General features: G+C 48.6%; 53 protein-coding genes and 1 pseudogene (2 of these 54 running past the window's edge). 48 read left to right on the top strand and 6 right to left on the bottom strand.

Annotation, left to right across the window (positions count from 1 at the left end):
• The 5 genes from M3650_RS03310 to M3650_RS03290 form a co-directional block, all read left to right on the top strand.
• On the top strand, positions 1-466 hold the 3' portion of the coding sequence (locus tag M3650_RS03310) for an LCP family glycopolymer transferase (RefSeq protein WP_251572348.1). The gene continues 335 nt to the left of window position 1, outside the view; 466 of the gene's 801 nt are visible here — the last part of the coding sequence; the start codon falls outside the window, past its left edge; the stop codon is at positions 464-466.
• A gap of 150 nt (positions 467-616) precedes the next feature.
• Complete coding sequence (locus M3650_RS03305) at positions 617-1,516, top strand: alpha/beta fold hydrolase (RefSeq protein ID WP_251572345.1); 900 nt, start codon at positions 617-619, stop codon at positions 1,514-1,516.
• 211 nt (positions 1,517-1,727) lie between these two features.
• Positions 1,728-3,620: a beta-propeller fold lactonase family protein gene (locus M3650_RS03300; protein WP_251572342.1), complete on the top strand. Its 1,893-nt coding sequence runs from the start codon at positions 1,728-1,730 to the stop codon at positions 3,618-3,620.
• A gap of 601 nt (positions 3,621-4,221) precedes the next feature.
• Positions 4,222-4,680 (top strand): NUDIX domain-containing protein, encoded by a 459-nt coding sequence (locus M3650_RS03295; protein ID WP_251572340.1) that lies wholly within the window; start codon positions 4,222-4,224, stop codon positions 4,678-4,680.
• Entirely contained in the window at positions 4,677-5,222 is a 546-nt protein-coding gene (locus tag M3650_RS03290) for a nucleotidyltransferase family protein (RefSeq protein ID WP_251572337.1), read from the top strand. The genes M3650_RS03295 and M3650_RS03290 overlap by 4 nt, the downstream gene beginning before the upstream one ends.
• 300 nt (positions 5,223-5,522) lie before the next feature.
• Here the strand turns inward: M3650_RS03290 and M3650_RS03285 are convergent.
• A pseudogene (locus M3650_RS03285) lies at positions 5,523-5,669 on the bottom strand (recombinase family protein); the annotation flags it as partial.
• A gap of 9 nt (positions 5,670-5,678) precedes the next feature.
• Positions 5,679-7,016: a D-serine ammonia-lyase gene (locus M3650_RS03280; protein ID WP_251572335.1), complete on the bottom strand. Its 1,338-nt coding sequence runs from the start codon at positions 7,014-7,016 to the stop codon at positions 5,679-5,681.
• A gap of 152 nt (positions 7,017-7,168) precedes the next feature.
• On the opposite strand from M3650_RS03280, the gene M3650_RS03275 reads away from it, so the two are divergent.
• From M3650_RS03275 to M3650_RS03255, 5 genes are all read left to right on the top strand, one after another.
• Positions 7,169-7,714, top strand: coding sequence for a helix-turn-helix domain-containing protein (locus M3650_RS03275; RefSeq protein WP_251572333.1), 546 nt, complete (start codon positions 7,169-7,171; stop codon positions 7,712-7,714).
• A 337-nt stretch (positions 7,715-8,051) separates the two neighbouring features.
• Positions 8,052-8,243: a hypothetical protein gene (locus M3650_RS03270; RefSeq protein WP_251572331.1), complete on the top strand. Its 192-nt coding sequence runs from the start codon at positions 8,052-8,054 to the stop codon at positions 8,241-8,243.
• A 255-nt stretch (positions 8,244-8,498) separates the two neighbouring features.
• Entirely contained in the window at positions 8,499-9,467 is a 969-nt protein-coding gene (locus M3650_RS03265) for a helix-turn-helix transcriptional regulator (protein ID WP_251572329.1), read from the top strand.
• A 171-nt stretch (positions 9,468-9,638) separates the two neighbouring features.
• Positions 9,639-9,788 carry a hypothetical protein gene (locus tag M3650_RS03260; RefSeq protein ID WP_251572327.1) on the top strand — a complete coding sequence of 50 codons (150 nt, stop codon included), beginning with the start codon at positions 9,639-9,641 and terminating at the stop codon, positions 9,786-9,788.
• Between the two features lie 10 nt (positions 9,789-9,798).
• Entirely contained in the window at positions 9,799-9,951 is a 153-nt protein-coding gene (locus tag M3650_RS03255; protein ID WP_251572325.1) for a hypothetical protein, read from the top strand.
• A 6-nt stretch (positions 9,952-9,957) separates the two neighbouring features.
• Here the strand turns inward: M3650_RS03255 and M3650_RS03250 are convergent, their stop codons facing one another.
• The gene (locus M3650_RS03250; RefSeq protein ID WP_251572323.1) at positions 9,958-11,052 is read right to left on the bottom strand and encodes a helix-turn-helix transcriptional regulator; all 1,095 of its coding nucleotides are present in this window, start codon (positions 11,050-11,052) and stop codon (positions 9,958-9,960) included.
• 160 nt (positions 11,053-11,212) lie between these two features.
• Here M3650_RS03250 and M3650_RS03245 point away from each other — a divergent pair, with 160 nt between their 5' ends.
• From M3650_RS03245 to M3650_RS03220, 6 genes are all read left to right on the top strand, one after another.
• Positions 11,213-11,926 carry a class I SAM-dependent methyltransferase gene (locus M3650_RS03245; protein ID WP_251572321.1) on the top strand — a complete coding sequence of 238 codons (714 nt, stop codon included), beginning with the start codon at positions 11,213-11,215 and terminating at the stop codon, positions 11,924-11,926.
• Positions 11,927-11,941: 15 nt separating this feature from the next.
• Positions 11,942-13,024: a saccharopine dehydrogenase family protein gene (locus M3650_RS03240; protein WP_251572319.1), complete on the top strand. Its 1,083-nt coding sequence runs from the start codon at positions 11,942-11,944 to the stop codon at positions 13,022-13,024.
• Between the two features lie 148 nt (positions 13,025-13,172).
• Positions 13,173-14,756, top strand: coding sequence for an AraC family transcriptional regulator (locus M3650_RS03235; protein ID WP_251572316.1), 1,584 nt, complete (start codon positions 13,173-13,175; stop codon positions 14,754-14,756).
• 85 nt (positions 14,757-14,841) lie between these two features.
• Positions 14,842-15,879: a FecCD family ABC transporter permease gene (locus M3650_RS03230; protein ID WP_019419453.1), complete on the top strand. Its 1,038-nt coding sequence runs from the start codon at positions 14,842-14,844 to the stop codon at positions 15,877-15,879.
• Positions 15,879-16,904: a FecCD family ABC transporter permease gene (locus M3650_RS03225; RefSeq protein ID WP_251572314.1), complete on the top strand. Its 1,026-nt coding sequence runs from the start codon at positions 15,879-15,881 to the stop codon at positions 16,902-16,904. Before M3650_RS03230 ends, M3650_RS03225 begins: the two co-directional genes overlap by 1 nt.
• 55 nt (positions 16,905-16,959) lie before the next feature.
• Complete coding sequence (locus tag M3650_RS03220; protein ID WP_251572312.1) at positions 16,960-17,952, top strand: ABC transporter substrate-binding protein; 993 nt, start codon at positions 16,960-16,962, stop codon at positions 17,950-17,952.
• Between the two features lie 110 nt (positions 17,953-18,062).
• Here M3650_RS03220 and M3650_RS03215 read toward each other — a convergent pair whose 3' ends face one another.
• Positions 18,063-18,515: an AbrB/MazE/SpoVT family DNA-binding domain-containing protein gene (locus M3650_RS03215; protein WP_483311720.1), complete on the bottom strand. Its 453-nt coding sequence runs from the start codon at positions 18,513-18,515 to the stop codon at positions 18,063-18,065.
• Positions 18,516-18,701: 186 nt separating this feature from the next.
• Between M3650_RS03215 and M3650_RS03210 the strand changes: the two genes are divergently transcribed.
• From M3650_RS03210 to M3650_RS31755, 4 genes are all read left to right on the top strand, one after another.
• Positions 18,702-19,889: an MFS transporter gene (locus M3650_RS03210; protein ID WP_251572308.1), complete on the top strand. Its 1,188-nt coding sequence runs from the start codon at positions 18,702-18,704 to the stop codon at positions 19,887-19,889.
• Positions 19,890-20,016: 127 nt separating this feature from the next.
• On the top strand, positions 20,017-21,633 hold the full coding sequence (locus M3650_RS03205; protein WP_251572305.1) for an AraC family transcriptional regulator: 1,617 nt from the start codon (positions 20,017-20,019) through the stop codon (positions 21,631-21,633).
• A gap of 178 nt (positions 21,634-21,811) precedes the next feature.
• A complete protein-coding gene (locus tag M3650_RS03200; RefSeq protein WP_251572303.1) occupies positions 21,812-23,527 on the top strand; it encodes an ABC transporter ATP-binding protein in 1,716 nt (571 codons plus the stop codon).
• Positions 23,528-24,258: 731 nt separating this feature from the next.
• Positions 24,259-24,390, top strand: coding sequence for a hypothetical protein (locus tag M3650_RS31755; RefSeq protein ID WP_285848316.1), 132 nt, complete (start codon positions 24,259-24,261; stop codon positions 24,388-24,390).
• A gap of 28 nt (positions 24,391-24,418) precedes the next feature.
• Here the strand turns inward: M3650_RS31755 and M3650_RS32210 are convergent, their stop codons facing one another.
• Both M3650_RS32210 and M3650_RS32205 read right to left on the bottom strand, forming a co-directional pair.
• Positions 24,419-24,835, bottom strand: coding sequence for a sigma factor-like helix-turn-helix DNA-binding protein (locus M3650_RS32210; protein WP_311295013.1), 417 nt, complete (start codon positions 24,833-24,835; stop codon positions 24,419-24,421).
• A 147-nt stretch (positions 24,836-24,982) separates the two neighbouring features.
• A complete protein-coding gene (locus M3650_RS32205) occupies positions 24,983-25,123 on the bottom strand; it encodes a sigma factor (protein ID WP_311295012.1) in 141 nt (46 codons plus the stop codon).
• 513 nt (positions 25,124-25,636) lie between these two features.
• On the opposite strand from M3650_RS32205, the gene M3650_RS03190 reads away from it, so the two are divergent.
• The 28 genes from M3650_RS03190 to M3650_RS03055 form a co-directional block, all read left to right on the top strand.
• The gene (locus M3650_RS03190; RefSeq protein ID WP_019419441.1) at positions 25,637-26,350 is read left to right on the top strand and encodes a Crp/Fnr family transcriptional regulator; all 714 of its coding nucleotides are present in this window, start codon (positions 25,637-25,639) and stop codon (positions 26,348-26,350) included.
• Between the two features lie 31 nt (positions 26,351-26,381).
• The gene (fumC, locus tag M3650_RS03185) at positions 26,382-27,773 is read left to right on the top strand and encodes a class II fumarate hydratase (protein WP_251572301.1); all 1,392 of its coding nucleotides are present in this window, start codon (positions 26,382-26,384) and stop codon (positions 27,771-27,773) included.
• 333 nt (positions 27,774-28,106) lie between these two features.
• Positions 28,107-29,738: an extracellular solute-binding protein gene (locus M3650_RS03180; protein WP_251572299.1), complete on the top strand. Its 1,632-nt coding sequence runs from the start codon at positions 28,107-28,109 to the stop codon at positions 29,736-29,738.
• Between the two features lie 95 nt (positions 29,739-29,833).
• A complete protein-coding gene (locus M3650_RS03175) occupies positions 29,834-30,739 on the top strand; it encodes an ABC transporter permease (RefSeq protein WP_019420139.1) in 906 nt (301 codons plus the stop codon).
• 20 nt (positions 30,740-30,759) lie between these two features.
• Entirely contained in the window at positions 30,760-31,638 is an 879-nt protein-coding gene (locus M3650_RS03170; protein WP_019420138.1) for a carbohydrate ABC transporter permease, read from the top strand.
• Between the two features lie 34 nt (positions 31,639-31,672).
• A complete protein-coding gene (locus M3650_RS03165) occupies positions 31,673-33,403 on the top strand; it encodes a sensor histidine kinase (protein ID WP_251572297.1) in 1,731 nt (576 codons plus the stop codon).
• 13 nt (positions 33,404-33,416) lie between these two features.
• A complete protein-coding gene (locus tag M3650_RS03160) occupies positions 33,417-35,144 on the top strand; it encodes a response regulator transcription factor (protein ID WP_251572295.1) in 1,728 nt (575 codons plus the stop codon).
• Positions 35,145-35,572: 428 nt separating this feature from the next.
• Complete coding sequence (locus tag M3650_RS03155) at positions 35,573-35,779, top strand: sporulation protein Cse60 (protein WP_019420135.1); 207 nt, start codon at positions 35,573-35,575, stop codon at positions 35,777-35,779.
• A gap of 40 nt (positions 35,780-35,819) precedes the next feature.
• On the top strand, positions 35,820-36,122 hold the full coding sequence (locus M3650_RS03150) for a hypothetical protein (protein ID WP_019420134.1): 303 nt from the start codon (positions 35,820-35,822) through the stop codon (positions 36,120-36,122).
• Positions 36,123-36,529: 407 nt separating this feature from the next.
• Positions 36,530-37,276, top strand: coding sequence for a type I methionyl aminopeptidase (gene map, locus M3650_RS03145; protein WP_251572293.1), 747 nt, complete (start codon positions 36,530-36,532; stop codon positions 37,274-37,276).
• Positions 37,277-37,594: 318 nt separating this feature from the next.
• Positions 37,595-38,872: a Gfo/Idh/MocA family protein gene (locus tag M3650_RS03140; RefSeq protein WP_019420132.1), complete on the top strand. Its 1,278-nt coding sequence runs from the start codon at positions 37,595-37,597 to the stop codon at positions 38,870-38,872.
• Between the two features lie 546 nt (positions 38,873-39,418).
• Positions 39,419-40,081 (top strand): hypothetical protein, encoded by a 663-nt coding sequence (locus tag M3650_RS03135; protein WP_251572291.1) that lies wholly within the window; start codon positions 39,419-39,421, stop codon positions 40,079-40,081.
• 167 nt (positions 40,082-40,248) lie between these two features.
• Positions 40,249-40,428 carry a hypothetical protein gene (locus M3650_RS03130; RefSeq protein WP_251572289.1) on the top strand — a complete coding sequence of 60 codons (180 nt, stop codon included), beginning with the start codon at positions 40,249-40,251 and terminating at the stop codon, positions 40,426-40,428.
• 173 nt (positions 40,429-40,601) lie between these two features.
• The gene (locus M3650_RS03125; protein ID WP_019420127.1) at positions 40,602-40,799 is read left to right on the top strand and encodes a DUF4177 domain-containing protein; all 198 of its coding nucleotides are present in this window, start codon (positions 40,602-40,604) and stop codon (positions 40,797-40,799) included.
• Positions 40,799-41,344: a GNAT family N-acetyltransferase gene (locus M3650_RS03120; RefSeq protein WP_251572743.1), complete on the top strand. Its 546-nt coding sequence runs from the start codon at positions 40,799-40,801 to the stop codon at positions 41,342-41,344. The genes M3650_RS03125 and M3650_RS03120 overlap by 1 nt, the downstream gene beginning before the upstream one ends.
• 40 nt (positions 41,345-41,384) lie before the next feature.
• Complete coding sequence (locus M3650_RS03115; RefSeq protein ID WP_251572287.1) at positions 41,385-41,936, top strand: DUF6886 family protein; 552 nt, start codon at positions 41,385-41,387, stop codon at positions 41,934-41,936.
• Positions 41,929-42,549 (top strand): NUDIX hydrolase, encoded by a 621-nt coding sequence (locus M3650_RS03110; RefSeq protein WP_251572285.1) that lies wholly within the window; start codon positions 41,929-41,931, stop codon positions 42,547-42,549. The genes M3650_RS03115 and M3650_RS03110 overlap by 8 nt, the downstream gene beginning before the upstream one ends.
• 82 nt (positions 42,550-42,631) lie before the next feature.
• Positions 42,632-43,276 (top strand): SMI1/KNR4 family protein, encoded by a 645-nt coding sequence (locus tag M3650_RS03105; RefSeq protein ID WP_251572283.1) that lies wholly within the window; start codon positions 42,632-42,634, stop codon positions 43,274-43,276.
• A gap of 109 nt (positions 43,277-43,385) precedes the next feature.
• Positions 43,386-43,661 carry a hypothetical protein gene (locus M3650_RS03100; protein WP_251572281.1) on the top strand — a complete coding sequence of 92 codons (276 nt, stop codon included), beginning with the start codon at positions 43,386-43,388 and terminating at the stop codon, positions 43,659-43,661.
• A gap of 832 nt (positions 43,662-44,493) precedes the next feature.
• A complete protein-coding gene (locus tag M3650_RS03095) occupies positions 44,494-45,507 on the top strand; it encodes a LacI family DNA-binding transcriptional regulator (protein ID WP_251572279.1) in 1,014 nt (337 codons plus the stop codon).
• A gap of 217 nt (positions 45,508-45,724) precedes the next feature.
• Positions 45,725-47,134, top strand: coding sequence for an extracellular solute-binding protein (locus M3650_RS03090; RefSeq protein ID WP_251572277.1), 1,410 nt, complete (start codon positions 45,725-45,727; stop codon positions 47,132-47,134).
• Between the two features lie 158 nt (positions 47,135-47,292).
• A complete protein-coding gene (locus M3650_RS03085) occupies positions 47,293-50,241 on the top strand; it encodes an extracellular solute-binding protein (protein ID WP_251572275.1) in 2,949 nt (982 codons plus the stop codon).
• A complete protein-coding gene (locus M3650_RS03080; RefSeq protein ID WP_251572273.1) occupies positions 50,238-51,125 on the top strand; it encodes a carbohydrate ABC transporter permease in 888 nt (295 codons plus the stop codon). The genes M3650_RS03085 and M3650_RS03080 overlap by 4 nt, the downstream gene beginning before the upstream one ends.
• A gap of 12 nt (positions 51,126-51,137) precedes the next feature.
• Entirely contained in the window at positions 51,138-52,010 is an 873-nt protein-coding gene (locus M3650_RS03075; protein WP_251572271.1) for a carbohydrate ABC transporter permease, read from the top strand.
• Between the two features lie 11 nt (positions 52,011-52,021).
• Complete coding sequence (locus M3650_RS03070) at positions 52,022-54,061, top strand: YIP1 family protein (RefSeq protein ID WP_251572269.1); 2,040 nt, start codon at positions 52,022-52,024, stop codon at positions 54,059-54,061.
• On the top strand, positions 54,048-56,303 hold the full coding sequence (locus M3650_RS03065) for a DUF5696 domain-containing protein (RefSeq protein WP_251572267.1): 2,256 nt from the start codon (positions 54,048-54,050) through the stop codon (positions 56,301-56,303). The genes M3650_RS03070 and M3650_RS03065 overlap by 14 nt, the downstream gene beginning before the upstream one ends.
• Positions 56,303-57,163, top strand: coding sequence for a carbohydrate ABC transporter permease (locus tag M3650_RS03060; protein ID WP_251572266.1), 861 nt, complete (start codon positions 56,303-56,305; stop codon positions 57,161-57,163). The genes M3650_RS03065 and M3650_RS03060 overlap by 1 nt, the downstream gene beginning before the upstream one ends.
• A 13-nt stretch (positions 57,164-57,176) precedes the next feature.
• Positions 57,177-57,671, top strand: partial view of a carbohydrate ABC transporter permease gene (locus M3650_RS03055; RefSeq protein ID WP_251572264.1) — the 5' portion only. 441 nt of this gene lie beyond the right edge of the window; the window shows 495 of its 936 coding nt (coding positions 1-495); it begins with the start codon at positions 57,177-57,179; its stop codon lies beyond the right edge, outside the window.

Genomic DNA, 57,671 nt, shown 5'->3' with positions numbered 1-57,671 from the left:
TGTTTTCGGAGGAATTGAAGTAGTTAACGACTTTGCCTTTAAACAAATGGATCAATATGGAACAAAAAAGCATCATTACGACAAAGGGCAGATTCAATTGGACGGGGAGAGGGCGCTGCATTATACGAGAATGAGGAAATCTGATCCTAAAGGAGATTTGGGGCGAAATGAACGCCAGCGACAGGTTTTAACCATTTTACTGCAAAAAACGGCATCGTTATCTTCTGTATTTAAGATCGAAGAAATATTGAACATCATGGGTAAAAATATTAAAACAAATATCTCTTTTGAAGAAATGAAATCCTTTTTCCTGCAGTTCAAAAAAGACTGGAACGACTATCAAATTGAATCGCTTGAGATAACAGGCTCCAACCAAATGATTCAGGGCATTTATTATTATCACGTATCTGAGGAAGAGCGTGATCTTATCTCCGCCCAATTGAAGGAACACGCAGCTGAAGAATGAAGAGAAGGTTTTTAGGAAATAGGTACGAAGCGGATTATTGAGCGAACTCATGAAGGCCCGTAATTACTTCTAGAGGCGGATGATGAACGCCAGCGTATAGGTTAAGATGATGAGCAAACGGCAGGTTGTGAAGAAAAAGGAGGGTCCATTATGAAGGGATATATTCATCTTCCAAATCAGAAGAAGGTCTATTATGAGGTTGTCGGAGAGGAGCATTTTCCAACCTATGTGTACATACATGGTGGACCTGGGACGGGTTCTTATGATTTCCTGCATTTGCAGGGCAAGGCATTATCCGAATTCCTCAGAATCATCGCTGTCGATCAGCGCGGAGTGCTGCGCTCCGATCCGCTTGAAGAAGACGAGGCATGTGGACTTCAGGATATTATTGCGGATTTTGAAACGATCCGTGAATATTTCCAGCTGCAATCTTGGGGCGTCATCTCCCATTCCTTTGGCGGGTATATTGGCACGAAATATTGCTTGCAATTGCCTCATGTCGTGACGAGCCTGATCTATGAATGTCCTACTTTTGATTTGCACAGCTCATCAGTAAGTATCTTAAAAGGAGCAGCGGATATGTACAAGCGCTTGGGACAAATCGATGACGCAGCGGCCTGCATGAAAGCGGCGGCAATTCGTGATGCACAGACCATTTGGGAGGAGCTTTCATGTTATTTGCATCGGCTGGGAGATAAGCGTGACGAGCTTTATGTGCATGGCGAAGACAAACATTTTTTTGATAAAATGGTGGCCGAATTGGGAATTTCAGCACACCATTGGTCGCGCAGCGGAACCCATCAGAAGAAGCTCTACGAAGAGGGAAGCGTGTTTGCATCGTTGATTGATGATTTGACACATATAACGTGTCCCGCTCTTCTACTGCAAGGAAGGTACGATCTTGTCACGAGCCCGGAGCAAGCTGAGGCGTTTAGTAAAGGTGCATGCAGACGAACGGAATTATTTCACAATAGCGGTCATTTTCCAAGATTCGAGGAGCCTGAGCGGTATGTTGAAGTAATCCGCGATTTTGTAAGCGGCTTAAGGTAGGAAGTAATTATGGACGATCATGAAGACTCCATCATAGAAATGGCCATGCCGCTGCGCTCCCGATAGATTTGAAAAAAGGTTGTTGTAACTAATAACAAGGCCGGGGCCATCTGAAGCTGTCCTCATATAATATTGAAACCTATCTTATTTCTGCGCCCTTTTGCTAGAATAATAGGTTTTAATAAAGCTTTTTGAAAAGGAGGACAAGCCGATGAACACATTACCCAACAATTATGTCATCGCCATTGAACGCGCGATAAGAAGAGTCAGCTTTGTCGACACGGATACGCTAACAGTAGCCCAGCAAATCAGTATCGATGGCGACATAATGGATGTAGCTATTACGAGCGATTTTAATAAAGCGGTTATAAGCGCCTTTTTAACTCAGCAGTTGTTTGAAATCGATTTGCGTACGGATCCTCCATCCGTTGTCAATACTTTCCACTCACCCACCGCGCTGGAAGACGTGGCTCTCAGTGCCGATAACCGCTTTGCCGTAAGCGTGGACGGAACTTCTGTTGGGCAGCTGAATATGGTGTCATATAGTCTTGAGCACGGAGACGGCAGCTGGATCCCTGCGGATGCGCAAGCGGTGGCGGTCTCCCCCGACTTGAGCGGTCGCATCTTGACTGCCCGCTTCGACCAAGGCAGGGTGCGGCTCTATTTGATTGACAATGCGGGCATGCTCACGGATACCGGGAGCGAAGTGATGGCGGGCGACACGCCATTCAACCTTTCCTACACGCCCGACGGCCGATTTTGTTTTGTAGCCAACTTTTTCGCTAATGAAATCGTGGTTCTGTATACCGGAAACCCGAATTATTTCGGAGAAACGAGCCGAACGCCTGTCATTGGGAACCCGCAGACGATCGTCGTATCCAAAAACGGACAGCGAGTATACGTTCTGACTACGCAGGAGGTCGCCAGCTTCGAGTTCGATCCGGTGGCCCAAAGACTGAGCCTAACGGGACGATTCAATCATAACTTGAATATTGTCAGTTATTTCGGCGTAGAACGAATGACGCTGGATGCCACGGAGACGAAGTTAATCATCTCTGGTCAAAACCAGCTTGCTGCCTTCGACCTCACAGGTACTCTCCTGGGGATCGTACCGGGCGTGCAGTCCGACGGAGGGGTGGCTGCCGGACAAGCAAGTCACCGTCTGCCTACCGACACCTTATTGGTGACTTCCCTCGATGGTAAGCTTCAATTTTTTGACGAAACACTTTCACCTGTTATCGGTGAGGTTAATTTGGATGTGCATGGAATAGATACTAATAATGTTGTCATATCAAGAGATTGCAGCAGAGCGCTCGTCGCATCATCCTCCGGCGGCTTTAAACTGTTGGATATCGACCTCACGACTAACCCGCCTTCGCTGAAGCATACGGTCTTTACTCCGGTGCCCGTGTTCAGTCTCGACATTACGCCGGATAGCCGATATGCGGTCGGTGCGTTCAGTCAATTGATCTCCTATTCGTTTTCCGATCAAACCGTCAAATCCATTCCGGCAGACGCGCAAGCCGTGGTCGTATCGCCGAACGGTAACGGTCTCATTCTGGCTGCTAGTTATTCTACAGGCCGAATAAGACGTTATCATATCGATGCCGAAGGCAACCTGACGGATACCGGGCGCGAAGTGGAGATAGGTGATTCTCCAGCGAACCTCGCCTATTCACCCGACGGCAATTTTGCCTTTGTCGCCAACTGGGGGGCACAGGAAGTAGTCGTGTTGGATACGAGCAGCCCGGATTATTTCGGTGAAACGAGCAGGGTTGGCTTGAGCGGCAACCCGGACACGATACTGGTGTCCCGTGACGGGAGCAAAGTGTACGTGCTGACTTCACTGGAGGTACAAATCTTCAATTTTGACCCAGTTGCCGAAAGATTGACGCTGTCGAGCAGCTTCAATCACAACCTGAGACCAGTACCCATATTTGGTGTCAATATGATGGCGTTGAACTCGGACGAGTCCCTGCTGTATATTTTGACTTTTGTGCCCCGGTACTCAAGGAGACTGGTGGCTTTTACCACAACCGGAGAACAACTGTATGGGCCAACCGGAGACTTTGCCCCGGGAGTCGCCATCTGTAAACCCGTGTAACGGTTTGATCCCGATTGAGTTGAGATATATACAAAGCCCTTAATGCTTCCCACCGGAAGGTTAAGGGCTTTGTCCGATCGTTTAATAACATAAGGTTAAATAAACAGGTTTCTTATTGTATGATAGTAAAAACCCTCAAATAATTGAGGGCAGCGGCAACTTAAAAGATCCGTCGCCGTCTCCGCGGCGTCTCCAACAAGACGATGGCCAAAAGATCGAAGAGCACCAGAGGCAATATAAATGGAACAAATGAAGTATGGACCTTTTTGGCGTGTTTCACTGAATTGACTTTTAAATATACTTTTTTGTCATCCACTTTGACAATTGTGCCCGTATATACATTTCCATTCTTGGCAGTAACTCGAACGAATTTGTTCAGGTACTTCACGCTTTTTTTGTAGTGGGATACGGAAGGCATAGAACTACCACCTTTACGCTTTTATTGATTAAGGTATGTGTGTCGTGACTTAAGGGTGTGGGCTGTCAAACATATGAACTGATTGAGGAGAAATGAAAATGGACATGAACATTCGCTATACAGAAGAGGTGCCAAGTCCTGACCCAATTTACTGTCTATACGATTGCTTCGGGTGTTGTCAGAATGAATTTTACTTGGTATGAATGGAATGAGATCAGTGACGACAAGCTTCATTTTGCGGTCATGCTCTCGATATATCAAGGCAAATACATATTAATCAGACACCAAGACAGAGCATTATGGGAAATGCCAGGCGGCCGGAGAGAGCCTGGGGAAGAGATTCTCCATACGGCAAGCAGGGAGCACTATGAAGAGACGGGAGCTGTTCATTTTGATCTGACTCCCTATGGAATGTACTCCATTGATCGACGTGTAGGTTTGGTCTGTTTTGCAGAGGACCACGACATGGATACTTTGCCCCAGTACGAGATCGAGGAGATACGGCTGGTTGATTCGTTGCCTGACAATATGAACTATGGAGGGTTGTATACCAGGTTGGAAGCGAAGTGGAATGCTCATAAAAACAACATGTTGAAAAAATACACCATCCATTATAACCAAGACGGGGGGACAAGCCAGTGAATGATGCAGAACAGCTCAAGCAGTTTTTTCATTCGCAAGCAGACCTGTTGGAGGAATTGAAGCTAGTAGAAAGCTTGAACTTGCCTGAATGCTATATTGCGGCAGGATATGTTCGCAACCGGATTTGGGATATGCTGCACGGATACGAGATGTCCGAGCTGAATGACATCGATGTCGTCTATTACAATGTGGATGATATCGAAGCGGCAACGGATATCCTCATCGAGAATCGATTGATCGAAGTGACGGGAAATGAAAAATGGTCAGTTAAAAATCAGGCGCGGATGCATCTGAAAAATAATAACGCGCCTTATAAGTCTACCGATGATGCTTTAAGCTACTGGACCGAGACCGCGACGGCTGTAGGAGTGAGATGGCGTGATAATGAGATTGAGATTTGCAGTCCGTATGGCTTGGATGATTTATTTCAGATGCATGTCAGAAGGTGTCCGTTATTTAAAGACGTACATTTTTTTAGAGAACGTGTTCATGCAAAGAAATGGCTGGAAAGGTGGCCATTATTGAAAATGATTGAAACCTAAAATTATAGGCTCAGCTTCAGACACTACGAAATAAGTGACAAAGCATGGAATCGCATTGGGCAAATTTGAGAATAAGCGTGATTTAGATGCTGCAGTAGGTGCAGGTGTTCTATGAAATTAAAGTTCTAGACTGAAAATTATCAAAGACCTATTATTATAAAAACACTTAAAATAAGGCACTCACACATATTAGTCATATCTAAAATGTAAGTGCCTTTTACCATTAACCGGCAGGATGATTTTTGATTGACGCAGCTCATCTAATGCTGAAACAAATCAAATGAGTCGTATTTCCATTTCCTGATACTGTAGCCGGTTAAAATCTTTCCCACTTTGCTTATCAATGAAGATATACCGTTCATCAATTTCAAGTTTGCGAAATTTCTTAATCTGCCGGTCTGGGTTTTGATCTTTAGCCGAAACACGCGCATACCCCAGTCGTGTCATAAGGGTATTTTACAATCCTTTTTGATAATATTGGGTCATCACTTCTTCAGGAACCATGCTTCCACCTGTCCCCCAAATAATATGTGTGCCCTTACTCATTTTTTCCGTTAAATTATGCTTCAGTAAATAATCGATTCCCTCTTTACATAATTTAATTGGTCCTATCATGCCTGCTAGTGCGGAAGGTTCTAAATGAATCCCCTCTGTATCGACTAGTTCCTTTAGCAACTTATACAACTGTTCATCGCTAACCGTATAATTACCGCTTAAAAAAGGTTCTATAGTTTTACCCACAAATCCAGATGCCTTTCCTACCGCAAGTCCATCCGCGTCTGTTACATTGTCAATACCAACATCTTGTACAGAAATTTTATCATGAAGTCCAGTCATTAAACCAAGTAACATACATGGAGAGTGGGTAGGTTCTGCAAAGAAACAGTGAACATAGTCTTGATACAATAACTTCAAACCAAAAGCTATGCCTCCAGGACCACCACCTACCCCACATGGAAGGTAAACAAACAAAGGATGATTTTCATCTACTGTTATCTCTAATCCTTCTAATTGTTTTTTCAATCGAGACGCTGCCACTGCGTATCCTAAAAATAGGTCGTGAGAATTTTCATCATCCACAAAATAACATGTAGGGTCCCCATCTGCTTGGATTCGACCTTCTTCTACTGCTTTACTATAATCAGCTTCATATTCAATAACTTTAACATTTTTGTTTCGAAGCAAATTTTTTTTCCAGTGTTTTGCATCAGCTGACATATGAACAGTCACATTAAAACCTAACTTTGCACTCATGATGCCTATACTAAGTCCTAAATTTCCAGTCGAGCCTACTGCGATTGAATATTGTGAGAAGAATGTTCGAAACTTATCACTATCTAAAATCGAATAGTCATCTTGAATTGTTAACAATTGATGTTGAAAAGCTAACTCTTCTGCATGTTTGAGAACTTCATAAATCCCTCCTCTTGCTTTTATAGATCCTGATATAGGAAGGTGACTATCACACTTTAGCAATAATTCGCCTAATATAGGTTGTTGATAATTCTGTTCTAAGGATTGTTTCATGGAAGGTATTCCTACTAAGGGAGATTCTATGATACCATTCATCTTTTTGGTTTCTGGGAAAACCTTGGCGATATATGGAGCAAAACGTTTCAACCTTTCCTCTGCATCCCTTACATCCTCTTGAGTAAGGGGGAGTTTTTTAATTCCTGTTTGGAATTTTTCGATAGTAGGATTGATCCAAAATACTTCCTCCATCGAAATGAGCTTGTTTAGTAAAGGGTATTGGTCTTTGCATATTCGTATATCTTTGCTCTCAATCTCCTTCATTTGTCTGATCCTCCTCATTTTCTTGTATCAAGTTGTGCAATGAATTATAATTAAATAAATTTAAATACAGTTTAACACATAATCGCCTTTGTGTTAATTTTCATTTACTTTATTTAAATTAAATTTAACATTTCATTAAGGAGTATTCGATTATGGGAAATATAGACATTGGTAAGAAAGTTGAAAAATATAGAAAAGCTAAAGGATTGAGTAGTAGAGAGTTAGCAAAATTAGCTGAAATTACACCTTCAATGTTAAGCCAAATTGAACGAGGTTTGGCGAATCCTTCTATTCAAACCCTAAAGGTCTTAGCTAAAACCCTTGATGTTCCAACTTTTAGTTTTTTACTTGAAGAAACAAATACGGATGATTTAATAGTAAGATCCAGTAAACGTAAGAAAATGATCATTGATAATTTGTCTTATGAGTTATTGTCACCTGATTTTACGGGTAATCTGGCAACGGCGATTATGAATGTTCCTCCGAATACTTCTTCATCAGAGAAACTTCTGGAACATAGAGGGGAGGAAGTAGCATTTATTTTAGAAGGAAAAATTAGGGTGTACTTGGATGAAGAAGAATATCTATTAGAAGCTGGTGATAGTGTGAAAATACCAGCAAATTTAAAACATAAATGGGAAAACAATTTTAGTCAAAATGCAGTTGTATTATTTTCAGTTACCCCACCCGTGTTTTAATGTAGATAAATGTAAAATGTTATTCCACAATCGGGCGCGATTGTTTAATAATTAAATCCCAATTTCTCATTTATATCACTGGAAATTGCCAACAACTAAGAGAGAAGATTTTTATTTTGGGTTGATGATGTGCTTTGGAATGGTTCTCTTTATGTCTCTTTATGGATTGGGGTCTGCTTACTTTTCTATAGTTTTTAAAAATTTTATTTACTACGAACAGCAGGAGATCGTTTGCCTGCCAAATCTGAACATATGGAGCACCCCGGTCAACATAGCAAAGAACGAACAGGGCTCTCTTTGAAATAATACGCAATGATGAGGAAGGGACGATAAATTTATGGAGCATAACGATTGGAAGGACTTTAGAGCCGCTGTCCCTTGGTTCATTCAGGCCAAAGATACGGTAGAAATTGAAGATAAACAGGAAGAAGGGATGGAACTTACCGAACCATTCCAGGAAGTCTTTCCTCAGCTGTCCACATTGCTTGCGAAGGCAAGAGTAACGAATGTTACACGACCATGGATTTGATCATGTGGTGCCCACAGATGGGTATCCTGAGTACACCTTATATCGCATTATGGAATGTCCGGATGTAAGGGCCTGGATTGAAACGGTTACCGCTCAACATATAGCGAGATGCCTTACATAAGCGAAGAAGTTGTTCAACGACGATTGAACGGCTTCTTTTTTTCATATAAAATAATACAATGATAATCATTATCAGTAAAGTGGAGCGATATATGACATCCCATGCGCATGAGCGACAGAACGGAGTGAGTTTTATTGAACACAACAGACTTTCATTATAACTTCAATACTTTTTTCGATGAACTGGCATTGCAGCGGCAGCATGCGGGACGCACCGAGCATCTGCCATTCCATTCGCGCATCGGCGAAGGGATGATCCGCCGCTTTGTGCCTCGCTTCGATATGGAAGTGGTCATATCCGATTATCGGCTGCATCGGGACCGCGCAATCAGCCTTCCTTCCGGGACGGCCATGGTGGAATTGAGCTATTGCTTGCAAGGCACGAGACGGACTCATCTGGCAGGAACCTGGCACGAAACCGCCTCTGACAGCTGCACGCTGCAATTCGTGAATGATGTGGATGCGCGCTTCGAAATGAGTGGAGACGAAGCGTATGTCATGCTCGGCATCGGCATCCCCGTATCTACCTTTCATCACTTCATGGAGGACGGGAACGGCAGGCGCTCGATCAGCTTTGATCACATTCTCGGCGGAGAGTCTTTCCACATGTTCCGGGAGACGATCGAGCCGTCCGCCTCGGTTATCGTCAAACAAATCATTCAATCCGCCAATACGGCGAATACCCGGAATCTGGAGCTGGAGTGCAAGGTGCTGGAACTATTGTCTTTGGCATTCCGCTCATTCCTGTTCGAAGGAAAGGTGGAATCGTCGAGGCTGTCGCGCACCGATGTGGAGCGAATTAAGCAGGCCCGGGATATTATGCTGGCGAATATGTCGGAGCCGCCCTCTCTCATCGAGCTGTCCCGGATGATCGGCATGAACGACTATAAATTGAAGGTCGGCTTCAAAGAAATGTATGGAACGACCGTATTCGCTTATTTGCGCGGCAAACGGTTGGAGAAGGCTTGCCTCTTGCTGCAGCAAGGGGAAGTCAATGTGAATGAAGCCAGCTGTGCTGTCGGGTATTCGAATCCGAGCTACTTCGCCGAAGCATTCCGAGAGAAGTATGGCATCAATCCTGGCGAGCTCGCTCGGCGTTATTGAGCAGCGGGATTCGCCGGCTTAATGACAAAGTGAACACGCCCCGTTGGAAAATATACATTGAAATGAACGCATTCGGCGGTTATCCGGCACGTGGACTGTAATATGTACAGTGGATTCGCTATTTTTTCAGCGATTGTGCTGAATGAGTGTCAAAGCAGTGCATAAAATCCAATGAAGCCTAGACGAAAGGAAGTATGCGTGCTGTTCTATTATACAAAATCCAATGTATTGTGCATGACGAAAGCAGAGCTTCGGCAGACCAAGCATATTCTGGCTGCTGCTATATCCGCGATTGCGGTGGTGAATTCCATCAAGCATTGAGAACTTGCGTATGCTGGAGTTATCGTGGTCCAATATGGCGCCACCTATGAACATGCAGCTTGGATCTGCCGCGGCAAGCACTTATTTATTAGAAGGCAGCGGCGATGCTGTCACTGTCGAGACGGTCGGCGCGAAGCTGAGTTATTTCCGTGCGCGCCGGTAGGCTGCCTTACATGTCCGGATGCAGGCTGAACCGGGAGAGCATGTGCCAGGTAAGCTCTCTGCGGCTGGTAACGCCCGTTTTGGCAAATATCGATTTTAAATGGTCCTGCACTGTATAGGTAGAAATATGAAGCGTCTTGGCAAGATCGGCGGTGGAACAACCTCTTACTACCAGCATGAGAATGTCTTTTTCGCGTACCGTCAATCCATACGCTTCCGCGATGAGCGGCAGGATGTCGGACGCTGTGGCGGGTTCGAACCAGACGGCCAGTTGGATGGAATCGTCCGATCCCTTAAGCTTGCTGGCGCGAATCGTGACAAATGGGCCGTCAGGCATCCGAATGCAGACCTTCGCCAAGGAAGTTCGCTCGGGGGGGACGGCGGCTGTCTCTGATAGCGCACGGGAACAGACTGCACGTACCGGTCTCGGCAGGGTCTGCTGGCCGATTCGTTCCCACTCTTGCAGCAGGGAGAGCCAATGATCGGCCGTTGCATTGGAAGAGATAGGGCTCAGCTGCCCGGAGAGGAGCAATATCCCCGGTTCCGAACCCTTCCATTTTTCATCCTCAGCCGGTACCGTCAAGCTTGCCTTGCGCATAAAGCGGGCCATGGACGGGACGAGGGAAGAGATGAAGGCACGCTCAGTCTCTTCGAATACAGGATGCTCATGACGGCGGTATAACGTTAAATAACCCCAGCAAGCCTCTTCGCACACCAAGGCAGCCCGCATTTCATCCTTGAAGCCGGCGGGGAGCAAAATATTCCGGTACCGTGCGCTTTGTTCCAAGCGGCCTTCCGTCGCTTCGCTCAATGTAGCGACGGGATCGGATGCTCTCGCCAATGTAAGATAAGAGTTGAAATCCTCGATCTCGCGCATGTATTCATGTTCGAACAGACTATGATGAATCGCTTCTACCCCTTCTTCAGTAATGGCCCCTGTAGACAGCAATGTCTGCGGGTCCACAGCGGTGCAGCATGCGCCCGCGAAGGGCACCGCCTCGCGCAAATACTGCAACATCGTCATCCTGTATTGTTGTGAAGAAGCAGAGCTCTCCGCCAGAGTCAACAGCTTCTGTGTGACTGAATCCATCTTCGCGTACATGTCGTATCTCCTCTGTTGCGTTCTCTCGATTATCGCTTAACAATCCCAGAATAGTGGGATGGTGCTTCTGCTCTGCATCGGTATAATTGAGAATAATTCTTATTGTAAGTGTACAGGAAGCGCAAGTAGTTGGAAAGCTGAAATGACAGGAGCGATGATGATGAATCACTCACAATCTCCGATGAGCTGGGATGATCCGGACGTACATCGGTATGTGGAGACCATTTCTATAAAAATACCAGGCTATCACTTGCTGTACGACATGACCGACCGTCTTATGACCGCGCAGCTGCAGAGCGGCAACGATCCGGCCGAAGTTCTGATTGTCGGCGCAGGCGGGGGGCAGGAGATTATCACGTTCGGCAGCAGACATGAGAGCTGGCTGTTTACAGGCCTCGATCCGTCTGCGCGCATGCTCGATGTGGCGCAGCTTCGTGTCGATCGGGCCACGCTTGGACATCGAGTGTCGTTCATCGAGGGCACAATTGCTCGGCTCGCACAGGCTCAACGATACGATGCGGCCACCTGCATGCTTGTGCTTCATTTCGTCCAAGGCTTGTCGCAGAAGCGGGAGCTGCTGTGCCGTATAGCCGAACATCTGAAGCCGGGAGCGCCGTTGTTCTTGGCCTCGTTGAACGGAAATCCGAATTCAGAGGCATTTGCTGTACAGATGCTGGCATGGAAAAGCCACATGCTTGAGCATGGCATCCCCCTTCAGGAATGGGAGCAATTCGCAGACTCTATCGGCCATGGCAGCGATCCGGTGCCTGCATCGATGGTTGCGGAACTGCTGGAGGAAGCAGGCTTCACACAGGTCACGCGCTATTTTGGCTCTTATTTGATCGATGGATGGTTTGCCATAAAAGCAGAATAAAGGATGGAGACAACGATGAAGGACAACATTGTAGTAGTTGGCGGGTACGGTCATGTGGGGAAAATGATTTGCAAGGAATTGGGCGACTTATATCCTGGCAAGGTGTATGCGGCGGGCCGCAATGTTGAACGTGCAGAGCAGTTCTGCCGGTCAACCTCCGGCAAAGTGAAGCCCTTAAAGTTAAACGTCCAAGAGGCAGCCGATCCCAACATGCTGGCTCGCGCCAAGCTCGTTATTATGTGCCTGGATCAGTCGGATACCGCTTTCGTCCGGTCCTGCTTCAACAGCGGCACGCATTATGTAGATGTATCAGCGAACCGCGCCTTTCTTGCACAGGTGGAGCAAAGGCAGGAAGAAGCTGCAGCGAATGGCGCTACGGCTATCCTGAGTGTTGGTCTTGCGCCAGGCTTGACGAACTTGATGGCTCTGCAAGCTCAACAGCTGATGGATGAGACGAAGTCGATCGATATATCCATTATGCTCGGGATGGGAGACCAGCACGGTCAAGCCGCTATCGAGTGGACGGTGAATAACCTGAACACGAGCTTCGAAGTCATACAAGATGGACGACCGATTACGGTCGCTAGCTTCACGGACGGGAAGCATATAGATTTCGGAGCCGATTGGGGACGCAGAGCCGCTTACCGGTTTAATTTTTCGGATCAACAGACGCTTCCCCGCACGCTCGGCGTGCCGACCGTATCCACGCGACTCTGCTTCGACTCGGCTGCGGTGACGGCATTGATCGCCGGAGCAAGGGCAGCGAAAATGTTCAGCTTATTGAAAGTAGAATGGATTCGCCGCGCGGTTGTTCGCAGCTTCGGTATGATGCGCATCGGGGAAGAGACGTTTGCCGTCAAAATCGATGCCCGGGGCTGCAAGGCAGGGGAGGATGCATGGGTCGAGTGCTTCTTGCACGGAAAAAATGAAGCCGAAATTACAGCCAAAGTCGCAGTATTTGCAGCTAGTGCCGTAAATGGCTCCTCCTTCCCGCACGGCGTATATCATATGGAACAGCTATTCGGACCGGAGAGTCTTCAGGCTGTGACGCGAGGAATAGCTGATCTCGAGATCCGCATTGACCGCAGGAAACAATGAACCGAGCTATCCCTCAAGTGATTTTTCTGCTTTTGGGACAGCTCTCTTTTTTTTATCATCTTGCAAGCCCTCTCAATTGCCCATACAATCAATTATGAGAATGATTATCAATTGATAACTGAATGGCTAGTGATAATGGGAGGATGCTATGGAACGGCCCGATACAATGCCCAATGTGTTTGACATCATCAATGTACAGTTGTTTACTGCTTCTTCCGCAATGAAATCGATTGAAGCTGTCACTGAACATCAGCACCGCATCATTCTGATGACGGAAGGAAAAGCAATCATTCATGACGCGCATTCGAGCGACATGCTGGACAAGGGGGAGCTTATCGCGCTTGCCCCCGGAACAGGCAGCATTTCATTTGAGCTGCTTACCGAATCTGCTGCGGTGTATTGTGTTGAATTTGCCGCAGCAAGAGGATTCAGAGACGGGGATGATTGGCGAATCACAGACACTACCCTGCCGCTGCAGGGAAGAATGCAAGTTCATCCGCTCTCGATTGCACATCACCGGATGGATGAGTTGTTCCGCTGCTGGCACAATGAAGCGTCTGATTCTGTTTTGCTGCAAATCCGGTTTCAAGAGCTCTGGCAGTCGATCTTGTCTGGGGTGTCGCGAACGGGGAACCAACCGAATTCCAAGGCGGTGCTGCGAAACATTCGGGAGCATATGGATAAGCATTTTATCGAACAATTTCAGGTTGAAGAGATAGCGAGATTTTCCGGAATGACATCCAGCGCCTTTTATGAACAATTCAAAGAATACACTTCTCTCAGTCCGCTGCAATACATTACCCATAAGAGAGTGGAGCAAGCGCGCCGTCTGCTGTTGTCAGAAAAAATGAAAATTCAGGATGTGGCGCAAATGGTCGGCTATAATGACGTCTGTTATTTTAGCCGCGCATTCAAAAAAACGACAGGACTCTCTCCATCCCGCTACGTGAAATCGCTAAGTAAGAAAATAGCCGTGATCCATCCTGCTTTATTCGGGAATCTCCTTGCATTGGGCGTGCCCGCTGAGAAGCTTGTGCCGCTGTGGAATGATTGCGATCACAAGTCTCCCTATCGGCGCAATACGGCAGGGGAGTTCAATCTCGATAAATTGCGCAGGGAAGAACCCGACTTCATCATCGGAACCGATCATGCGGCGGAATGGCATGACGAACTGGCTGCTATCGCGCCAACTCGGTTCATTACGTTTAAGCCATTCACTTGGCGCGAGCATTTCACCCAACTTGCAGCGATCATCGGAGTAGAGGAAGTAGCGGAGCAATGGTTGTTTTATTATGATTTGAAAACGGCAGCGGCACAGCGGCGCATCCGCAAAAAAATGCGCAATGAAACGGTGCTCGCCGCACGGATATCGAATCAGGGCGTCCGAGTGTTTGGCGCGAATCGACGGAAAATCGGAAAGTTTCTGTACGGTGAGCTGCAAATGAACGCGCCTGAAAGCGCGTACGGCTTTACGTTCACCGATCTATGCAAGCTGGAACAATTGAATGAATTCCGTGCGGATCATATTTTGCTGTTTCGCGATCAGGGGCAGGCTTGGCGCGATGAAATTCTGTTGCAGGGAAATATCCATTTTACCGGCATATATCCGTGGTTCCATTATTCGGCGCTCGGCCATGTACAGGCGCTGGATGAAGCGCTTATCCATTTTGCGGATGAACCGAGTGGAGGATTGTACAACAAAAAAAGCAGGTTTGGCTATGTCAATTTCTAGTGATTTCTGCAAAAATAATATTGATAATGAATATCAATTTCAACTCAGATTCATTGATTGACTATGATGGAGGATAGGAATTCCGATGACCCTATTGAAGACGCTGCCTCATCACACACCCCTTCGAACCCGTCCGTGGGCAGCGACCGTTATTATTTGTGCCGGCCTGTTCCTTATCGTGATTGGTATCGGTGCCTCCATTGTAACGGGGGTCGCCAACATTACATTCGGCACGGTCTGGAATTCGATCGTGGCTTACGATGCACAGAACGACCACCATGTCATCATACGGGAGCTGCGTATGCCGCGCGCGTTGGCCGGCGCATTGGTAGGTGCGGCATTTGCCGTCGCAGGCGCGATAATGCAGGGGATGACCCGCAATCCGATTGCCGATACCGGCTTGCTTGGCATCAACGCCGGAGCTGGCTTTGTTCTCGTGCTGGTGTTCGCGTTCGTGCCATGGCTGCCTTTCAAGTATATTATTCTGTTCTCGTTCATCGGGGCGGGACTAGGTGCATTACTCGTATACGGCATTGCCTTCATGTCCCGCGGCGGGCTATCTCCACTGAAGCTGGTATTGGCCGGAGCGGTCGTTGGCTCGCTCATTACGGGGCTCAGTCAGGCATTGACATTGCTTTTTCAAATCAATTATGACTTGGCCTTTTGGACGGCGGGCGGCATTTCAACTGCTGAATGGTTTCAAGTTTCCGTCATGCTGCCGTGGATTATTGGCGGACTGCTTGTGGCCATGCTCATTTCCCGTTCCATTACGATATTGAGCTTGGGGGAAGATGTGGCAGCGGGACTTGGCCAGCGGACGGGGTTGATTAAAGGCATTGGCACTTTCGTCGTCATGATATTGGCAGGCGCTTCGGTCTCTACGGTTGGAGGTGTTGGCTTTATTGGCCTTATTATTCCGCACTTGGCCCGGTTCTTGGTCGGAGTCGATTACCGCTGGATTATTCCTTGCTCCGCTATATTGGGGGGAGCGCTGGTCGTCTACGCCGATATGGGAGCAAAATTGATCGCTCTTCCCTATGAGACACCGCTTGGGTCCATTATTGCGGTCATAGGTGTTCCTTTCTTTCTTTATCTGGCCCGTAAGGAACGGAGGGAACTGTAATGAATCCACATCTGTTCGCCCAAGCACGAAGAAAGCGGAGTATCAGGATCATCATGTTGTTCGCACTGCTGCTGCTGATTGGTTTTATCATCAGCCTGAACACGGGACGGTATAGCCTTGCACCGAATGAAATATGGCAGACGTTGCTTGGCGAAGGATCGAAAAAACAAAATATCGTATTATTTGACCTGCGACTGCCTCGAATGATCATCGCTGTGTTGATGGGGGCGGGGTTGGCGGTGTCGGGTGCTGTTCTGCAGGGGATTTCGCGCAATGGCTTGTCCGACCCAGGGATTCTCGGAATTAACTCCGGTGCCGGACTAGCCGTCCTGTTGTTTGTATCGTTCTACCCGACTGCGCAAGTTGCCCCTCCATTCTTCATGCCCTTCTTAGCCCTGATTGGGGCAGGGGTGACAGCAGCCATCATCTATATGCTGTCTTATAAAAAAGGGCACGGCATTTCACCTACTCGTCTGCTGTTGACCGGCATTGCGGTAGGCGCCGGCTTCAGCTCCGCCAGTATTATTTTGACGCTGCAGTTGAACCCGCGCAATCTCGAATTTGTCGTGACCTGGCAAATGGGATCGCTATGGGGTTCGAACTGGGAGTTTGTCCTGGCTCTTCTGCCTTGGATCGTCATTTTGCTGCCGATTGTGTACTGGAAAGCGCGAGTGTTGAACATGCTTAGCTTGAACGAACAGCTTGCCAGCAGCCTTGGAGTATCGATTAACAAGGAGCGGCTTATACTGATCACCGCAGCGGTCGGCTTGGCCGCCTCCTCTGTAGCTATCGGCGGAGGCATCGGGTTCGTCGGGCTGCTTGGGCCCCATATCGCCAGACGATTGGCCGGTCCGCAGCATCAATACATGCTGCCCATTACGGCGGGAGTCGGCGCCTTGCTCGTGTTGGCCGGAGACACAATCGGCCGCAGTCTGATGGAATATACGGAAGTTCCCGCGGGCGTGGTTATCTCGTTATTGGGCGGTCCTTACTTTATTTACTTGCTGATGCGCTCAGGTAGATAGGGAAGCTGGAGCGGTCATTTTATACACAGATTACTTGTAAAGGGGTTCGAAAAACATGAAAAAATCGAAATGGATAGCAAGTATACTATCGGTTCTGCTCGCCTCGTCTGTATTAACGGCTTGCGGCGGGGGGACGCAACAAGGTGCTGCTGGTGAGACACCGGCGAACACGGTTCAGCAGTCTGATGAACCAGCACAGCCAGAGCAAGCGGCTTTCCCGCGTACGATCCAACATGTGAAAGGCGAGCTCGTTCTGAAGAAGAGGCCGGATAGAATCGCCAGCGTCGACATTATGGCGACAGACTATTTGCTTGTGCTGGACGAATCCCCGATCGTGTCAGAAGGCTTCGGAACGAAAGATAAATCGCCGATATTTGCGAAATATGCAGCAGGAAAAAAGGTAACCGATCTGGGCGGCAAAACGAATCTGGAGACGCTGCTGGAGATGGAGCCTGATCTCATTGTCATCAGCAGCACAGGCAAGGCCGACCGATTTGAAGAATTCAACAAGATGGCTGATACCGTCGTGATCGATTACTCGCTCGACGCACCGTCCCGTCTAATGAAATTTGCGGAGCTCGTAGGCAAAGAAGAAAAGGCGAAGGAAGTGATCGCCGAATTCAACAAGCTGAAGCAGGACGCAACGGCTGCAGCCGCCAAGCATCAAGGGGAAACGGCGCTATTTTTAGTATCTAACGGGAAAGATTTTACCGTCATCCATCCGAAAAACTTCCCGATATTTTATGAGGACATCGGCTTGACGTCAGTGAAGGGATTGCCGGAAGACGGGAAAATCGGCGGGCGGATCGGCATCGAGGCGTTGAGTGAATTTGGCGCCGACCATATATTCATCGCGGAGAACCGCAGACAGATGAATCCGGATGATCCGCAAGGAATGATCAACATCTGGACGGATAATCCGGTATGGAAGAACCTTAAAGCGGTGAAAAACAATCAAGTCTATTCGGTTGATACACTCGTCGGCGATACGTTTTTTCTTGGGCAGATCGCTGGCCTCGAGGCAATCAAGGAGCATCTCGGCAAGTAAAATGAATTGTATTGTTGAGCATTCCCAAAACTCAAATATGATTGTTTGCGGAAAAAACAGAGCTCCTTCGTAAATGGAATACGAAGGAGCTCTTGCTATTGTCTACAGCCTTATTCGTGAGCGTTCAATTCTTTCTTGAGCTGGCTGATCCGGCTTGCGCTGACTCCCAACATTAGGGCCAGGTCTTTCTGCTTGGCATTAGGATACTGCTGCATCGCTTGCTGCAGCCGTTGCTTCATTTCCGACGCTTTTGTGTTCTTGCGTGTTGATTGCGGCAATTCTGGAAGTGGTGTGGTGATGTCCTCATGCGGATGGAAAGACGGCTTTAAATCTGTGATACAGGACTGGCAGACGAACTGTTCTTTATAGTAAATCACGTTGTCGAGCCCGCGGCAGAAGGTGCATTCCGTGGACTTGTATTTTCGTATTACAATTACGTTGTCCTCACTGATGAAAAACTCTACAGGGTCGCCAATTTCAATGTTGCGTGTCATCCGGATTTCGGCCGGAATGACAATCCTACCAAGCATATCCAACGCTCGAATCATGCCAGTATTTTTCATTTTCGTTTCCCCACATTCACCATGGATTTATCCTTATTATACCAATAATGCCACGAGAAATGAAACTATGAAAATAGATTCTCCCGTTAACCAGCAATGGACTCCGTCAACAGGTAGATGCGCGATCAGATGAATAGTAAGATATGTTCCTAAGAACGTAAGTCGTTATCTGTTGAGAAAGGGAGAATGGAATTGAAATACAAGTTTGCAATTATGTTTCTTATCGTCTTATGCGGCATGATCTCGATTGCGGCATTTAATCCTATCATAGGCCCACTATCCCGTACGTTGGGGCTAAGCGAGATTCAATCGGGAATATTAGTGTCGGTATCGGGCATTTGTTGGCTCTTGGGAGGGTTTTTTTGGGGGAAAAAGACATTCATGAGCCGCAAAAAAATGCTCGTATCGATTATGCTCGTCTATGTGGTTACGCTGGCCGGCTTTGGTCTGCTCGCCGATTATGCCACTCGGCTCGTGACCAATCCGTCGACCCTGTTTTGGATTTTCTTCTGCTTGCGCGCCATAGCGGGCTTCTTCTTCGGCGGAATTCCCGCCAAGGCGCAGGCGTATGTCATGGGGTGGACGACGCAGCAGACCCGCACCCAGGGCATGGCACTGTTCGGTGCAGCGAACGGACTTGGATTCGTATTGGGTCCGGCGCTTGGGGGACTGCTTGCGGTAGTAAGCCTGACCGCTCCGATGTATGCGGCGGCGGCGCTTCTACTCGCAGTGGCCATCCTGCTGCTGTTGTTCATTCCCGACGAGCCAGAGGGAGAGGTGCGACGTCACTCAGCCGCGCTTTCACCCAATGACGCGCGGATTCGCCTCTATGTGTGGATTGGCTTGGCGTTGTCCGTCGCTCTGAACATTGTTCAGGTGACGATCGGCTTCTATGTGCAGGATCGGCTGGACTATAATCCACAGCGTGCGACGCAGCTTATCGGAGCAGGGCTGGCCATTTCTGGGGTGATGGTGGTTGCATCGCAAATCCTGATTAGCAAATACTTGAAATGGCAGCCGAAACGCTTGCTGACTGTCGGATTATCGTGCGTTGGCTTAGGGCTGATCGGTTTGTTGACGCTCATCCATCATTCGTTCGTAGGGTTTACGGTATTAGGAATCGGGATCGGCTTTACGATGCTCGGCTATAGTGCAGGGGCTTCGTTGGCGGTGCTCGATCAGGAGCAGCGAAGCGTCGCTTCTTACATCGCTTCGGTTCAAGGGGGCGGGGCATTCCTCGGACCGCTTGCCGGAACCATGTTATACACAGCACATGTGACGTATCCGTACGTGTTCTGCGTGCTTCTGTTGAGCCTATTAATCGTATGGGTGCTCAGAACAAGCAACAAACAGCAACCGCAAGAATCAATGTGAGTTTCTCGCGCTTTCAACCTCAAAAGAGTCTCTCAATATCTTGAAGCTGTTCAATAATGATTGAACGGCTTCTTTTTTTAATATAGAATGTAATAGTGATAATCATTATCAGTTTAGGGTGGTACGTATGTACGAACAGGATATAAAGCCGATCACACGGCGTTCTTTATTTTATACGTTGACGGATATTCGTTACTATGTTCAGCTTCTGAACTATGAACCAGGCACACTCGTGGCTGCCCAATACTCGATTCTAGCGATAGCAGCGGGAGAAGGGCGCCTGAATATCAATGGAACATGGTGCAGCTTGGAACGCGGGAAAGGCTTCATTCTGACTCCTGACATGAAGGTGTCTATCGAACAAGACAGCGAAGCTGCGCTTGAATACTACTGTGTGGCTTTTGAAATTCTACGGACATTAGGGTCAGGCGGAGAATTGCATAGCGCCAGCAATGACGAAGCCCCGACATTTCCGTGCGAGGGAGAGGTGGAGCTTCATCCTTTCTCCTGGTATATCGAGCTGATCGAGTCCATCTATCGTTTCCGGTATGAGAGTGATGAAATAGGTTCCTTTCAGAACTATGTCCGGTTTCAAGAGTTGATCGCACATATACTGGAAAATAATGTGGCGGGCGCGGATCAGACGGACACGCATGCAGCCGTTGCGCTCTCGATCGAGCGGTTGCGTCACCGTTTCTGCGAGCAGATGACCGTGGAGCAGATGGCGGCGGAAGCGAAGGTGGGCCGGTGGCAATATACGCGTCTGTTCAAACAATTAACCGGCACGATTCCTCTTGATTATCTCAATGAGCTGCGCATGAGTCGGGCCAAAGAGCTGCTGTTGTGCACGGAAGACCGGCTCCATGACATTGCGCTCAAAGTGGGATTCAGCAATGAGTATTATTTCAATCGCCGCTTTACACAGACGGTCGGTATTACGCCCACCCGGTATAGACTCATGCATCGCGACGATATCCGGGTCATCTCCCCATATTTGGAGGATTTTCTGATAGCGCTCGGCATTACGCCTGTCGTACAATGCTCGCATTCCTTATGGGGCAAGCAGGATTATCTCGGTCTGGATGAGACTCCTGTATTCGACGTCTCGTCTGGCCATTACGAGGTGTTGTCGCAATATGAGCCGGACATCATCATGATCGATGGGGGAATGGATCGAACGAACTTCGAGCCGTATGCGCCGACCTATCAATTGGCAAGGATTAGCGAGGATTGGCGCTCGTCGCTGCGAACGATGGCCGATTGGTTCGGGAAGGCGGACAGAGCGGAGGAAGCAATTGCCCAGTATGAGAGTGAAGCTGCCGCTGCTAAGAGCATCTTAAGCCGGACTGCCAAAGGACAATCGATCGCGGTTCTGCGGATCACTTCGAACGGTATCGCCTTGTATGGCGGATCCGACATGGGGTATACAGGTCCCGTGTTATACGGATCTTTAGGACTGACGCCGCACCCGCTCGTGAAGCAGCTGACACACGGCACGAGAAGGGCCGACTTGCCGCTTGAATGGCTGAATCAGCTTGACGCCGATCATTTGTTCATCACGTTCGAGAAGCAGGAGTCGTCCATAGACGGGGAGGAACGGAAGCTCTTGGACCACCCATTATGGCGGATGTTGCCTGCAGTACGGAATCAGTGCGTATATGAGGTTGATTTTTTGACGTGGATGAATTATGGTGTTATTTCGCATCGTAAAAAAATGGATGATGTGCTGCAGGCGCTCGCTTGATCCCCCGACTTGAGTTTGTACAAAAAAGCATGAAGATTGTCCATTGTCTCTGCAGGAGATCGTAGACTACAATTTCATATGAAAATGAGTATCGATATCATGTTAATGGATGTGTGCTCCTGACGGCTGGAGACTCTGCTCATTTTACATGATACATAACAGAAAAGAGGGATTGTTTTTGTTAAGGCGCTTTTTCGCTTATTACCGTCCATATAGAAGCTTGTTCATTCTTGATTTCTCCTGCGCGGTCATTGCCGCGCTGCTGGAGCTCGGCTTCCCGCTTGCCGTCAACAAAGTGGTTGACCAGCTGTTGCCGACGGGGAATTGGAGATGGATTTTGTGGGCGTGTCTCGGTTTACTAGCTATCTATCTCATCAATATGGTACTTCACTTTGTCGTTACGTACTGGGGTCATATGCTCGGCATCAACATTGAAACCGACATGCGGAAAAAAATGTTCGACCACTTGCAAAAGCTGTCGTTCCGCTTCTTCGACAACAATAAGACCGGACAGCTGATGTCCCGCATATCCAACGATTTGTTGGAAATCGGCGAAGTGGCGCATCATGGGCCGGAGGATTTGTTCATCGCCGTCATGACGCTGCTTGGCGCATTTGGACTAATGCTCGCGATCAATTGGAAGATGGCTGTGCTGACGTTTATCGTTGTGCCGTTTCTACTGTGGCTGGCGCTATACTTCAATCGGAAGATGATGGGCGCCTTCCGGCGGATGATGTCCGATCTGGCCGATGTCAACGCACGGGTCGAAGATAGCATTGGCGGCATTCGCGTCGTTCAAGCGTTTGCTAACGAGCCCTATGAAAAAGACTTGTTCGCTAAGAACAATGGGCGCTTTCGGCTGACGAAGCTTCTGTCCTATAAAATCATGGCATGGAACACCTCGATTAGCTACATATTGATGCGGATCGTAACCGTGTTCGTGCTGTTGTGCGGGACCTGGTTCGTCATTCAGAACGAGTTGAGCTACGGCGAGTTTCTCGCCTTCATCCTGCTGACGAACGTGTTCCTAGGGCCAATTCAGAAGATTAACACGGTCATTGAGAGCTATCCGAAAGGGATCGCCGGCTTCAAGCGTTATGTCGAAATTCTCGACACAGAGCCAGATGTGGCCGAAGCGCCGAATGCAGTGGAAGTAGATCACCTGCGTGGCGACATTTGCTTCAAGGATGTATCGTTCGGCTACGAGCAGGATAAGCCTGTCTTGAACAATATCCGCCTGAACATTCGGGCAGGGGAGACGGTTGCGTTCGTCGGTCCGTCAGGAGCGGGGAAGACGACCTTATGCAGTCTGTTGCCGCGCTTCTACGACGTGAATAAGGGCAGCATCTCGGTTGATGGCATCGATATTCGAGAGTTCAAGCTGGCGTCGCTGCGCAAGCAGATCGGTATCGTGCAGCAGGATGTGTTCCTGTTCTCTGGAACGATTCGGGAAAATATCGCGTATGGCAAGCTGGACGCGAGCGATGAGGAAATATGGGAAGCGGCTCGCCGGGCGCGGCTCGCGGATTTCATCCAGTCACAGCCGGAAGGCATGAAGACGATTATCGGCGATCGGGGCGTGAAGCTCTCTGGCGGACAGAAGCAGCGGCTTGCCATCGCGCGGATGTTCTTGAAAAATCCGCCGATCCTCATTCTAGACGAAGCGACATCGGCGCTTGATACTGAGACGGAAGCGGCGATTCAGCAATCGCTGGCCGAGTTGTCTAAAGGGCGCACGACACTCGTCATCGCTCACCGGCTGGCAACGATCCGCAATGCGGACCGTATCGTCGTTGTGACGGAGCAGGGCATTGCGGAGCAAGGAGCACATGAAGAACTTTTAGCCGTTGGCGGTATGTACAGCCGTTTGCACCACGCACAGTTCGGCGCTTAGACATGGATTAGGAAGCTCATGGTATCATATATACGAATTTGTGGCCCATGGGGAAGTGGATTATTGCCCCGTGGGTCTTTTTGTTGGATAACGTAAATCAATCAGACGTGTGAAAAAGCAAAAAGGACTACTCATTCGTGATAAAGATAAAATAAGGATAAATAATCTCGAAATAGGTTGCTTATACACCGGCATGTACAGCCAAAGAACAGACAGGGCGGAAGTGAAACAGCATGGATGCAATATGATCATCGGACATGGGGGAGTGGAAGGTGTTAATGTCATATGGCTCTAAGGTTGAAGGGCAGACCGCCCTTCATTGGATTTTGTCCAATGAAACAGCGAGGTATATCACTTCAAGGTCGCTTTCATTGGAATTTGTCCAACGGTTCACACTCCATCCGCACCAATCGCTTTAAAACAGCCGGATCCATTGGACAAAATACAGTCTGAACGCTTTTAACCGTCAGAGTGACAGATTCCGCTGTATGTTTTCCAATGGGACATAATAATGACTATCAACAATATTTGAATAAACTCTTCCCACACTGTTTAAGTAGAAACCGTTGGTGGAATGCTACAATCCTTGCTCTTGGGGATGTCTGAACTGAGGAAGACTATTTAAGGTTAAACGCGACAGATGCTCGGAAAGGAGTATCAAGGGCATGCTGCCTATAATCATCGCTGCCGCTTGAGAAGCCTTTCCGTTGCAGTGCCGCATTTACTGACCGATGCGTGCCAGCTTATCCGGAATTGCGGATGAAATAGAGCCGCTGCGCAATTCCCCGCTCGGTGTGAAAGAGGATGACTGTGTCAATCACTGCGCCGTTGCGAATGGCGAGACTAACCTGACCATTGAGTGAGGTTCGCTCCATGGTGAGTTGGCCTTGGCTATGAACCATTTTGCGGGTCAGGCCAAGCAGGAAGCGGATGATGCGATCCCGTGTCTGGATCGGATGGCTCGCCGCTGTTGCTTTGCCGCCGCCATCGGAGATGAGGATGGCATCTTCGGACAGCAGGGTCAGAATCGTTGGCACGCTCTTCTTTCACTACCGCTACCACGAATCGGTCCACCCATGCTTCACCGACGATGGATGAGCGCACCGTTCGGTGCTCGGCCAGATCCATCTTCTCCCTTGCCCGGCTGAGAAGCTTGCGGCAGTTCGCCTCGGTCTTGCCGAGCAGTTCGGCAATGTCTGTATACTCGAACTCGAACGCCTCCCTTAGCACTAACAAAGTCCGTTCCGCAGGCGTTAGCCGCTCCAGCAGCACGAGCAAGCCGCACGATAGCAAGTCTTTGCGAATCAATCTTTCCGACAGGTCGGATTCCGGCAAAGGCAGCGGTTCAGGAAGCCACGGCCCAAAATACAGCTCGCGCTTCTTTCGCGCCGACCGGAGCAGATCGTGGCAGCGATTGATCGTCAGTTTACAGAGATAAGCTTTCGGTTGTTCCGCTTATCGTTCGGGATCAACGCTGTGGACTTTAACAAATACGTCCTGTACGGCGTCTTCCGCATCAGCGACCGTTCCGGTCAACTGATACGCCAAGGTGAAGAGCAGCGGCTTATATTGCGTAAATAGCTCGTTCCACTCCATTGCGCTCCCATTCCTTTCTATTGAAGACGGGCACTATCCCATGCCCATTTCTGTATTTCCCAGTCCCGTTTCCCGGCAATAATAAAATGAATTCCCCATTTTTGCAGCCACATGACAGCTTGCGCTTGACTAAACCCGAAGCAGCAAATGCTCGATTTCCGTTAAGGTGCACATATAACGAGGAGTACGATTATTTGGGCAACCGATCCGAATCGATTACCCCGATGATGTCCAGGTGCCGCTGCAGACGGCCATAAGGAGGACATAGGGGGAGGCATCCCGTTTTACGTTCTATTCCGTTTTCATGCTCGCCGTCGTTACCGCCCCGTGCTTAATGACATGGAGCCGTTCTGAAGTCATGATGATATCTTCCAAAAAGGGGCTAAATTTCATTATGATAATGATTATCAATATCAATAAAATGTGCTATAATAAGGGAAGCTGATACGGTCACACTCTGCTGTCATCACGAACATTTTTGAACAACGCACTAATAGGAGGTGGAGAGCTGTTATGGTTGCAACGACGTCCGCACCAATTACGAAAGCCTTGAAATCCATAGCTCTGTTCCAGTATTTTAAAGATTGGGAGCTGGAAGCGATGGCCAATGTTTCAGCTTTGCGTCCATATAAGCGCAATTCCCAATTATTTTGTCAATATGATCCTATGGATAATATATACTTTGTTATTAATGGCAGAATTCGAATTTACCGGATTAGTGAGGAGGGCAAGGAGCAAACTTTTTATATGGCATCGGATGGGGAAATGTTTCCGAATGAAGGGTTTTTCCGCAATGGGAGCTATACCGCTAATGCGGCAGCCGAAACTGATAGTCTGTGTCTGGTCACTGCGCTGAAGCCGTTCGAGGAGATCTTGATACATAATTCAGACATGACCACGAGATTGTTTCAATTGCTGACGGATAAGATTATTGATCTGCAGACCCGGCTGGAGGAAAAATCATGCTATACGTTGAAGCGTCAAGTCATGGCATCGCTCATTCGCTTAAGCAACACCCATAGTTCCGCTTGTGAGGGGGGATGGAATAAATTCGATACCCGGCTTACCAATCAAGAGCTGGCTGGCATGGTCGGCACGACGCGAGAAACGGTCAATCGGTGCCTGAACGAATTGAAGAAGCATGAGGTCTTGACAGCCAGCAACGAAGGGTACCTCATGATTCGAACGGAAATGCTGCGGCAAATGCTGCATGGAGTAGGCAACTAAACTGACGGATACGATATGAGGAGGAATCGCCATGGATTACCGAATCGAGCACGACACGTTAGGAGAAGTGAAAGTACCCGCTGACAGGCTTTGGGCGGCTCAGACCCAACGCAGCTTTGATAACTTCCGCATCGGCACGGAACAGATGCCGCTGCCGCTCATCCGCGTATTCGCCATCTTGAAGAAAAGCGCGGCGCTGGCGAACCGCTCGCTCGGCAAGCTGGAGCTGGAGAAGGCGGATGCGATCGTTGCGGCGGCGGATGAGATTATCCGCGGCGAGCTGGACGATCATTTTCCGCTTGTCGTCTGGCAGACAGGGAGCGGCACGCAGACGAACATGAATGTCAACGAGGTGATTGCCAATCGCGCCAATCAATGGCTGCAGAAGCGTGGAAGCGGCTTGCGTATTCATCCAAATGACGATGTCAACCGTTCGCAGAGCTCGAACGATACGTTCCCGACGGCAATGCACGTCGCCGCTCTCTTGGCACTCGAAGATGAGGTGCTGCCGGCATTGACTGAATTGAAACGTACGCTCCAGAACAAGAGCGAGGAATTCCAGGACATCATCAAAATCGGCAGGACCCATCTGCAGGACGCGACGCCGTTGACGCTCGGACAAGAAATAAGCGGCTGGGTCCGTATGCTGGATAAGACGGAACGAATGCTGAAGCAAAGCGCGGAGTATACGCAGGAATTAGCAATTGGCGGAACGGCGGTCGGGACCGGGATCAATGCCCATCCGCAATTCGGCGATCTGACGGCAGCGGAGATTAGCAAGCAGACCGGCAAGACGTTCACATCCGCCGTCAACAAATTTCACGCTCTGACGAGTCATGATGAACTCGTGCATGCGCATGGAGCATTGAAGGCGCTGGCGGCCGATCTGATGAAGATCGCCAATGACGTGAGATGGCTGGCTAGCGGACCGCGCTGCGGCATCGGCGAGATTACGATACCGGCCAACGAGCCCGGAAGCTCCATTATGCCGGGCAAGGTGAATCCAACACAGAGCGAAGCATTGACGATGGTCGTCTGCCAAGTGATGGGCAATGACGCGGCGATTGGTTTTGCGGCCAGTCAAGGAAATTTCCAGCTGAACGTGTTCAAGCCGGTCATTATCTACAATTTTCTGCAATCGGCGCGCCTGCTGGCCGATGCCATACGTTCCTTCCATGACCATTGTGCGGTCGGCATCGAGCCGAATCGGGCAGCGATTCAGAGCAATCTCGATAAATCGCTCATGCTCGTCACCGCATTGAATCCTCATATCGGCTATGAGAACGCGGCCGCGGTGGCGAAGCTGGCCCATCGAGAAGGGATGACGCTCAAGGAAGCGGCGCTGCACAGCAAGCTGTTGACCGAGGAGCAATTCGACCGCATCGTGCGGCCTGAACATATGATTGCACCGACAGAAGAGTGAGTCGTGCGTTACAGAGCGATTGTCTGCGTTATAAGCAGACAATCGCTCTTTTTTGTTTATGACATTTAGGTTTAAGACTGTTGCCGCAATAGTTGTATATAGATGTAAAGACCAGTATATAGAAACGCCGCCAAGCTCTTTTTATAATGAATCTATAAGAGGATGTTCAAAAAGTCCGCTTTTGATCACGAAGTCAACCAGGAAGTAACTCGGCATCGAATCTTGCATACGTTTCGAATTCCTGCAACCTTCTCGGTGCTGAAAACCAACCTTTTTGAACACGCATTATAAGAAATATTTACTACTTACTTTCACTTACTGGGAGGGTCGCACGTGAAAAGAAAACAAAAAATCAGTTTGGTCGTAGCGCTCATCATTAGCCTCGTTGCCGCCACTGCATGCGGGAAGCAAGAGGAGGCTCAGAAGCCAGAGGGAGCACCAGCCACCGAGGCGAATGCCGTCTTGGAAGTTTCAACGGTTCGTGCCAGTGATCCGTATCTGAAGTTTGATGAAGGAGAAGACTTTGACAACAACTCGGTGTACGACGCATACGAGAAAGACACCGGGGTGAGAATTACGAACAAATGGATAGCCGATGGCAGCCAGTTCCCAGAAAAGCTGAAGATGGCGATAGCTTCCAATGATATCCCTGACTTTTTCCCGGTTGAAGCCGCTCAATTGCAGCAGCTGATCGAAGCGGATATGATTATGGATTTGACAAGTGTGTATGAAGAGTTCGCCACGCCTGAAACAAAAAAGTTCATGAAAATGGACGGCGGTCTGCAGATGAAGTCTGCTACGTTCGATGACAAGCTGATGGCCATTCCACAGACGGGGAATCCTTTTTCCGGACAGTTCGTGTGGGTGCGCACCGACTGGCTGAAGCAGCTCAACCTGCCTGAACCGAACACGATGCAAGATTTAATGACAATTATGGAAGCGTTCGCAACGAAGGACCCGGGTGGAACGGGCAAGTCGTACGGCTTGGCCTTGAACAAAACCTTTAACGACGGCGCAACCGGCCTTGTCGGCTTCTTGAACGGCTACCATGCTTACTTGGAACAGTGGATTGACGATGGTACAGGTCAAATCGTGAGCGGAGACATTCAACCGCAAATGAAGGATGCATTGAAGGCATTGCAGGATATGTTCAAGAAAGGACTGATTGATCCTGAATTTGCTGTCAAGGATACGCAGAAGGCATCCGAATTGATCTTCGGTGACAGCATTGGCGTACTATACGGTGCCGAATGGACACCGGCCCATCTCGTCCAAGGGGCGGTAAAGGACGGAAAGGCCGTTCAGGAATGGGGCGTATATCGGCTGCCATCAGCTGACGACAAGCCAGCAAAGTCACAGATCGGATTGGGTGCCATCAATTACTATGTCGTGTCCAAAAAAGCCAAGCATCCAGAGGCTGTTATCAAGCTGCTGAATCATTGGATCGTGGTCGACAACAACCAGACGGAAGAAAATAAAGTGTACGAATTTGGTAAAGATCGGGTGGAGAAGTCTAGCAACTACTGGCTGCTTAACCCGCTGACGCCACACAACCAGACGAATGACAACGGTGAAGTATTGCCGAAGGCGATTCAGAACAAGGACGCCAGCATTTTGACGACGAAGGAACACAGAACCCGGTATGGCCGAGCTATGAAATATGTGGAGGGCGATATTTCCATGTGGTGGGAATATTTGATTTCCGGCCCGAACGGATCGCTGTCACTCGTTCCGAAGATGAAGCAGGACAATCTATTCGAACAGACCAAGTTCTATGGCGCGCCGACGCCGACAATGGTTGAAAAAGGCGCGATTTTGAACAAGAAACGGGACGAAGTGTTCGTCAAAATCATTATGAATCAAGTTCCAATTGAGCAATTCGATCAATTTGTCGCCGATTGGAAGAAGCTCGGTGGAGATCAGATTACTGCGGAAGTGAACGAATGGTACGCCAAAAATAAATAATTGCATCGATGGATAGATGACATCTCGTTCCTTAGGGGAATCGGAACACGTTCGGTTCCCCTTTTTCCTATTTTGATTTCAAGCAGGTGGTGCGTATGAATACAATAAAACGCATGTGGAAGACCGAGTGGCCGCTTCATGTCATGCTCCTTCCCGGATTGGTCTTCATTCTCATATTCAGTTATATTCCAATGGCTGGCATTATCATGGCTTTTCAGAAGTTCATCCCGAGTAAAGGGTTGTTTGGATCGCCGTTTGTCGGGTGGAAAAACTTTCAGTTTGTGATTGATTATCCCGATATCGGCCAAATCTTTTTCAACACCGTCTTCATTGCCGTTATGAAAATTGCAGCCGGACTCATCGTGCCGATTACGATTGCGATCTTGTTAAATGAACTGGGCAAAGAATGGATCAAACGGACCTTCCAAACGCTGGTCTATTTGCCGCACTTCTTATCTTGGGTGCTGCTAAGCGGGATCTTGATCGACATCTTATCTCCCTCTTCAGGCATCTTCAATCAGCTCCTTGGCGTATTCGGCATTGATCCGATTTTTTTCCTGGGCGACAATAAGTGGTTTCCTTACGTGATGGTCATTTCAGACGTATGGAAGGAATTCGGATTCGGAACGATCGTGTACTTGGCTGCGCTCACCGGGATTAACCCATCGCTTTACGAAGCTGCAGAGATCGACGGAGCCGGGCGCTGGAAGCAGACGCTCTACGTGACCTTGCCGGGAATGATGCCGATTATCGTGTTGATGTTAACCTTGAACATCGGCAATGTGTTGAATGCGGGCTTCGATCAAATCTTCAATTTATACAGCCCGCAAGTGTATGAAAGCGCAGATATTATTGACACGTTCGTCTATCGCATGGGGATCCAGCAATCGCAATTCGGATTTGCAACCGCGGTGGGTCTGTTAAAGTCAATCGTCTCCTTTATTATGATTTCCGTGTCTTATATGTTGGCTTATCGTTTCGCGAACTATCGTATTTTCTAGCAAAGGAGCTTGGCGTACTTATGAAAAAGACACTGGGCCGGCGACTGTTTATTGGCTGCAATTTTCTGTTGCTTGCGGCGATCTCGTTTATGTGCTTGATGCCCATCATCCATATTTTGGCCATCTCGTTCAGCTCCGGCGCGTCGGCCTCGGCTGGCAAAGTGACATTATGGCCTGTCGAGTTCACCACGGCCGCTTATGAGAATGTATTCGGCAAGCCTGAATATTTGCAGGCCTTCTGGATTTCGATCCAGCGTGTCGTGCTCGGGACAGCCGCCAGCATGTTTCTAACGATACTAACGGCATATCCATTATCGAAAGACACGAGGCAATTTCGCCTGCGTACCGTTTACGTATGGATATTTGTATTCACGATTTTGTTTAACGGCGGTCTCATTCCTTGGTATATGACGATTAAGACGCTCGGTCTGATCGATTCGATATGGGCATTAGTGCTTCCGAGTGCGGTGCAGGTGTTCAATATTATTTTGCTGCTTAATTTTTACCGCAATTTGCCGAAGGAACTGGACGAATCGTCAAGGATGGACGGCGCCGGACACTTCACGACATTATGGAAAATATATGTGCCATTATCTCTGCCAGCGCTTGCGACAACCGGTCTCTTCACGATGGTCGGGCATTGGAACAGCTGGTTCGACGGGATGATCCTGATGAATCATCCTGATAAATACCCGCTGCAAACGTTTTTACAGACGATTATTATTAACCTGGACTTCCGATTTCTGAAATCGCAAGACGCAGAGTTAATGATTCAACTGTCCGATCGGACCAGCAAAGCAGCGCAAATATTTGTCGCCGCCTTTCCAATCCTGATCGTCTATCCGTTTTTGCAACGATTTTTCATTAAAGGAATTGTGATGGGAAGCGTCAAAGAATAATAGTTTAAAGTTATCTACTTAGGGAGATCAGATGATGAAGCTATTATTTCGCTTGAAAGACTCCTCGATTTTTATGAAAATCATGGCGGCGTTCATGACGGTGCTGCTTCCGCTCATTATGATCACGTGGCTCATCAATCACAAGGGAGCGGAAAGCATTCAGGCGGAAATATCGCGGTCGACCATGAACACGACCCGGTTCTATCTCGATTCGCTCGAGAAGGAGGCGGATCGGATCATGCGATATTTGCCCAACTATGTTATGGACAGAGATTTGCTGGAACTAGCGGCGACGGGCAGAGATATGACCGATTACGAACGAGCGCAGAAAATAACGGCCATTCAGCAGCGGCTTGATCTAATGAAAAATTCGAGTCCGTTCATAAGGGAAGCGAAAGCTTACATTCCGCTGCTTGAACGAACCATTCTCAGTCTGCAATACGAAACGGCAATTGATCAGCAGGAATATAAGGCCATGCAGCTTAGCGCCAAGCATTACGATGAACCGTTCATCTATTGGCGGAATCGCTTGTTCATCAGCATGCAGTATCCAGCGAATTCCTTCAAGGAGCCGCTGTATGCCGTTAGTGTGGAGCTGTCCATTCGCGAAATAAAGGAGGCGCTTGACCAAATTGCCGGCTCGCTGGGCGGAGCAAGCGTGCTTTTGAATTTGGATCGCGACTGGGACATTCAGAGCAATGGCAATTCGGAATTGATGGAGCAGATCAAGGCTTTTGCGCAGGAGAAGCGGCGCGGAGGAATGGAAGAAGGCTACGAAATGGTGCGATATGGCAGCGAGAGCTATTTGACCGTGTATAAGTATTCTCCGTTATGGAATTCGTACTCGATCACGTGCATTCCGGAATCCACCATTTTGGGGCCGCTTCAGACGTATCGGCAATGGTTTTGGTGGGCATGCGCCCTCGCGATCTGCGTTGGGCTGTTCTTCTCGTATTCGCTGTTCAAGCTCATCTATCGTCCATTAATGCGACTGATCCATTCGTTTAAGCGGGTGCAGCGGTTCAATCTGCAGCCGATCCCGATCGATCGCGGACATGACGAGTTCGGTTATCTATATCAAGCCTTTAATGATACAATTCAATCATTGAAGACGTTGATCGAGCAAAATTACGAACAACAAATTCGCAACCAAAGGTCAGAGTTGAAACGGCTGCAAGCCCAAATCAATCCTCACTTTTTATACAACTGCTTCTTTGTGCTGTGCCGGTTAATCAAGTCTGAGCATAAGGAGAAGGCCTATCAATTTTGCTTGTACATCGGCGAATATTTTCAATTTATTACACGGAACGATGAAGACGAGATACCGCTTGAGCTGGAAGTGAAGCATTCCCGCACGTATGTGGATATGCAGTCGATCTGCTACGGAGATCGCATCCGCGTCTGGTTCGACGTAGAGACACCGCACATCTTCGTTCCACGTCTCATTCTGCAGCCCATTATCGAGAATGCCTATAAGCATGCACTCGGCAACTTGTTGGCAACCGGCGAATTGTGGGTGCACAGCGAGCAGAAGGCGGAAGGGATTGCAATCTGCGTAGAGGACAACGGCAACAGCATGAGCGATGAAGAGCTGGAGCGGTTGTTGAATCGATTAAGACATTCCGCGGAATGTATCGACGAAACGACGGGACTTATTAATGTGCATCGGCGGATTCAGCTCCGTTATGGCGCAGATTACGGAATTGAGGTATCTCGCTCCGAGCTTGGCGGACTCAGAGTGCATATCTATCTCGGCATGAAGTAAAGGAGGAACCTGCATGTATCGGCTGCTCATCGTCGACGATCTGCCTATTATTGTAGATGGCCTGCTTGAACTGTTCGAACAGACGGAACGTTTGGAACTCGATATTATGAAAGCGTATTCTGGCGAAGAGGCTTTGGATGTGTTGCAGAATTACCGCGTCGATATCGTCATTTCAGACATCAAGATGCCGGGACTGGAAGGGATTGAATTATTGCAAGAAATCAAATCCCAATGGCCGGCCTGCAAAGTCATCTTTCTGACCGGGTACAACGATTTCCATTATATTCAGAGCGCCATCACCTGCGGCGGGTTCGATTACATCTTGAAGGTGGAGAGCGACGATAAGATCATTCGCTCTGTCGAACGGGCGATCGCGTTGCTGGAGGAAGAAGGCGACCAGCGCCAAATGGTAGAGCGGGCCAACAACCGTATGCGGCAGGCGCTGCCTTTGCTGCAGAAGGAGTACGCTTGGGAGCTTCTGCAAGGAAAGCAGGAGACGGCAAGCGAGTTGGCACGGCATTTGCGGGAATTCGATATTCCTCTGCAGGCGGATCTGCCGGTGCTGCTGTTGCTCGGGCGAGTGGATGCATGGAAAGACACGTTCACGACGCCGGACAAGGCGCTGCTTATTTACGGGGTGCAAAATATAACCGAGGAATATGTAGCACCATATGTGCGCTGTTATTCATGTGTATACGACACGTCCAAAATCGTCTGGCTCATCCAACCGCGGGAGCTCGCGCTGGCAAGCCTTGCTTCGGAGCCATCTGCATCCTGCGAGATGCAAGCGTCAGGCGTATCCGATTCTGCTGCATGGAGAAACATGTACTCGTGCTTAAGCGACACGCTGGAGACGGTTCAGCGGACTTGCAAGCAGCTGCTGCAAGTGTCTGTTTCATTCGCTATGAGCAGCGGACCGACAGAGTGGCACACCGTCTCCGACCGCTTCCATATGCTGAAGTATTGTTTCGTATATGGCCTTGGCTTGTCCAGCGAGGTCATTCTGACTGACTCTGACATCTTGAAGCAGCAAGAGAGCGAGACAGGAGGGACAACGAACGATTTTTTTCGCCATACCCGCATTCAGCTGCTCGTGAAATGCCTGGAGAACAACCATCGGGAGGAATATTACAAGCTGTATCTCCATCTGACGAAAATATGGAGTGACGATACGTACGCCTATGAACGAAAAATGGAGCTGTATCATTCCATGGCGGCCACTTTTTTGTCGTTCTTGAGCCAAAATGAAGCGTTCAAGCAGAAGGTAATCACTGTCCTCGACTTGGCTCCATTATACCAGAGGGACGATTCGGTATCTTGGCTGAATTTGAAGCAGTATTTTTTGAAAATGGCCGATTGCTTGTTTGAACGACAGGCTGCACAAGGGGAGCAGATGCCGGTTGAATTAGTCACAAAAGTGCACCGGTATATCGAAGATAACGTAGCGACCGATATATCGCTGTGTGCCATCGCAGATTATGTCGGGTTGAATCCATCTTATTTTTCCAGACTATACAAGCAAATGACCGGGATCGGGCTATCCGACTATATTAACGACTATCGCAACTTGCAAGCGAAAAAATGGCTGCTGAACAGCTCTATGAAGGTCAATGAAATCGCAGCTGCGCTTGGCTATAATTCTGCATTGGCCTTTATCCGGTTTTTCAAGAAGCAAAATCAATCGACACCGCAAGAATATCGGATGCAGCGCCAATACAAGGAAGTCAACAACGGTATATGAAAGTAAGGAGCAATCTATATAACGCTAAACGAAGCCGGCCAGAGCTCAAGATTTCTTATATTTTGGCTCGGGCACGGCCTCGTCACTTAAACGTTCACTTGATCTGAAAGATTATGATTCGTTTCAAACGTATTTTACAGTTTAGCTCCACTATTTTGCGGGGGCGAAGTAAGCCCCATTGGAAAATATACAGTCAAATGTATCATCGAACGCAATCGCTTATCGGAAGATAATTAGTTCAACTTATAAAGATTGAAGAAAAAGGATATTCACTTACTATTTATGGATACATCAGGGAAGATTGACAACGAGTTCCTATATTGATACAGTATGAACAACGAGGCATTTCGCTCCATACAGGGCGAGATGCCTTCGTGCATATTTGTGCCTTTTTACATTTAATGGACAACTGAGAAAGGAATGATGCAATGATTCAGGTGAAGGAGTTTTTAGATTTAGGTACCGCTTCAGCGGAGAAGAAGGCCAATGAATTTTTGGCTACGCTGCAAGACGACCAAGTGATCGATATTAAGTATTCGGCAGGTTATCGCTCGAATCGTGATACATCTGAGCAGAGAAGCTGCATTATGGTCATTTATCGAACCAACGATCATACAGGCATGCATGAGCCGTAGTGACGGGCAAAATAATGAACACGTAGAGGAGTTAATTGACATGACACATTGTTTTAAAGCGGTAACAAGAACGAATGAGAAGCGCTCCGCCTTGCGGGGACTGCGCAACGAGGGCAGAATCCCTTGCGTTATTCTCGACAAAGGAAGCAGCACCATGATTCATATCGACTCGAAGGAATTTACAAAATGGGTCAGAGACGGTCTTAGCAACAAGCTGGAGCTGAGCATTGACGGGGCAGGCAGCGTGTCCGTAGAAGTGAAGGCCATTCAGCGCCATCCGGTCACGAACGAAATTCTCCATGTCGATCTGCTTCCTGCAGACGGCGTAGCTGCTATTGCTTAGAGCCAAATCATACGTATGATAATCTGTATGGACTCATAAACCTTATCATATGGTAAAAAGAAGTCAGGGGAACAATGCCTCTGGCTTCTTTTTGAGTTGGGGGTTCATGAGGTATACGGGGCTGTCTTCTGAAAGCCTGCACAGCGTATCTCCTTCTTCGAGTTCTTGGTCCTTTTTGGTCGTGAGACCATATTCTGATGGAAGGGGAGAGTGAAGCAAGGCGGTCGGAGGAACAACTTGCCCATACTCCAAACGCCATTTAACCTGCTAATTCCCCAGTGATGGTGGACAATTAATAAGCTTTACGAATGAAAATTGCGAAAAAGTTTCACAAGAATGCCGAATGGCAAACCATTTTGATGTAAAATATGATATATATCATCAATAGGAAACAATCGAGGTGTAGCATGATTATTTTGAAGAGCAAACAAGAAATTATGGAAATGCAGAAGTCGGGCAAGCTTTTGGCCCAATGCCACGCAGAAATTAAAAACATGATCAAACCGGGTGTGACCACACATGACATCGACCAATTCGTAGAAAAATTTCTCGAGCAGCATGGAGCGACACCCGAGCAGAAAGGGTATCACGGCTATCCCTTCGCGACTTGCGCTTCCGTCAATGACGTCATCTGCCATGGCTTCCCGAACAAGGAACCGTTGAAGGAAGGGGATATCGTCACGATCGACATGGTCGTCAATCTCAATGGCGCTTTGTCCGACTCGGCTTGGAGCTATCGGGTAGGGGAGGTGTCGGAAGAGGCCGATCGATTGTTGAAGGTGACGGAGCAATGCCTGCACCTGGGTATCGAGCAGGCGGTCGTAGGCAACCGGATTGGAGACATCGGCTACGCCATTCAACATCACGCTGAACCGCTCGGCTATTCAGTCGTAAGGGACTTCATCGGACATGGCATTGGAAAAAGCATGCATGAGGAGCCGCAAGTCCCTCATTACGGCATTCGCAACCGCGGTGTAAGATTGAAGGAAGGCATGGTCATTACGATTGAACCGATGCTGAACACAGGAGCGTATCATGTCAAGCTGGACAGCGACGGCTGGACCGCTCGAACGGCGGACGGCAGCCTGTCCGCTCAATATGAGCATACGCTTGCCATTACGGAGGATGGTCCGCTCATTTTGACTAAGCTGTAATCCGTATCTATCATACTGAACATGCTTAGCATGAACCGTGCGCTCCCTAAAACGGTGTTCCGTGGCGGGAGCGCATTTTTGTTTTTTCATCGGATTTATCCCGTATGCCGTTGAGAGCGCGAACGATTATTCCTGCAAGCCGATCGCAGCAATTAAAATGAAGAAGGAAATCCAAAAATAAAGTAAGATAATCCAATGAATTGTGAACGGCAATAGTTATAATAGCACTATACCATTAGAAGTGTTATTAATTATGGTATGTAGCATTCGATTTTGATTCAACCAAGAGAGAGAAGCAGATAAAGAGGTGTCTAGGATATGAGTGTGAAGGCAATCTTGCTGGGGGCCGGAGTGCGTGGCGCGGAAGTATACGCGAAGCATGCATTGCAATACCCGGAAGAACTGCAATTTGTAGCCGTTGCCGAACCGGATGAGAAAAGACGGGCTTCTTTCGCGCGAGAGTATAATATTGCTGACGAACATGTATATGCGGACTGGAAGGACGTATTTCAACAGCCTCGCTTCGCGGATGCTGTATTCATTTGCACGCAGGATCGGATGCATTACGACGCAGCGATGACAGCGCTTGAAAAAGGGTATCATATCTTGCTCGAAAAGCCAATCTCGCCATCGCCTATCGAATGTGTAGAGATTGAGGAGGCTGCACTGCGGCACCGTCGCATTTTAACGATATGCTATGTTCTCCGTTACACGCCGTTCTGGTCTACAATTAAACAGATTATCGATCGGGGCGATATTGGCAAGGTCGTAAATATCCAATTAAGCGAGAATGTGGGCTTTGCGCATATGGCACACAGCTATGTGCGAGGCAACTGGCGCAGCACGGAGCATTCCAGCCCGATGATACTTGCGAAGTCGTGCCACGATCTAGATATTATTTTGTGGCTGATGGCCCAAGATTGCAAGCGGTTAACTTCATTCGGCTCTCTGTTTCACTTCAAGAAGGAAAATATGCCGGAGGGGGCAACCGAGCATTGCACAGACGGTTGTCCGCATGTTGAGGACTGCTGTTATTCTGACTTGCGTTATTATTTAGGAGAAGGACGCCGACGCGCGCTTCATTTCTCTACAGATCTATCTGATGAAAGTATTCGCGAGAAGGTTGGTCATACGCCATATGGCCGCTGTGTATACCGATGTGACAATGACGTCGTCGATCACCAAGTGGTTAATATGGAATTCGAAAATGGAGCGACGGCCTCTTTCACCTTATCGGCATTTACCCATGATAGCTCGCGTACGGTGCAGATTTCAGGGACACGTGGTGAAATTAGAGGGAATATGCAGAAGCAATCATTCACGGTGTTTGATTTTGCAAGCAACCGCTCTCATGAAATAAAGGTCCATGATGAAGGAAGTGAAGGCTGCAGCATTATGCTTAGCGAGTTCTGCCATCTTATTCAATACCCGAATAATACGTATGCGCAAGCTTCGTTGCGTGGTTCCGTACAGAGCCATATGATGTCCTTTGCAGCAGAGGAATCTCGATTGCAGCATGGAAAACCGATAGAAATATCGGAAATTACACAACGCTACAGACAATTTTCCGGCTGTGAAGCAGTTGGTTCTTGTTAATGGCTTTGGAATTGTTCCGAATTATGAAGCCTGGAGGAGTGTGTTTACTCACGCAAACCATTGTTATGATAAATCGCCCGCTTCAGGCTTTAGCATCACTGAACGTGGAGATAGCTGTCCTCTGTCCGACGGGTATGTCAGGTAGTTCACTGAACAGGATCTGGAGGAAGGGTTATCGCTATCTCCATTTATCATTATTGATAGCTCCCCCAAGGGAATATGATCGCCACGTTCTGGCGTATAATTGCGAAACAGTACTTCCCCATGCTGCGCCCCCGCGCCATAGCGAAACGATAGAATAATTACCGCTGCTATATTTAACCTCATGGCTGTTTTAATCCCTAAAATATATTAAGCTTTAAAGTATCCGACCCATGGGAAAAACTTAATTCCGACGACGATGATGATGCCCAGAATATCTGCCTGGAGCATGTTGTCGATTATTTTCAAGAATACTTGGACAATTAGAAGGGCAAGGGAATCGATGTATTTGCATCAAGAACGTCATCGTAGCCGATCGCCGATGTAGAAGGAGGTTGCACGCTCTTGAAAAAATTATTGATATCCGCTATTTTCACCATTGCCGTCATCGGAGCGATATGGTTCGTGTATAAGTCACAATCTGCTGATGACTCAAGCGATTCAATCGTCAGCGCCATCGAGAAGGTGCGAGGGGACGCGTATGTCGGTTATATCATTCATGAACAGCCGGTAGAGGGCGGAGTCGTCGTATTCTTCCTGCGGAATGCTACTGGAAACAAAGCCGCATCTGCGGTCTCTACGGAATATGTGAAGAAGACATCATCAGGTTGGAAATGGGGATATGGCGGCAGTTTCTCTGCTTCCAATTTACATATGACGCTTCCTGAGCAGCAAGCGCGTGACAACCCCATTCCGATTGGCAATGCAAGCATGTATGTGCCGAGCACGGCAGGCTCGGAATTCGGGGACAGCCCGTTTCCGATGCTCGTCGGCGTCGTCGTACATCCAGACGAGGTGAGAGTGGTTGTCAAGGATGGAGTGAAGGGGCTTGAAAGGCAAGCGGAGCTCATCAAAGTAAGCGATTCGTTCAAATTGTACTATTCTTTTTTGGATGAGGTTCAGGGACAACAGCTGTATATTACCACTTATAATGACAATGGCGACATCGTGCGGGAGGATATCATCGATGAAACGGTGACTATCACTACGACAACCAATCCGGAATAGCGAAAAAACAATGAGGTGGTGGCATAGCATAACAGATCGAATCTATTTTATTAACACTCCGTGACCGAATGGTCATCGCATCATTCGCTTTGATTGGAGCGCACATTTTAAATCCGAATATGATGATTACTTAAAGGAAGAGTGGGCGAGCAAGCCGGGACTTTATTTTGATTTCACCTGGAAACGGCGTCATTCTGCTGGAAAGCTTGGGCGGACGCGCGAATCGCATCGTGTCTCTCATCGCGCAGCTCCAGCAGCTCGGTGCCTTCGAACTCTGTACCGGCATCATTCTCGGCTCCTTCACCGAGTTGGAGCAGCACGGGGAGTACGCCATCGTTGAAGAATAAGTTGCATCTGCGGCTGACCCCGGAGGAAACGGCCGATGAAATTTGGCGCAGGGCATGGACAGAGGCGCTAGTTTTGCCGTAGGCTTATAGTAGTTCAAAAAGGGACTCTTTTGGAACAGTGATAAGTAGAGACTCATTCGTAATGATCTCAGCTAAGGAAAGGATGAATTGCAATGGAACAATGGGAGTATAAGACGTTGAAAATTAAAACAGGGGGTTTCCTCGGCGGCAAGGTCGACGAAAAATCGTTCGAAGATGAGCTGAATCAGCTTGGCATGGATGGCTGGGAGTTGGTATCCTGCTTCGATACAAGTCTATCGGGCCAGACGACCGACGTCATCTCGGTATTCAAAAGAAGGAAGAAAATGTGATGCTGTTCACTGCCAATAGGATCCATGTCAGACCGCTCCGTGACAGTGACGCTACCCTGCTTGTCACGTGGCTGTCGGATCCCGAAGTGCTGCGTTATTATGAAGGCAGAGATCGCCCGCACGACCTCGCGATGGTCCAGAAGCATTTTTATGGGCGCTCCCGCGACATTACACCGTGCATTATAGAGTATGATGATACGGCCATCGGATACATTCAATATTACTCGCTCGCGGAAGAAGAACGTCAGGAATATGGTTATGAAGAATCCGAGGGACGAATTTTCGGGATGGATCAATTTATCGGAGCAACGGAGTATTGGAACAAAGGGATTGGAACCGAGCTGGTTCAAGCCATGGCACGTCATTTAACAACGGAACATCATGCCGATAAAATCGTCATGGATCCGCAAACGTGGAATGAGCGCGCGCTTAAAGTGTATGAGAAGTGCGGATTTCATAAGGTCAAATTACTGCCGCAGCATGAATATCACGAAGGCGAAATGCGGGACTGCTGGCTCATTGAATACGAAGCAAACCAAGCGTGAAAAATCTCGGCATATCATTACAATGTGAAAGGGAGGACATATGCTCTATCATTTCAGCGAGGAACCGGATATCGAAATATTCAAGCCACGGCCGCCGACTTCGTTTCCGCAATATCCGCCTATGGTATTCGCGATTGATGAGGCTAGCGCTGTGCATTACTTTTTCCCAAGGGACTGTCCCCGGGTCATTTATTGGAAAGCGGCGTGGTCGACAGAGGAAGATCGCGATTTTTTCTTCGCGAATACGACCGTAAACAAAATTATCGTCGTCGAAAATGGGTGGCTGGAGCGAATCCGCAGTACGAAGCTATATGTATATACGTTTCCCGCGGAGAAGTTTCAATTGTTCGAAGAAGCCAAAACGGCTGGGTATTACACAGCTGCTGAGGAAATCGTTCCTTTGCAGGTCGAGCCGGTCGGCGATTTGCTAGAGCGAATCGCGAGCCAGCACGTAGAATTGCGGTTCACCCCGGATTTGCATCCCATTCGCAATAGCGTTATTGCTTCTACGCTGGATTTTTCCATCATTCGCTTCAAACATGCGGCGAAGGCGAACGCAACCATTGAGCATAGGAGAGAGCATTATGGTTAGAAAAGAGTATATCGACACGTTCACGAGCAATATGGAGCATACAGGTGTTAAGCTGCGGGATGAGGTTCATTCCGAAGGGCTGTGGCACCAAACGTTTCATTGTTGGTTATGGAGGGTGGAGAACGGGAAAGCGCACCTTTTGTTTCAAAGAAGACATAGCAAAAAGAAAGATTACGCCGGGCTATTGGATATTACGGCAGCAGGACATCTGGAAGCCGGGGAACGTCCGCTGGATGGCGTCCGAGAGTTGAGGGAGGAGCTAGGAATTGACTTGGATCCGTCACAGCTCACCTATACCGGTGTCATTTCCGATTCGATTAAGGGCGACAACATCATTGACAATGAGTTAGGCCATGTTTTTTTCCATGAGTATCAAGGCTCTTTAACGGATTTCCGATTGCAGGAAGATGAAGTCACTTCGATTGTCACAGTCGAAGTTGGGCATTTTCGCTTGCTGTTTACCCATGAAGCAGAGAGCATTGCTGGAACAGAATTCGTGCCTGTGCACGGTCCTGCTGGCGTGGAGGTGAAGCTGACGATGGGCGATTTTGTTCCGCATGAACGTACATATTATGAGTTTATATTGGACCACCTAGCAAGTTGTGTGGAGTGAACCAGAGCCCGCAAATACTTGAAAATACTCGAAATTATAGTAGAAGGACTGAACTGCCAAGCATCGAAAGGAGTTACAGCAGATGAAGGAAGAAAGGGCACTGATAAAGGACTATTTGGATTCGTTTCTGACAAACGTTGATCCATTAGCGCTCATGAGTGTGGAGGAAAATGTGCCGGATGATATGAGAGCCGGTGAAGTAGATGAAGAAGGTTGGGTGAACTGGAAGCTCATCCCCTCTACTATTGCCGATGAGGAAATTCGGGAATTGGAAGCTGAGTTCTCGATCTCCTTTCCACCACTATTGAAGGCATTGCTCCAAACGTATCATTATATCGATCTACACTTCAATAACGTGAAGGAAGAGGACGGATATAAAGGCGATTGCCAGTTCATTGAAATGCCTGCGATGTCGTCGGAGGACAGGCTGTCCAACTATCGGTTCCTGCTTCAGTCCTGGGAGCCGTTGTTAGCGGCAGGTTATGTTCCTTTTACGGAATGTGAAGACAGTCAAGGCCCTGTCTGCTTCGACACGTTGAGAATGGACGAAGACGGCGATTGCCCCGTCATATGGATTCTGCACGATTATTTGCATGAGCTGGGGGAAGATGGGTCTCGGGTACGAGCGAATGTGCTGCCGTACGTAAATGACATCTTTGCTTCATTCCGTGAAATGATCATGACGTTATGCTCACTGCGGAATACAGAAGAACAAAAAGAGGACTAATCTTCCAGGTCATAATCGCACGTCTCCAGATCATCCATAGGAACCTTCAATGCTTCTGACATGCCGACCCTCCTTTCCCAACGAAGCTAGTTTGGAAAATGTTCTTTTTTTGTGGCTCACGAAAAAACTTCAGGTTAATCCAGATAAAGGCGTGCGCATTCTGTGCGAGTTGATTGAACACCGGAAGCTGTATGTGAAAGACAGAGCCATTTTTATCGCAGGCGAGCAGAAGATAGAGGAGGCCCGTCCTTACTTGGAAGCGGCGCTCGCCGACTATCGAATCCCGCCTGCAGAGAGCGATCCAATTCGCGGTGGTGGCCGGGCTCACTCCAGACGCATATGCGACCAAGCCACAATTGCGCTAGACAAGCTAAATCAAGGTTAACGGCTGATAACTGGTGAGATGAGGTTGGTGACATAACTGTTGCGCTTTGATAAGGAAACGGAGAGACAAGGCACGTGATTCGTTACGGTTGTATAACAGATATGAACCTTAGTGCTTCCAGTCAACGACTATACTCTGAAAAGATCTTATCGCCACTCTCCTATTCATTCAGAATGATTCATCCCTCCGTATGGGGGAAGTTGTGTGCCTGTCTTCTCCCCGTTCCGTGCAACGTTAGTCCTCAGCCTGTGCAGCATGTCATGCTACCGCATAACTGCCATGCCACATTACAGTTGAGCGTTGGGGTGACTCGTGAAATCGTTGTTTCTGATCGGAGGGGAGAGTGACTATAAGCACCAAACGGAGAGAGCTCGTCTCCCCAAATGTGGATTCGGACATTCATGGAATGACCGGACGACGTCCCTATGATGCGACGAACGGTCAGGGTCAGACAGCCTTTCATAGGGCCAATGACTGGTCTTCGCTCACTGGTTTGGTGCCCAAGCAACAACCAGTCATCTCAAATTTCAATATCCTCATGCAATGGGTAAAGTGAAATACCCGCTCGGTATGGATGCTTGTTGCCATCCAACTGCACAACTACAGTTAGCTTGTTCTGTGAACGTTACTCCTCAGACTGTGCAGCAGTGAAGCATGGAATTACATTAGATCCAAGCGGCTGCTCAAGTAAATTTTGTCGTCTCGTATGAAAAACAATATTGAAAACGATTTCATTTCTTGTTATACTCTGGGTGTGAGTCAGATGGGATTGTGCCAAAGTGTACATAGCGGTTCATTTTTCTGAAAATATATGACAGAGGCTGAGTTTTTAATGGACATTAAAATTGTGGATGTTTCAAGAGCAGCAAAGGTGTCTCCAACGACCGTCTCCAGAGTGTTGAATAATAACCCGCTGGTAAAGGCCGATACGAGGAAAAAGGTACTGAAGGTTATTGAGGAATTGAATTATGTGCCCCATGCTGCTGCGAAAAATCTGCGACAGCAAAAAACGTTGACCCTAGGCGTGATTGTACCGGATATTATGGTGTCCTACTACACGAATCTGGTCAAAGGCATTCAGAACAAGGCCTACTCCGAGAAATTCAAAGTCATCATTTGCGATGCGCAAAACAATAAAGATATCGAATCGGAGTATTTGCAGCTGCTCACCAACCGAAGCGTGGACGGAATGATTTTGGTGGAGTCGATGTTATCCAAGCAAGAAGTGATGGAGCTTGTTGAACGAGGGTATGTAATCGGCACGATCGGGCGCAGCATTGTGGATCCTAAAATCTTCAACGTCCAGACCAATACGGCTGAGGTTGCCCAGCAAGCGGTGGAGCATCTCATTGAGCAGGGACATAAGGACATTGCATTCATCAGCGGCTATGCGCATGCCGTAGACAGCTTTGACCGTCTAGAAGGATATATTAAAGCTTTGAGAGATCATGGCATTCCATTTCGTCCGGAGCTTGTAGAGAACGGTGATTTTAACCAAGAAGGCGGTTATGCGGCAATACAGCGTCTTTGGGCTAAAGAACTTGATTTTACGGCAGTATTCTCGGCAAATGACGAGATGGCATTAGGCGTGTATGATGCATGCCGGGAAGGGAGCATAGCCATTCCCCAAGAGCTCGCCATCGTTGGTGTTGATAATGAGAGGGTGTCCCGATACTTGACGCCGCCCCTGAGCACGATCAACCAACTGAAGGTTGAAATGGGGTACGCTCTGGCTGAATTGCTAATTCGGCAGATCAATGGTGAGCTGGATGATGACCATGACCGAATAGCGATTATTGATTCTCAACTATGCATACGCGGTTCCTCGGATTATAAAAGAACATAAGTCCGGGCTTCTTAGCCGAGGAACCCTTTTATAAAATGCACAAAAATGAAATCGATTTCATAAAAGTGTGGTTATTGGAGCTTGTATTACTAAAAGAGTGGTATTTCTACAATTGATACATATATATTCTGAATTTATGAAAACGATGTCATTTGAGAGTCTTACTACGGTTTCATGCAATTGTACCTATATATTATTAGACAAAGGGGATAACGAGATGAGCAGAAGAAAGAGTTTTTCATTATTGCTGGCTTTGTTGTTGGTTGTATCCGTATTTACTGCCTGTACGGGCGGGAACAATGCGGCTAACGAAAGCTCTAGTTCGACGAATCAGCCGGCAACCGACACGCCGAAGGAAGAAGAGAAACCATCGTGGCAAACAGAAAAGATTACGCTGAAGTTTGCAAGCTGGGAAACCCCGGAAATGGAAGCCAAGCTGTTAGAAGCTTTCATGCAGAAACACCCTAATATTACCGTTGAGAAAGATAGTTCCATTAACTGGCCTTGGACGGATTCGCTGACTGCGGCAGCTAGCGCCGGCAATCTGCCAGACGTATTTTGGGTAGAGAACGTGCCAGTTGGCGTGGAGAATGATTGGCTGTATGACCTGACGGAATTATGGGATGCTGACGAGGAAACAAAAGCCATCTATCCGAACATTGCGAAGCAAGCGGTCTATGGCGGCAAACGCCTGGCATCGCCTACCTTCCAATTCATCATGGGCGTCTTTGTGAACAAAACGCTGCTCGAGAAAAACAACATCCCGCTGCCGGGCTACGATTGGACGATTGATGAAATGATCGGCATCGCGAAGAAAGTATCCAATCCGGCAGAGCATATTTACGGGATTGGGGGCCCGTGGGGCAACCTGTCCTTCGATGAGCATTGGCCGGCGTTGAGTGATGCATCTATGGGCAACAGCACCTTTGATGGCGAGAAGTTTCATTTCACGAATCAGCAATGGATCGATGGCTACAATCAGAAGCTTGAGCTTCGCCGACTGAAAGTGGAGGAGAAAATGACCGGTGAAGAGAAAAAAGCCGTGTTCGGAGACGAAGGGGCATGGCCTATGCAAAAAGGGCACGTTGCGCTCGGGATCGACGGTTCTTGGAACATGGCAGCATTGGGGGCGCAAATGGAAAAGGATGGAGCAGGCAAGCTTGATTTCTATCCGTATCCCCGTGGCAAAGCGGGACAAAGAATGCCGATCGTTCTGGACTACATTGGCATATCCTCCACGACGAAGCATCCAGAAGCCGCTTATGAGTTAATGAAGTTCATGACGTGGAGCAAAGAAGGCTGGTTGACTCGTCTCGACTTGAATAAGGAATTAAATATCGATATCGATAAATTTCCGGTTGCCGAATTTTCGGAAGTGTGGGAGAAAATGGACGGACAGTTGAAGATGGAGGGCGTGAAAGCGGCAATCAAGCTGTTTGATCAAGCGGTGCCTGGCTTCGGCAAGACGCTCCCGGGCTGGAGAGAATACAATGTCTGGCTGAATGATGAGCAGAAGCTGTCTGAAAAATTCGTTAAAGGCGAATTGAAGCCAGCGGATAAAGCGAAAGAGATGGAAGACAAGGCGAATGAGTTCGTCAGCCAAGCGATGCAACGAATAAATCAATAAACGCCATTGACCGTAGGTGCGTGAGAATATGCCAAGAGGTTTTTCAAAAATCCCCCCTTTTGATCGCATGTTAACTCTTTCGCACCTACGGCATTACTAAAGAAGTAGGCAGGGAAGAGACCATGAAAAAAACTTATCGAACATTGCTGATATGCATCATGATCGCAACTCTTCTTGTTGGCGGGTATAAGGCGCCACGAACGCAAGCGCAGGCGGAGTCGGAGCAGCCAGTGCCGCTACAGGCTGGTGAAGTTGAGAATGCACACCATTTGCTTGAGCCAAGCTACACGGAAAAGCTGCAAGAGTGGTCCGAGGTTCCCATAATCCCAAATATACAAATTGCCGTGTCACCCAGCAAGGATGAGACTAACCAAGGCTTAATTGTTTCCCAGTCGGAAAGCTTCGGATATGGTGGAGATACGGTGCGTTGGAATAAGGATACGAAGGTCACATTGAATGTCAACGTCGAAGAACCCGGATTATATCAACTTGCTTTTGATTACTACATATTGAATGACAGTATTTTACCTACCGAGGGTTATTTGCAAATTAACGGACAATATCCGTTCTATGAGAGTCGCCGCATCCTGTTCCCGAGTCTGTGGCAGAACAAGCCGCTCGCAGAAAAATGGGATCGGTATGGCAATGAGCTGCTGCCTCGTTCACAGAAAGTGAAGCAATGGCGAACGGTATACGCCATGGATGCGAGTTATTTTCATATGGAGCCGCTCAAGTTCAAGCTGGAGAGAGGCATAAACACCATAACGCTAGTCAACACCAGGGGGGAAATGCTGCTGGGCAATGTGAACATCAAAGTCCCTGATCAAATAGAAACGTATGATGATTACTTGAAGAGCCAGCCAATTGTAGATGAAAGCGTAAAGCATATGGAGACGCTTCTGATTACCGAAGCGGAGCAGCCGCTCTTTAAGAATGATTCCTCCATTCGGGCGGCCTCGGCACGTGAAAGCCGGCTCACTCCGTACGACACGGAAAAGCAGCTGCTCAATATTATCGACCCGAGATCCTATGAAAAAGGCGGGCAGTCGCTGACCTGGGAGCTGGACGTGCCGCAGGATGGGTATTACCGCCTTGCATTCAAATACTTGCAGGAGACCAAATTCGATCTGCCTGTGTTCCGCAGAATTGAGATCGACGGAGTCGTTCCTTTCCGCGAAGTGGACAATTATGCCTTCCACTTCACAAAGAAATGGAAAAATGAAACACTCGGCAACGGGGATGATCCGTACCGATTTTATTTGAGCAAGGGCAAGCATACGCTGGCTATGACCGTTAACCTCTCGAGCATGCGTCCATTGGCTGAGGATATCGTGTCCAAGATGAAAGAGATCAACCGCATGACGTTGGAAATCAAGAAGTTGACTGGCAACAAAGCGGACGCGAACCGAGATTGGAATCTGCTCGAATATATGCCAGGCCTGGATAAGCAGCTGCTGAAGTGGGCGGATGATCTGGATCAACGCTTTCTCGAAATTAGCATGCTGAATCCAGAGGTGGAGGAGATTGGCGAAATTGTGAATCTGAAGCTCGCTTCGAAGCAGCTGCGCACAATCGCCAAAAATCCGAACGAGCTGCCCAATCGTCTGAACCTGTTCTCAGAGGGCTCCGCATCCGCGGCTCAGCTGCTCGGCACGCTGTTGCAGAAGATTTCAGAGTCTCCGCTTGCCTTGGATCGTATTTATCTGTTCCAGGAGGAGGATGACAAGCTTCCATCGCCCAATGCAGGTTTTTTTGAAAAGCTGTGGGAAGCGATCAAACGCTTCTTCTTGTCCTTCACGAATCAATCCTACTCCAGCTCGAACGAGGCGGCAGACGAACTGGAAGTATGGGTGAACCGTCCTAGGCCATTCGTGGAGCTGATGCAGAAGATGATTGATGAACAGTTTACACCTGCAACGAGGATCGCTGTTAAGCTGTCCATCATGCCGGATGAGAACAAGCTCGTCTTGGCCAATGCATCCAATCGGCAGCCTGACGTTGCCTTAGGCGTCAGCAACTGGATTCCATATGAGCTGGCGATCCGTGGGGTTGCAATGGATCTGCGGCAATTCACAGGCTACGAAGAGATCGTCACACGATTCTCCAAAGGCGCGATGATTCCATTCTCCTTCGGGGACGGCGTCTACGCACTGCCGGAAACACAAAACTTCTGGGTGATGTTCTATCGGCAGGACATTCTTGACACGTTGAAGCTAAGTCCGCCGGACACGTGGGATGAAGTCGTGGAGATGCTGCCTGAGCTGCAGCGGCTGGGCATGAACTTCTACGAACCGCTTGCGCTATACAAAGGCTTCAAGCCGTTCAACGCGACGACGCCGTTCATTTATCAATTTGACGGAGAACTGTTCGGCGAGGGCGGCATGAGCACCGCCATTGACAGCGAGCAAGCGCTGGAAGGCATTAAGTTTATGACGGACTTATTTACCATTTATAATTTGCCGCAGGACGTACCGAATTTCTACCATCATTTCCGTTACGGCACGATGCCGGTCGGGATATCTGACTTTAATACGTACATTCAGCTGAAGGCGGCAGCTCCAGAAATCGCCAACATGTGGAAGATTGCTCCGCATCCGGGAGTGGAAAAGGCAGATGGAACGGTGGAGCGCTGGGCGCCGGCAGGCGGACAGACGGGTATGATCTTCAACGGCACCAAGTACACGGAAGAGTCCTGGGAATTTCTTGAATGGTGGTTATCCACTCCGATTCAAGTTGAGTTTGCCAATCTCATGCAGACGACCTTCGGCATGACCTACATGTGGAATACCGCCAACCTCGAGGCGCTGGAGCAGGTGCCTTGGTCGGAGGAAGACAAGCAAGTAGTTATAGAGCAATTCGAATGGGTGCGGGAGCCGTCTCGCGTACCGGGCGCCTACATGGTTGAGCGGGAAATAAGCAACGTATGGAACCGAGTCGTGTTCAACGGAGACAATCCGCGGACCGCCATCGATGATGCGGTGGTGCGTACGAATCGGGAAATCATGCGCAAAATGGAGGAGTTCGGCTACTACGCGGATGGCAAGATGATCAAGCCTTATCCGGTCCCGACCATATCAACGATAGACAAGTGGGTTGAGCGAAAATGAAGACACGCAGATGGAATGAAGCTTACCTGTTTCTGACGCCCTATATTGTAATGTTCGGAACGTTTATCATCATCCCGGTGCTAGTGGCGATAGCCCTCTCCTTCACTTATTTCAATACGGTGGAGATGCCGAGATGGCTCGGGTTCAAAAACTATATTGATCTGCTGACGCATGATGAGATTTTCATGCAGCATGTCCTGCCCAACACGATTAAATTCGCTTTGATCGTGGGGCCGGGCGGCTATCTCATCTCGTTCCTGCTCGCGTGGATGCTGGCGCAAATTCCACAGAAGCCGCGGACGATACTTGCGCTAATCATCTATTCCCCGTCGATGACGATGGGCGTCGCAATGGCGGTCGTATGGACGATCATCTTCAGCGGCGACCAGGCGGGGTACATCAACTCGCTTCTGCTCAATATGGGGTTGATCAATGCGCCGATACAGTGGCTGCAATCGCCGGAGCATCTGATGACGATCATGATCATCGTATCCTTGTGGAGCAGCATGGGGGTGGGCTTACTCGCGATGCTCGCGGGGGTGCTCAACATTGATCAATCCATCTATGAAGCGGGATATATTGACGGTGTTAGAAACCGTTTTCAAGAAATCTTTTATATCACGATCCCGTCGATGAAGCCGCAGATGCTGTTCGGCGCGGTGATGGCGGTCGTGACAACGTTCCAAGCCGGCGATATCGGCGTCCAACTGTCCGGCGGCAACCCGACGCCGCAATATTCCGGGCAGCTCATCGTCAACCATATTTCTGACTACGGCCTTATTCGTTATGAAATGGGGTATGCAAGCGCGATTTCGGTCATTTTGATTATCGGTGTATATATGCTATCGAAATTTTCCTGGAAATTATTCGGTGAGAAAGAATAGGGGGTGCAGGCCATGTCTTATCAAGGCACAAAAATGAATCCGTCCAAGTTTCACCGCAGTCAGCTGAAGTTTTATGCCATCCTTATTCCATTGGCGTTCTTTATGATGCTGCCGATTATGTTTATTATTTTTCATGCCTTTAAGCCGATTGATGAGCTGTTTGCATTCCCGCCGCGCTTTATTGTACAGAAGCCGACGCTTGATAACTTCAGGGAGTTGTTCTTTACGACGTCGACATCTGGCATTCCGTTCAGCCGGTTCATATTCAACAGCTTGCTGGTCACCTTATCGGTCATGTTCTTTTCGGTATTCATAAGCTCACTGGCAGCTTATGCCATGTCGAAGATGAAGTTCAAGCTGCGCAAGGCGCTGTTCGAGGTCAACACGCTTGCCTTGATGTTCGTGCCGATCGCGGTGCAAATTCCGCGTTATTTAGTCGTCGTGCAAACGGGCATTCTGGATACGTATTTTGCTCATATTTTGCCCTTGCTTGCGATGCCGATCGGCTTGTTTTTGCTTAAGCAGTTCATCGATCAGGTGCCTGACGAGCTCAAAGAAGCCGCCGTCATCGATGGGGCGAGCGAATTTACGGTATTCCGCAAGGTCATCGTGCGCGTTATTATGCCGGCGCTAGCTACCGTTGCGATTTTAGCTTTCCAGGCCGTGTGGAACAACCTTGAGACTTCGAACTATTATGTCAACGATGAAGGCTTGAAGACGATGTCCTTCTTCATGAGCTCGATTGCGTCACAATCCGGCAACACGGTCGCGGGTCAAGGGATGTCCGCTGCCGCTTCCCTAATTATGTTCGTTCCGAACCTGATCATTTTTATATTGCTGCAAAGTAAAGTCATGAACACGATGGCGCATTCAGGTCTGAAATAGAGGAGACTACCATGAGAAACGTTTACGGCAAAATGCTGCTGCTTGTTCTCGTCGTCTTTCTATGGTTTGACTCCTCATCCGCAGTATTGGCTGAGGCGCCATACAAGACATATACGGAAGACCATAACAGGCAGTTTGTTCGAACCCAGGACGCTTATTATCCAGCGGGATCGATTGAAAAGGTGGGGGAATTGGAGTTTTCCGGTCCTTCCGACCTCTATATTGACGCTCACAACCGGATTTATGTCGCGGATACGAACAACCACCGCATCGTCGTGACCGATGAAGCAGGCCGCTTGATCCGGACGGTCGGCGAGGATGTGCTGCAGTCCCCGACCGGTGTGTTTGTCGATGCTCAAGGCTTTGTCTATGCAGCCGATGGCGGGCTTGGCCAAGTCGTAAAGTTTGGCGAGGACGGAAGTGTGAACCACACGTACGAGCGCCCGGAATCTCCTCTGTTCGGCAAGAACAATCCGTTCAAGCCGTTGAAGGTGGCGGTCGATAAGCGCGGCAACGTATACATCATCAGCGAGGGAACGACGAACGGAGTCGTTCAGATGAGCTCGCGCGGCGACTTCCTTGGTTATTTCGGAAGCAACGAATCGCAATCAAGCCTGCGCATTATGTTGGAGCGGTTCTTCTTCACCGATGCGCAGCGGGCGAAGCTGTTCAAAAACGTGCCGCCTTCTCCGACCAACATCGCGATTGATAAGAAGGGATTAATCTATACGATTACCCAAGGGGATGAGGGCAAGTCGGTTAAGCGCTTCAACATTTCCGGCTTCAATCTGCTGCCTGTGGATATGACCTTTGATCCGTATTACACGGATGTGTACCTTTCCAGGAGCGGCAACATTTATACACTCAGCCAAACAGGCATCATTTTTGAATTCGATACAGAAGGCAATCTGTTGTTCTCGTTCGGCGCTCCCGATGACGGGAAATCACGCATCGGCTTGTTCCTGAACGCTGCGGGCATCGCCGTCGATACCCGAGAACATATTTATGTGCTCGATAAAGAGCGCAACAACATTCAAATTTTCGAGCCGACAGAATTCACCGGTCTGGTCCATCACGCACTAGAGCTGTATAAGGAAGGGCATTACGTCGAGAGCCGGGAGCCATGGAGCCAGGTGCTGAGAAGAAACAACCTGTTCGATTTGGCGCACAAAGGTTTGGCCGACGCCTATTACAAGCAGCAATTGTATGCGGAATCGATTGAGGAATATGTAATCGCGAACGATAAGGAAGGGTATTCGAACGCCTTTTGGGAAATACGCAACCGCTGGCTGCAGAACAACCTGATTGTTGTCATTTACCTGGTGCTCGCCTGGCTCCTGTTGCGAGTGCTGCTGCGCTGGGTGCAGCGTAAAACGCGCGTCTTCGATCCGGTGCTTCGCATCAAAAGAAACATGATGTCTATCGCGTTTATCCGCGAGGTGCTATTCCTATTCCGGTTCATCAAAAATCCGTTCGACGGATTCTATGGCATCAAGGAAGAGCAGAAGGTGTCGCTATGGTCTGCAACGTTTTTGTATGTGCTCTTTTTTGTGGAATATGTGTTTGCACTGTATGAAACGGGGTTCATTTTCAACAATATGGAGCCTTCCAATCTCATTCTAATGAGGGAGATCGCCAAAGTATTCGCGCCGTTCGCGCTGTGGATTATTTCCAATTACTTGGTCAGTACGATTAGTGAAGGGGAAGGCAAGTTTTCAGAAGTGTACAAAGGGACCATTTATGCAATGGCGCCATACTTGGTGTTCAGTCCGATTATCGTGATTGTCTCTAATGTGCTGACATTCAATGACGCATTTTTGTACAGCTTCTCCAGTAATATTGTCATCGTATGGTGCGTGGTTCTGATGTTCATCAAGGTGAAGGAAATTCATGATTACACAGTTGGCGGAACGATTCGCAATATATTGATTACACTGTTCGGCATGCTGATTCTGAGTCTAGTGCTGTTCATTGTTTATGTGCTGTTGGATCAGGTGTTCGACTTTGTATACTCTGTCATACGGGAGCTGATGGTACGTGCGGAACTCTAACTGGATAAGGACTCTCGTAACAACTGGCATCGTATTGATAGCCGCAATTGTATTCTATTTTGTCTTTTTGAATAACGGGCCTGCCCATAAGGACATGGGAGCCAGCTCGACTGCCGAGCTGCAGGCGGCTTTTCCCGATCATGCCAAGCCCGGAGCGCCGCTGTCATCCGAATACCGCAAGGTAGCGGAGAGTGACCGGCTTGTGCTGCGGCTCAAGGAAGCCAGCTTGTCGATTCAAGTGGTGGACAAACGTTCGGGCTATACGTGGTCTTCCGAGATAACGGATACGGAAGCGAACGAATCGTGGAAAAACTTCATGGCGTCCGGCTTGTCACTCGACTATTTCGAGCAGGAAAAACCGAATTCGACCCGGACGGATTATGTATCCCAGGCCAATAAATCGGTTGTGTTCGAGCCGATTGAGAACGGGTTTAAAGCCATCATCCGTCTGAATGATCTCAAGCTTGGATTGGATCTTCACGTCAAGCTGGAAGACGACCAATTGGTCGTCCATATTCCCCAGCACAGCATTGTCGAGGGGGAGAAGGTGAAGCTGGGGTCTGTGTACGTCTATCCGTTTCTTGGGGCGACCAAAGCCGGTGAAATAGACGGATATATGTTCATTCCCGACGGCTCCGGAGCGTTGATTCGTCTTGCGGACAACAAGGGGAAATTCAAAATCCCGTATGAAGCCAGAATTTACGGCATGAATGAAGGAATCGAGACCTCGAAGCGTGATATGTATACGAATCCGCCGCATGCCGTTCAGTATCCGGTATTCGGCATCGTGCACGGGGAAGGCGGCAATGGGCTGTTTGGCATTGTGGAGAATGGCCAATATAACGCCAAAATCTTGGCATATCCGAACGGTGTGAATACACCGTATAACTGGACGACGGCGCAGTTTCTGTCCCGTGAATCTTATCTGCAAATGACGAGTCGTACGCTGGGGGGCATCGTTGTCTTCGAGAAAGAACGCAATCCAGAGGATATGCAAATTCGATATAAGTTCTTGAACGGTCAGGATGCAAGCTATGTCGGCATGGCCAAGACGTATCAAAGCTACTTGGCTGACAAGGGCGTGCTTAAGAAGATGGAAGGCGGCAGCGATGCGGCGATACCGGTGCAGGTGGATGTGCTGGGCGCCGAAACGGAAAATGGGATGTTCGCACAGCGTCTCATTCCGGTGACGACCGCCGCGCAGCTGGAAGCGATGCTCGCCGATATGAAGCAGAATGGGATTAGAAATGTGAACGTTGTGTATAAAGGCTGGAACGAAGGCGGGCTGTCTGGCACAAGTCCGGCACCCGTAAAATACGAGGCGGCGCTCGGCTCCGCGGATGACTTTGCGCGGCTGGCGGCAGCGGTATCGCAGCAAGGCGGACAGCTTCATCTGTATAGCGATTTTACAGCCGCATATGAAGGCTCTGCACGATTTTCCGCCCAATCCGATGCAGCCAAGAAAATCGATAAGTCCATTATCACGTTGCCGACTTACCAAAAAGTATACGATACGATGTATTACTTGTCTGCGGATAGCACAAGGAATATCGTGCAGCAAAATAAGAAGCAATACGCTGATCTGAACGTGTCGGGAGCAGCGGTTGACACGACCGGATCCGTGCTGTTCTCCGAATCGGTAGACGGCAAGCCGTCAGCCCGCAGGAATACGGCGGACACGTATATGGCAGCCATGAAGGGGCTCGCGGAAACGGTGCCTTCGGTGCTGATGTATTCACCGAACGATTACATGCTTCCTTATGCCGATCAAGTGCTGGAAGTTCCGATGGACTCTTCGCAGTACATTTATGTCAGCGAGGTAGTGCCATTCGTGCAGATGGTGCTGAAGGGCTACAAGGATTATTATGCGCCTTACACCAACTTTTTTGCCAATCCGCAGACCAGTCTGCTGCGCATGATCGAAACGGCATCGTACCCGTCCTATTACTTGACGCACGAGTCTTCTTACAAGCTCAAGTTTACGGATTCGAACGATGTCTATACGTCTGCGTATGCAGATTGGCGCGAATCGATGGCAGACAGCTACCGTATTCTGAATGAAGCGCTGCAGCCGGTACGTTACGCTGCAATCGAGAACAGGGCACGTCTCGCTGCCGATGTTGTGCAAGTAACATACGACAATGGAATCGCCATTATCATCAATTATGCGAACCGTGACTTCCAGGGGGAAGACATTACCGTACCGGCGAACGGCTTCCAAGTAATCGAGGTGAACCGCTGATGGCCCGGATTAGACTGACGAACAAGCGCAGAAAGGCGCTTATCGGATTGACGTTCGTCTCGCCATGGATCGTTGGATTTCTCATATTCACCATGTACCCTATGCTTCACTCGATGTTTCTCAGCTTTCATCGGGTGAAGATTACGCCAACGGGGATCAAGACGACGTATGTCGGCTTTGAAAACTATAAGTATGCGTTCTTCTCGGATCCGGCATTTGTAGAGAAGGTGCTCAAGTATCTTCAGGAAATGGCGCTCAATGTGCCGATTATCGTCGTGTTTTCCTTGATTATCGCATTGCTTATCAATCAAAAAATTAAATTCCGCGGATTGTTCCGGACGATTTTTTTCCTGCCGGTCATCATCACGAGCGGACCGGTCATCAACGAGCTGCTTAACCAGGGTGCCACCTCCATTCCGAATATTGAGCAGTATGGCCTGTTCACGATGATCGAGAACAGTCTGAATCCGGTTATCGCCGAGCCCATTATGTATTTGTTCAAGCAGATCATTATGGTGCTATGGTTCTCCGGCGTACAAATTCTCATTTTTTTGGCTGGTCTACAAAAGGTGGATCAATCCATCTATGAGGCGGCCCGCATTGACGGCGCATCTTCATGGGAAATATTTTGGAAGGTAACGCTGCCTGATCTGATGCCGCTCGTCATCGTCAACGTCATCTATACCATCGTTTACGTATCGACGTTCGCTTTGAATGAGATCATCATCTTGATCAAAAATAACATGTTCAGTACGATTACCGGCTTTGGTTACGCTACTGCGGTAGCGTGGGTCTATTTCATCATTATCATGCTCATGCTCGCGATCTGGACCGGATTGCTCAACATGAAGAAACGATAAGGAGGGGAGCGCCATGTGGAAAAATCGATCGATCAACACGGCGAACAAATTCCGCAAGCGGTTGTTCGGCATGGGAGAAAACGATGGCTTTGTGTTCAAGGCGGTGGTGTATCTCCTTCTCATCGGAATCGGCTTCGTATACTTGTATCCGATGCTGTTTATGCTGGTCAACAGCTTCATGAGCTTGGATGATTTGGTGAACTCGATGGTAAAATGGATCCCTTCGACGCTGTATTTCGAAAACTATGCGAAAGCGTTGAAGGTGCTAGATTACAAAACAACGCTGCTGCAGACACTTTTGGTCGCAGGAATGCCTGCGCTGCTGCAAACCGTAGCGGCTGCTATCATCGGATACGGCTTCGCCCGCTTTGACTTTCCGCTCAAGAAGCTGCTGTTCGGATTGATGCTGGCAACCTTCGTCATCCCGACGCAGATTACGATGATGCCGACCTACCTGCTGTTCAAGAAATACGAGCTGCTCGGTTCATTGGAAACGTTCATCTATCCG

It is taken from the genome of Paenibacillus sp. MER TA 81-3 (genome assembly GCF_023713585.1).
Lineage (GTDB): Bacteria > Bacillota > Bacilli > Paenibacillales > Paenibacillaceae > Paenibacillus_B > Paenibacillus_B profundus.
This window is presented reverse-complemented; position numbering and strand designations above follow the sequence as displayed.

Bases quoted from the DNA above. Each gene is read 5' to 3' on its own strand.
- M3650_RS03305 (WP_251572345.1), top strand. From the start codon at position 617: ATGAAGGGATATATTCATCTTCCAAATCAGAAGAAGGTCTATTATGAG.
- M3650_RS03300 (WP_251572342.1), top strand. From the start codon at position 1,728: ATGAACACATTACCCAACAATTATGTCATCGCCATTGAACGCGCGATA.
- M3650_RS03295 (WP_251572340.1), top strand. From the start codon at position 4,222: ATGAATTTTACTTGGTATGAATGGAATGAGATCAGTGACGACAAGCTT.
- M3650_RS03280 (WP_251572335.1), bottom strand. From the start codon at position 7,016: ATGAAGGAGATTGAGAGCAAAGATATACGAATATGCAAAGACCAATAC.
- M3650_RS03275 (WP_251572333.1), top strand. From the start codon at position 7,169: ATGGGAAATATAGACATTGGTAAGAAAGTTGAAAAATATAGAAAAGCT.
- M3650_RS03270 (WP_251572331.1), top strand. From the start codon at position 8,052: ATGGAGCATAACGATTGGAAGGACTTTAGAGCCGCTGTCCCTTGGTTC.
- M3650_RS03260 (WP_251572327.1), top strand. From the start codon at position 9,639: ATGAAGCCTAGACGAAAGGAAGTATGCGTGCTGTTCTATTATACAAAA.
- M3650_RS03255 (WP_251572325.1), top strand. From the start codon at position 9,799: ATGCTGGAGTTATCGTGGTCCAATATGGCGCCACCTATGAACATGCAG.
- M3650_RS03250 (WP_251572323.1), bottom strand. From the start codon at position 11,052: ATGTACGCGAAGATGGATTCAGTCACACAGAAGCTGTTGACTCTGGCG.
- M3650_RS03245 (WP_251572321.1), top strand. From the start codon at position 11,213: ATGAATCACTCACAATCTCCGATGAGCTGGGATGATCCGGACGTACAT.
- M3650_RS03240 (WP_251572319.1), top strand. From the start codon at position 11,942: ATGAAGGACAACATTGTAGTAGTTGGCGGGTACGGTCATGTGGGGAAA.
- M3650_RS03235 (WP_251572316.1), top strand. From the start codon at position 13,173: ATGGAACGGCCCGATACAATGCCCAATGTGTTTGACATCATCAATGTA.
- M3650_RS03230 (WP_019419453.1), top strand. From the start codon at position 14,842: ATGACCCTATTGAAGACGCTGCCTCATCACACACCCCTTCGAACCCGT.
- M3650_RS03225 (WP_251572314.1), top strand. From the start codon at position 15,879: ATGAATCCACATCTGTTCGCCCAAGCACGAAGAAAGCGGAGTATCAGG.
- M3650_RS03220 (WP_251572312.1), top strand. From the start codon at position 16,960: ATGAAAAAATCGAAATGGATAGCAAGTATACTATCGGTTCTGCTCGCC.
- M3650_RS03215 (WP_483311720.1), bottom strand. From the start codon at position 18,515: ATGAAAAATACTGGCATGATTCGAGCGTTGGATATGCTTGGTAGGATT.
- M3650_RS03210 (WP_251572308.1), top strand. From the start codon at position 18,702: ATGGAATTGAAATACAAGTTTGCAATTATGTTTCTTATCGTCTTATGC.
- M3650_RS03205 (WP_251572305.1), top strand. From the start codon at position 20,017: ATGTACGAACAGGATATAAAGCCGATCACACGGCGTTCTTTATTTTAT.
- M3650_RS31755 (WP_285848316.1), top strand. From the start codon at position 24,259: ATGCGTGCCAGCTTATCCGGAATTGCGGATGAAATAGAGCCGCTGCGC.
- M3650_RS32205 (WP_311295012.1), bottom strand. From the start codon at position 25,123: ATGGAGTGGAACGAGCTATTTACGCAATATAAGCCGCTGCTCTTCACC.
- M3650_RS03190 (WP_019419441.1), top strand. From the start codon at position 25,637: ATGGTTGCAACGACGTCCGCACCAATTACGAAAGCCTTGAAATCCATA.
- fumC (WP_251572301.1), top strand. From the start codon at position 26,382: ATGGATTACCGAATCGAGCACGACACGTTAGGAGAAGTGAAAGTACCC.
- M3650_RS03175 (WP_019420139.1), top strand. From the start codon at position 29,834: ATGAATACAATAAAACGCATGTGGAAGACCGAGTGGCCGCTTCATGTC.
- M3650_RS03170 (WP_019420138.1), top strand. From the start codon at position 30,760: ATGAAAAAGACACTGGGCCGGCGACTGTTTATTGGCTGCAATTTTCTG.
- M3650_RS03165 (WP_251572297.1), top strand. From the start codon at position 31,673: ATGAAGCTATTATTTCGCTTGAAAGACTCCTCGATTTTTATGAAAATC.
- M3650_RS03160 (WP_251572295.1), top strand. From the start codon at position 33,417: ATGTATCGGCTGCTCATCGTCGACGATCTGCCTATTATTGTAGATGGC.
- M3650_RS03155 (WP_019420135.1), top strand. From the start codon at position 35,573: ATGATTCAGGTGAAGGAGTTTTTAGATTTAGGTACCGCTTCAGCGGAG.
- M3650_RS03150 (WP_019420134.1), top strand. From the start codon at position 35,820: ATGACACATTGTTTTAAAGCGGTAACAAGAACGAATGAGAAGCGCTCC.
- map (WP_251572293.1), top strand. From the start codon at position 36,530: ATGATTATTTTGAAGAGCAAACAAGAAATTATGGAAATGCAGAAGTCG.
- M3650_RS03140 (WP_019420132.1), top strand. From the start codon at position 37,595: ATGAGTGTGAAGGCAATCTTGCTGGGGGCCGGAGTGCGTGGCGCGGAA.
- M3650_RS03125 (WP_019420127.1), top strand. From the start codon at position 40,602: ATGGAACAATGGGAGTATAAGACGTTGAAAATTAAAACAGGGGGTTTC.
- M3650_RS03120 (WP_251572743.1), top strand. From the start codon at position 40,799: ATGCTGTTCACTGCCAATAGGATCCATGTCAGACCGCTCCGTGACAGT.
- M3650_RS03115 (WP_251572287.1), top strand. From the start codon at position 41,385: ATGCTCTATCATTTCAGCGAGGAACCGGATATCGAAATATTCAAGCCA.
- M3650_RS03110 (WP_251572285.1), top strand. From the start codon at position 41,929: ATGGTTAGAAAAGAGTATATCGACACGTTCACGAGCAATATGGAGCAT.
- M3650_RS03105 (WP_251572283.1), top strand. From the start codon at position 42,632: ATGAAGGAAGAAAGGGCACTGATAAAGGACTATTTGGATTCGTTTCTG.
- M3650_RS03095 (WP_251572279.1), top strand. From the start codon at position 44,494: ATGGACATTAAAATTGTGGATGTTTCAAGAGCAGCAAAGGTGTCTCCA.
- M3650_RS03090 (WP_251572277.1), top strand. From the start codon at position 45,725: ATGAGCAGAAGAAAGAGTTTTTCATTATTGCTGGCTTTGTTGTTGGTT.
- M3650_RS03085 (WP_251572275.1), top strand. From the start codon at position 47,293: ATGATCGCAACTCTTCTTGTTGGCGGGTATAAGGCGCCACGAACGCAA.
- M3650_RS03080 (WP_251572273.1), top strand. From the start codon at position 50,238: ATGAAGACACGCAGATGGAATGAAGCTTACCTGTTTCTGACGCCCTAT.
- M3650_RS03075 (WP_251572271.1), top strand. From the start codon at position 51,138: ATGTCTTATCAAGGCACAAAAATGAATCCGTCCAAGTTTCACCGCAGT.
- M3650_RS03070 (WP_251572269.1), top strand. From the start codon at position 52,022: ATGAGAAACGTTTACGGCAAAATGCTGCTGCTTGTTCTCGTCGTCTTT.
- M3650_RS03060 (WP_251572266.1), top strand. From the start codon at position 56,303: ATGGCCCGGATTAGACTGACGAACAAGCGCAGAAAGGCGCTTATCGGA.